At 45.4% G+C, this 57,671-nt stretch carries 51 protein-coding genes and 1 pseudogene (2 of these 52 only partly in view); 31 read left to right on the top strand and 21 right to left on the bottom strand.

What is annotated here, in order from left to right; all coding sequences use genetic code 11:
• Positions 1–359 carry the end of a S8 family serine peptidase gene (locus H7708_RS01005; RefSeq protein ID WP_223668599.1) on the top strand. Its footprint begins 4,828 nt before the window's first position, so only the last 359 of its 5,187 coding nucleotides appear in the window; its start codon lies beyond the left edge, outside the window; its stop codon occupies positions 357–359.
• Between the two features lie 255 nt (positions 360–614).
• A complete protein-coding gene (locus H7708_RS01000) occupies positions 615–1,322 on the top strand; it encodes a Bax inhibitor-1/YccA family protein (RefSeq protein WP_223668598.1) in 708 nt (235 codons plus the stop codon).
• Positions 1,323–1,367: 45 nt separating this feature from the next.
• On the opposite strand, the gene H7708_RS00995 is transcribed toward H7708_RS01000, so the two are convergent.
• Together H7708_RS00995 and H7708_RS00990 are read right to left on the bottom strand one after the other, a co-directional pair.
• Entirely contained in the window at positions 1,368–2,459 is a 1,092-nt protein-coding gene (locus tag H7708_RS00995; RefSeq protein WP_223668597.1) for a mechanosensitive ion channel domain-containing protein, read from the bottom strand.
• Between the two features lie 159 nt (positions 2,460–2,618).
• The gene (locus H7708_RS00990; protein WP_223668596.1) at positions 2,619–3,767 is read right to left on the bottom strand and encodes an OprO/OprP family phosphate-selective porin; all 1,149 of its coding nucleotides are present in this window, start codon (positions 3,765–3,767) and stop codon (positions 2,619–2,621) included.
• A gap of 247 nt (positions 3,768–4,014) precedes the next feature.
• Between H7708_RS00990 and H7708_RS00985 the strand changes: the two genes are divergently transcribed.
• The 8 genes from H7708_RS00985 to H7708_RS00950 all read left to right on the top strand — a co-directional run bounded on the left by H7708_RS00985 (position 4,015) and on the right by H7708_RS00950 (position 13,770).
• The gene (locus H7708_RS00985; RefSeq protein ID WP_223668595.1) at positions 4,015–6,258 is read left to right on the top strand and encodes an ABC transporter permease subunit; all 2,244 of its coding nucleotides are present in this window, start codon (positions 4,015–4,017) and stop codon (positions 6,256–6,258) included.
• An 11-nt stretch (positions 6,259–6,269) separates the two neighbouring features.
• Positions 6,270–7,877 carry a phosphate ABC transporter permease PstA gene (gene pstA, locus H7708_RS00980; RefSeq protein WP_223668594.1) on the top strand — a complete coding sequence of 536 codons (1,608 nt, stop codon included), beginning with the start codon at positions 6,270–6,272 and terminating at the stop codon, positions 7,875–7,877.
• 23 nt (positions 7,878–7,900) lie between these two features.
• On the top strand, positions 7,901–8,704 hold the full coding sequence (gene pstB, locus H7708_RS00975; RefSeq protein ID WP_223668593.1) for a phosphate ABC transporter ATP-binding protein PstB: 804 nt from the start codon (positions 7,901–7,903) through the stop codon (positions 8,702–8,704).
• Positions 8,705–8,731: 27 nt separating this feature from the next.
• Complete coding sequence (phoU, locus tag H7708_RS00970; protein WP_223668592.1) at positions 8,732–9,466, top strand: phosphate signaling complex protein PhoU; 735 nt, start codon at positions 8,732–8,734, stop codon at positions 9,464–9,466.
• Positions 9,467–9,502: 36 nt separating this feature from the next.
• Complete coding sequence (gene phoB, locus H7708_RS00965; RefSeq protein ID WP_223668591.1) at positions 9,503–10,195, top strand: phosphate regulon transcriptional regulator PhoB; 693 nt, start codon at positions 9,503–9,505, stop codon at positions 10,193–10,195.
• Positions 10,196–10,206: 11 nt separating this feature from the next.
• A complete protein-coding gene (gene phoR, locus H7708_RS00960) occupies positions 10,207–11,499 on the top strand; it encodes a phosphate regulon sensor histidine kinase PhoR (RefSeq protein WP_223668590.1) in 1,293 nt (430 codons plus the stop codon).
• 299 nt (positions 11,500–11,798) lie between these two features.
• Entirely contained in the window at positions 11,799–12,761 is a 963-nt protein-coding gene (locus H7708_RS00955; RefSeq protein ID WP_223668589.1) for a PstS family phosphate ABC transporter substrate-binding protein, read from the top strand.
• A gap of 139 nt (positions 12,762–12,900) precedes the next feature.
• The gene (locus tag H7708_RS00950) at positions 12,901–13,770 is read left to right on the top strand and encodes a 1-aminocyclopropane-1-carboxylate deaminase/D-cysteine desulfhydrase (RefSeq protein ID WP_223668588.1); all 870 of its coding nucleotides are present in this window, start codon (positions 12,901–12,903) and stop codon (positions 13,768–13,770) included.
• Here H7708_RS00950 and H7708_RS00945 read toward each other — a convergent pair.
• The gene (locus H7708_RS00945; protein ID WP_223668587.1) at positions 13,767–14,183 is read right to left on the bottom strand and encodes a hypothetical protein; all 417 of its coding nucleotides are present in this window, start codon (positions 14,181–14,183) and stop codon (positions 13,767–13,769) included. The genes H7708_RS00950 and H7708_RS00945 overlap by 4 nt on opposite strands.
• Before the next feature lie 125 nt (positions 14,184–14,308).
• On the opposite strand from H7708_RS00945, the gene H7708_RS00940 reads away from it, so the two are divergent.
• Positions 14,309–14,776, top strand: coding sequence for an Mpo1 family 2-hydroxy fatty acid dioxygenase (locus tag H7708_RS00940; protein ID WP_223668586.1), 468 nt, complete (start codon positions 14,309–14,311; stop codon positions 14,774–14,776).
• A 43-nt stretch (positions 14,777–14,819) separates the two neighbouring features.
• A complete protein-coding gene (locus H7708_RS00935) occupies positions 14,820–16,076 on the top strand; it encodes a DUF819 family protein (protein WP_223668585.1) in 1,257 nt (418 codons plus the stop codon).
• A gap of 86 nt (positions 16,077–16,162) precedes the next feature.
• Here the strand turns inward: H7708_RS00935 and ctlX are convergent, their stop codons facing one another.
• On the bottom strand, positions 16,163–17,089 hold the full coding sequence (gene ctlX, locus H7708_RS00930) for a citrulline utilization hydrolase CtlX (RefSeq protein ID WP_223668584.1): 927 nt from the start codon (positions 17,087–17,089) through the stop codon (positions 16,163–16,165).
• A gap of 449 nt (positions 17,090–17,538) precedes the next feature.
• On the opposite strand from ctlX, the gene H7708_RS00925 reads away from it, so the two are divergent.
• Positions 17,539–18,444, top strand: coding sequence for a transcriptional regulator GcvA (locus H7708_RS00925; RefSeq protein ID WP_223668583.1), 906 nt, complete (start codon positions 17,539–17,541; stop codon positions 18,442–18,444).
• 55 nt (positions 18,445–18,499) lie between these two features.
• Here H7708_RS00925 and H7708_RS00920 read toward each other — a convergent pair whose 3' ends face one another.
• Positions 18,500–19,792, bottom strand: a complete 1,293-nt coding sequence (locus H7708_RS00920) for a Glu/Leu/Phe/Val family dehydrogenase (protein WP_223668582.1) — start codon at positions 19,790–19,792, stop codon at positions 18,500–18,502.
• 52 nt (positions 19,793–19,844) lie between these two features.
• Here H7708_RS00920 and H7708_RS00915 point away from each other — a divergent pair, with 52 nt between their 5' ends.
• On the top strand, positions 19,845–20,741 hold the full coding sequence (locus H7708_RS00915) for an SDR family oxidoreductase (protein WP_223668581.1): 897 nt from the start codon (positions 19,845–19,847) through the stop codon (positions 20,739–20,741).
• Positions 20,742–20,744: 3 nt separating this feature from the next.
• On the opposite strand, the gene H7708_RS00910 is transcribed toward H7708_RS00915, so the two are convergent.
• Positions 20,745–22,448 (bottom strand): diguanylate cyclase, encoded by a 1,704-nt coding sequence (locus H7708_RS00910; RefSeq protein ID WP_223668580.1) that lies wholly within the window; start codon positions 22,446–22,448, stop codon positions 20,745–20,747.
• Positions 22,449–22,551: 103 nt separating this feature from the next.
• Complete coding sequence (locus tag H7708_RS00905) at positions 22,552–24,306, bottom strand: M28 family metallopeptidase (protein WP_223668579.1); 1,755 nt, start codon at positions 24,304–24,306, stop codon at positions 22,552–22,554.
• 190 nt (positions 24,307–24,496) lie between these two features.
• Here H7708_RS00905 and H7708_RS00900 point away from each other — a divergent pair, with 190 nt between their 5' ends.
• A complete protein-coding gene (locus tag H7708_RS00900) occupies positions 24,497–26,929 on the top strand; it encodes a S9 family peptidase (RefSeq protein ID WP_223668578.1) in 2,433 nt (810 codons plus the stop codon).
• A gap of 67 nt (positions 26,930–26,996) precedes the next feature.
• On the opposite strand, the gene H7708_RS00895 is transcribed toward H7708_RS00900, so the two are convergent.
• Positions 26,997–27,869 (bottom strand): BPSS1780 family membrane protein, encoded by an 873-nt coding sequence (locus tag H7708_RS00895; RefSeq protein ID WP_223668577.1) that lies wholly within the window; start codon positions 27,867–27,869, stop codon positions 26,997–26,999.
• Positions 27,870–27,880: 11 nt separating this feature from the next.
• The gene (locus H7708_RS00890; protein WP_223668576.1) at positions 27,881–28,492 is read right to left on the bottom strand and encodes a malonic semialdehyde reductase; all 612 of its coding nucleotides are present in this window, start codon (positions 28,490–28,492) and stop codon (positions 27,881–27,883) included.
• Between the two features lie 90 nt (positions 28,493–28,582).
• Between H7708_RS00890 and H7708_RS00885 the strand changes: the two genes are divergently transcribed.
• The gene (locus H7708_RS00885) at positions 28,583–29,398 is read left to right on the top strand and encodes a tetratricopeptide repeat protein (protein ID WP_223668575.1); all 816 of its coding nucleotides are present in this window, start codon (positions 28,583–28,585) and stop codon (positions 29,396–29,398) included.
• Positions 29,399–29,460: 62 nt separating this feature from the next.
• Positions 29,461–30,132 carry an SPOR domain-containing protein gene (locus tag H7708_RS00880; RefSeq protein ID WP_223668574.1) on the top strand — a complete coding sequence of 224 codons (672 nt, stop codon included), beginning with the start codon at positions 29,461–29,463 and terminating at the stop codon, positions 30,130–30,132.
• 5 nt (positions 30,133–30,137) lie between these two features.
• Here H7708_RS00880 and H7708_RS00875 read toward each other — a convergent pair whose 3' ends face one another.
• The 3 genes and pseudogenes from H7708_RS00875 to H7708_RS00865 all read right to left on the bottom strand — a co-directional run.
• A complete protein-coding gene (locus H7708_RS00875; protein WP_223668573.1) occupies positions 30,138–30,653 on the bottom strand; it encodes a TlpA family protein disulfide reductase in 516 nt (171 codons plus the stop codon).
• The gene (msrB, locus tag H7708_RS13500) at positions 30,650–31,054 is read right to left on the bottom strand and encodes a peptide-methionine (R)-S-oxide reductase MsrB (protein WP_223668782.1); all 405 of its coding nucleotides are present in this window, start codon (positions 31,052–31,054) and stop codon (positions 30,650–30,652) included. Before msrB ends, H7708_RS00875 begins: the two co-directional genes overlap by 4 nt.
• Before the next feature lie 15 nt (positions 31,055–31,069).
• Positions 31,070–31,918 (bottom strand): annotated as a pseudogene (locus H7708_RS00865) (ketopantoate reductase family protein); the annotation flags it as partial.
• A gap of 47 nt (positions 31,919–31,965) precedes the next feature.
• Between H7708_RS00865 and H7708_RS00860 the strand changes: the two are divergent.
• The gene (locus H7708_RS00860) at positions 31,966–33,324 is read left to right on the top strand and encodes an AmpG family muropeptide MFS transporter (protein WP_223668572.1); all 1,359 of its coding nucleotides are present in this window, start codon (positions 31,966–31,968) and stop codon (positions 33,322–33,324) included.
• Positions 33,325–33,384: 60 nt separating this feature from the next.
• Here the strand turns inward: H7708_RS00860 and H7708_RS00855 are convergent, their stop codons facing one another.
• Positions 33,385–34,140, bottom strand: coding sequence for a TIGR04219 family outer membrane beta-barrel protein (locus H7708_RS00855; protein WP_223668571.1), 756 nt, complete (start codon positions 34,138–34,140; stop codon positions 33,385–33,387).
• A gap of 130 nt (positions 34,141–34,270) precedes the next feature.
• Here H7708_RS00855 and tcdA point away from each other — a divergent pair, with 130 nt between their 5' ends.
• From tcdA to H7708_RS00840, 3 genes are all read left to right on the top strand, one after another.
• Complete coding sequence (gene tcdA / locus H7708_RS00850; RefSeq protein WP_223668570.1) at positions 34,271–35,047, top strand: tRNA cyclic N6-threonylcarbamoyladenosine(37) synthase TcdA; 777 nt, start codon at positions 34,271–34,273, stop codon at positions 35,045–35,047.
• Between the two features lie 54 nt (positions 35,048–35,101).
• Positions 35,102–37,057, top strand: a complete 1,956-nt coding sequence (locus tag H7708_RS00845; protein ID WP_223668569.1) for an alpha/beta hydrolase family protein — start codon at positions 35,102–35,104, stop codon at positions 37,055–37,057.
• A 176-nt stretch (positions 37,058–37,233) separates the two neighbouring features.
• Positions 37,234–37,707 carry an Hsp20 family protein gene (locus H7708_RS00840; RefSeq protein ID WP_223668568.1) on the top strand — a complete coding sequence of 158 codons (474 nt, stop codon included), beginning with the start codon at positions 37,234–37,236 and terminating at the stop codon, positions 37,705–37,707.
• A 58-nt stretch (positions 37,708–37,765) separates the two neighbouring features.
• Here the strand turns inward: H7708_RS00840 and H7708_RS00835 are convergent, their stop codons facing one another.
• Positions 37,766–38,995: a Zn-dependent hydrolase gene (locus H7708_RS00835; RefSeq protein ID WP_407929713.1), complete on the bottom strand. Its 1,230-nt coding sequence runs from the start codon at positions 38,993–38,995 to the stop codon at positions 37,766–37,768.
• A 111-nt stretch (positions 38,996–39,106) separates the two neighbouring features.
• On the opposite strand from H7708_RS00835, the gene H7708_RS00830 reads away from it, so the two are divergent.
• From H7708_RS00830 to H7708_RS00810, 5 genes are all read left to right on the top strand, one after another.
• Positions 39,107–39,634 carry a hypothetical protein gene (locus H7708_RS00830; RefSeq protein WP_223668567.1) on the top strand — a complete coding sequence of 176 codons (528 nt, stop codon included), beginning with the start codon at positions 39,107–39,109 and terminating at the stop codon, positions 39,632–39,634.
• 8 nt (positions 39,635–39,642) lie between these two features.
• Entirely contained in the window at positions 39,643–41,070 is a 1,428-nt protein-coding gene (locus tag H7708_RS00825) for a sodium:solute symporter family protein (protein ID WP_223668566.1), read from the top strand.
• A 124-nt stretch (positions 41,071–41,194) separates the two neighbouring features.
• Positions 41,195–42,253, top strand: a complete 1,059-nt coding sequence (locus H7708_RS00820; RefSeq protein WP_407929712.1) for an aspartate/ornithine carbamoyltransferase family protein — start codon at positions 41,195–41,197, stop codon at positions 42,251–42,253.
• Between the two features lie 54 nt (positions 42,254–42,307).
• Positions 42,308–44,320, top strand: a complete 2,013-nt coding sequence (gene asnB, locus H7708_RS00815) for an asparagine synthase (glutamine-hydrolyzing) (RefSeq protein ID WP_223668564.1) — start codon at positions 42,308–42,310, stop codon at positions 44,318–44,320.
• A 239-nt stretch (positions 44,321–44,559) separates the two neighbouring features.
• A complete protein-coding gene (locus H7708_RS00810) occupies positions 44,560–45,033 on the top strand; it encodes an Rrf2 family transcriptional regulator (RefSeq protein ID WP_223668563.1) in 474 nt (157 codons plus the stop codon).
• 36 nt (positions 45,034–45,069) lie between these two features.
• On the opposite strand, the gene H7708_RS00805 is transcribed toward H7708_RS00810, so the two are convergent.
• Genes H7708_RS00805 through H7708_RS00790 form a run of 4 tightly spaced genes read right to left on the bottom strand, consistent with a single transcriptional unit; the run spans position 45,070 to position 49,366 of the window.
• Positions 45,070–46,176, bottom strand: a complete 1,107-nt coding sequence (locus H7708_RS00805; RefSeq protein WP_223668562.1) for a HupE/UreJ family protein — start codon at positions 46,174–46,176, stop codon at positions 45,070–45,072.
• Positions 46,173–47,267: a tetratricopeptide repeat protein gene (locus H7708_RS00800; protein ID WP_223668561.1), complete on the bottom strand. Its 1,095-nt coding sequence runs from the start codon at positions 47,265–47,267 to the stop codon at positions 46,173–46,175. Before H7708_RS00800 ends, H7708_RS00805 begins: the two co-directional genes overlap by 4 nt.
• Positions 47,254–47,757 carry an Ig-like domain-containing protein gene (locus H7708_RS00795; protein WP_223668560.1) on the bottom strand — a complete coding sequence of 168 codons (504 nt, stop codon included), beginning with the start codon at positions 47,755–47,757 and terminating at the stop codon, positions 47,254–47,256. Before H7708_RS00795 ends, H7708_RS00800 begins: the two co-directional genes overlap by 14 nt.
• 13 nt (positions 47,758–47,770) lie before the next feature.
• Entirely contained in the window at positions 47,771–49,366 is a 1,596-nt protein-coding gene (locus H7708_RS00790; RefSeq protein ID WP_223668559.1) for a DUF4331 domain-containing protein, read from the bottom strand.
• Positions 49,367–49,762: 396 nt separating this feature from the next.
• Between H7708_RS00790 and H7708_RS00785 the strand changes: the two genes are divergently transcribed.
• Positions 49,763–50,431 carry a 2OG-Fe(II) oxygenase gene (locus H7708_RS00785; protein ID WP_407929711.1) on the top strand — a complete coding sequence of 223 codons (669 nt, stop codon included), beginning with the start codon at positions 49,763–49,765 and terminating at the stop codon, positions 50,429–50,431.
• A 62-nt stretch (positions 50,432–50,493) separates the two neighbouring features.
• Here H7708_RS00785 and H7708_RS00780 read toward each other — a convergent pair whose 3' ends face one another.
• From H7708_RS00780 to H7708_RS00770, 3 genes are read right to left on the bottom strand one after another with little or no spacing between them, the layout of a single operon-like run.
• The gene (locus H7708_RS00780; RefSeq protein WP_223668557.1) at positions 50,494–52,776 is read right to left on the bottom strand and encodes a nitric-oxide reductase large subunit; all 2,283 of its coding nucleotides are present in this window, start codon (positions 52,774–52,776) and stop codon (positions 50,494–50,496) included.
• Positions 52,777–52,778: 2 nt separating this feature from the next.
• Positions 52,779–53,456, bottom strand: coding sequence for an iron-sulfur cluster repair protein YtfE (gene ytfE, locus H7708_RS00775; protein ID WP_223668556.1), 678 nt, complete (start codon positions 53,454–53,456; stop codon positions 52,779–52,781).
• The gene (locus tag H7708_RS00770) at positions 53,453–54,574 is read right to left on the bottom strand and encodes an NnrS family protein (protein WP_223668555.1); all 1,122 of its coding nucleotides are present in this window, start codon (positions 54,572–54,574) and stop codon (positions 53,453–53,455) included. Before H7708_RS00770 ends, ytfE begins: the two co-directional genes overlap by 4 nt.
• 244 nt (positions 54,575–54,818) lie before the next feature.
• Here H7708_RS00770 and H7708_RS00765 point away from each other — a divergent pair, with 244 nt between their 5' ends.
• The 4 genes from H7708_RS00765 to H7708_RS00750 form a co-directional block, all read left to right on the top strand.
• On the top strand, positions 54,819–55,184 hold the full coding sequence (locus H7708_RS00765; RefSeq protein WP_223668554.1) for a YbaN family protein: 366 nt from the start codon (positions 54,819–54,821) through the stop codon (positions 55,182–55,184).
• Between the two features lie 16 nt (positions 55,185–55,200).
• Positions 55,201–55,644 (top strand): RrF2 family transcriptional regulator, encoded by a 444-nt coding sequence (locus H7708_RS00760; RefSeq protein ID WP_223668553.1) that lies wholly within the window; start codon positions 55,201–55,203, stop codon positions 55,642–55,644.
• A 243-nt stretch (positions 55,645–55,887) separates the two neighbouring features.
• The gene (gene nirK, locus H7708_RS00755; protein WP_223668552.1) at positions 55,888–57,288 is read left to right on the top strand and encodes a copper-containing nitrite reductase; all 1,401 of its coding nucleotides are present in this window, start codon (positions 55,888–55,890) and stop codon (positions 57,286–57,288) included.
• Between the two features lie 17 nt (positions 57,289–57,305).
• Positions 57,306–57,671, top strand: partial view of a formylglycine-generating enzyme family protein gene (locus tag H7708_RS00750; protein ID WP_223668551.1) — the start only. It continues 408 nt past the right edge of the window; 366 of the gene's 774 nt are visible here — the first part of the coding sequence; the start codon lies at positions 57,306–57,308; its stop codon lies beyond the right edge, outside the window.

Genomic DNA, 57,671 nt, shown 5'->3' with positions numbered 1-57,671 from the left:
CAGTGACAGTCTCGGATGTGAACCAACCAACCGATTCAGCTAGCACTAAGTTTATGTTAACGGTGAAGTCGGATGGCGTGGAATACGGGTGTACAGATTCAAGTGCAACGAATTATGATCCTGATGCGAACGAGGATGATGGTAGTTGTCAGTACACAGAAGAGGACACTGATGATGGATCGGGAGATGACTCTGATGGTGAATCAGGTGGTGATTCTGATGGTGAGTCAGGTGATGACTCGGGTGGTGAACCGGAAGACGAAGTGGAGCCACCATCTAGCTCCAGTGGTGGAGGTAGTTTACATTGGGCCGTCTTATTGCTGATGTTATTTGCAATGACAAGACGTAGAGTCCGCTAAGCCATTAATGATTAAAGCTCAAACTATAAAAAGGCCGGTTCTTCCGGCCTTTTTATATGAAAACTAATGAATTTTCCTTTAGAAACAAGTAAGCTACGGGTAGTTTTATCAGGCGCTATTAAGCCAAGATAAAGTATTAAATACCTTTGAGTTCAAAAATCCATCGATAGACTATACTGAGAAGATAGTCTTAATAGTTGTTACGGCTGTAGTTCCAACTATGTTAGTCAGTTAGCTTGAGTTAAGGAGACAATAATGAGCTATCAAGATATTGAGCAACAAGATGTTGCTGTAAGCCGTGGTGGTTTAGGTAACCGCGCGAAATTTATAACAAAGACTTATAACCATTTACTCGGCGCTATTTTTGCCTTCGTATTGATCAGTGTTTACTTCTACCAATCTGGTATCTCAATGGCTATCACTCAGTGGGTGGCTTCATTTGGTGCTGGTTGGATGGTGTTACTGGGCGGGTTTATCGCAGCCAGTTGGCTAGCGACGCACCTGGCTCACTCCTCGCAGTCTAAAGTGACGCAGTACTCGAGCCTGATCGGTTTTGTTATTGCAGAAGCCATTATTTTTGCACCGATGTTGCTGATGGCTTCGATGTACGCCGATGGCGTTATCAAAAGTGCAGCAACGGTAACGTTGGTTGGTTTTGCTATTTTGACAGCTATCGTATTTTATACGCGTAAAGACTTCTCTTTCTTACGAGGTATGTTGATGTGGGCTGGTGGTCTGGCTCTATTAGCTATTGGTGCTGCTTTCATCTTTGGTTTTGAGCTAGGTACCTGGTTCAGTGTTGGCATGATTGGTTTAGCAGGTGCTGCTATCCTGTATGATACTTCGAACGTCCTTCATCATTATCCTGAAGACCGTTATGTGGGGGCAGCACTGCAGTTATTTGCCAGTGTCGCCATGATGTTCTGGTATGTTCTGCGCCTATTTATGGCTAGTGAAGAATAAACGGACAGCGAATGAACAAAGCGGCCAATTGGCCGCTTTTTTGTGTCAGTCTGAAGAGCTTTCTTTGCCCTCGCGGCTTAAATCTTTGGATTTTTCGTCCAAAAAGGCTTTCATCTGTTTCTCGCGGGTTTCCAGGTTTTCAAAGCGAGCTTTAAGTTTCGCTTTCTCGTCATCATTCTCAGCATTTTTAATAGCTTCCTTCGTTTGCTCGAGGCGTTCCTGTAGTTTTTCATGCTGCTGTTTCATTTCATCCAGTTTACTGGCCTTATCGGCTTTATCGAAAATGACGTCTTCAGGTCGAGTATCCTCGGGGTGTTGTCTAGATGATGGTGATGGGCGGCGCTCTTTGGGTATAAAGGTTTGTTCATTGACTTGGCGCTGGTTCATAAAGGTCGGCGAGACAATCTCAATATTGCCCTGGTGCAGTGCGTCCAGTACGCACTTGTTGAGCTTGGAGCGGGCGGACAGGGTGGTGCTGATATCTTTGGCTAAACCATGAACTTTATAGCTAATGGAGTAATCACCCAAGCTTTCAATATAAACGAAAGGTTTTTCCAGTTCGGCTTCTTCGGCAGCTTTCAATAGAATTGGCTCGACTACCGTGTGGTCGACATCATACCCCAAGGAGAGCTGAGTCGAAATAATGGTGCCATCGCTGTGCATGACGGTGACGGGGTTGGTCGCTAGAAACAAATTCGGCAGAGTGATCAAATCTCGATCGATATCCTGTAATTCGGTATGTAACAGCCCACGCCCTGACACGCGGCCAAACATATCCTTAACTTCGATAAAATCGCCCATGCGGAAGTTTCTCACCGAGCGCAGCCAGATCCCCGCCATAATGTTACCCAGAAAGGTGGCAGAGCTGAGAGCTATCGAGGCAGAAAGCACGATACCAATCAGGCCTATGATCTGATTTTTGAGGCTGTCTTTTATCGGCAGGGCAATAACAAAGATAATAATGAGCAGCAGGATAAAAACGATGTTAGTGAGTTGTCTTTGCAAGACGACATTGGTGTTCTTATTCTTACTCAGAGAAAAAAACTTCTGCAGAATCTGATACAAGGCAAAGCCAATGACAAGGACCGCGGAAGGCCAGAATAAGTCGCCCCACTCGATGTTGAGAGAATCCAACATGATACTTCCTTCTATAATGAGTTAATTTCATGATAGTTATTTACAGGGAAGTTGCAAGCTAACGGCTATGGAGCTAAATCAGAGAAATAAAAAAGGGCGCCTGAAGCGCCCCGAAATCTACAAGTAGTTTTCTTCAAATATTCTAACAAGAAGGATTGCTTAGAATACGTATTGAAAGCGTACCGCGATAGCGTTACCGTCTTTGCCGACGAAGTTATTAATGTCGCTATCAAACTCGGTTAAATCACCGTTAACGTAGTTAATACCAACACGAACCGCTTTGCTTGCGTAGTAGTTCAGGCCAAGTGTGTAAGCGTCAGCTTCGTCTGAACCTGGCTCGTAGTGGCTCAAGCGACCAAAGATTTCCCAAGCGCCTTTACTGCCTTTTGGCGATACACGCTTGAATTTACCTTTGCTGTATGGGCGAGATTCGCCTGTTAGGACATAACCGAATTGCGCATAGTAACCTTCGATATCTGTATCTGTAGTCCAGCTACCACCGTCTACCTCTGCGTCGAAGTACTCACCCTGTACGTGGAAAGGACCTACCGCGTATGCAGCTTCCAGGTTATAAGCGTTGATTTTCTCACCCATGATTGAGCCAGAACCTACTTTTTCATTTGCCGTGTGGATTTCTAAGCGCTGGTCAGCATCACCGTACTCGTTGTCTTCAAGCTGGCTTTGACGGTAACCGAAACCTAAGTGGAACACTTGGTTTTTAGTTAAAACTGGGGCAAATGTAACACGACCTGTTACGCCTGTAGCGATGTTATCACCTTCTTCACCGTGATCATAAAGGCCTACTTTCCAAGTGAATTTATCGCTAGCTGAACCTAAAGATACACCATAGTTTTTGCCCGGAGCAAGAGCGTTAGTGATCATGGTACGCTCAATAGCAGTGATGTCTTTAGAAGAAGTATTTTCTTCCAGACCGAAAGGTTCTTTGTGCTTACCCAAAGTCAGGTCAACACCATCCCAACCATTATACTGGATATAAGCATCGCTCAGCTTTGTGCCGCCGTCATCTTTAAAATCGCCCTGTACTTTTGCTTCCCAGTCACCGAACTCACCGCTGACGTAGATACGAGCACGACGTAACTCCGAGTCAGAGCCTGAGTCAGTGCTACCATTGAATGCTTCATCATCGAACCAGTCGATGTCATACATTAAACGGCCACCAACTTTAATGCTAACGTCGTCCGTTTTGAACTTTGCACCACCACCAGCTTTGGCTTTTACTTCACTTTCTGCGAAAGCCGGAGTCGAGATTGCAGCTGCTACAGCTACTGCTAATAATTTTAATTTCATTGTCATCTCCAAAAAAGAGGATTCGTTAAAAGACGATGAGGATTTTACGGCCATTATATGACATTTACATGACAGAAACGCTAAGGCTTTGTGAAACAGGGCTTATTACAGAAACTATATCCTTACTTTTCAATCAATACGCGTTTATAGCAGGGCTGTCATAAAACTGCATGAATATTTCATGAGTTTAACATTAGTGTCACATTCCTTTCTTATAATCTTCGCATGATTCTAGAATTGGTTTGCCATGAGTACCTCAATAAAAGACACCACGCGGAAGCTGCTAGACCAGCAGACGCAAAGTGGTAAACATAAGAGACGTAAAGTCAGTGACATCCTAGCAAGATACGGTATTGCCATAGGTGGTATGTCCGTGATTGTTGCGGTAGTGCTTATTTGTTTCTACCTATTATGGGTGGTTTTGCCAATCTTTAAACCGGCTGCCGTAGAGTTGGAGAAAGATTATGTCTGGTCGCAAGAGCAATTATTACATCTTGAAGTCGAAGAGTACGGGGAGATTGCTTTTGGATTGGAGCCGTCGGGCAATATGCGGTTTACCGATATTGAAAACAATAAAGAACTAGCCACCTTTGAACTGGCTTCAGAAGCTAATGTGACAGCTTTTGCTCAGCTCGATTTAAAAGGCATGATGGCTGTGGCGTTGGATAACGGTAAAGTTCGGTTGTTACAGCAGGATTACGCCATCAGCTATCCTGATAATAAGCGCCAATTGACACCTAGTATCCAGTACCCATTTGGCGAAGACAGCATCGACTTCAGTGAAGAAGACGTAACGGTGCTTAACGGAAAGTTGTGGGACGATGGCATGCTGTTGGTTGGAGCCACGGCTGGTAACCAGCTGGTAACCAAGCTGTTTTACGTCGAGCAATCTTTTCTGGGCGAAGGGCTTGAGCTGGAAGAAAATACGTCTTCTGTGATTCAACTGGGTTTTACCCCTAAATTTGTGCTAGCGACGCAGGGGCCGGATTGGCTCTATGCCATCGGCGAGCACGGAGAATTAAGCTCTTATCGTTACGAAGGTGGCGACTGGGAGTTACGTGAGACTAAGCAGCTCACCGACAGTGGTGTGGGCGTGTCTCAGGCAAGTTTCTTATTGGGTAATGTGTCGTTGATGATTGGTGACTCAAACGGAACCATTAGTCAGTGGTTTCAGGTCAAGAATGACAATAATGTGTCATCGCTTACCAAAATCCGTGATTTTCAGTTAGGCCAGAAGCCGATTACACAAATTGTGCCGGAAGCTCGCCGTAAAGGATTTATTGCCACAGATACGCAAGGCAAAGTTGGTATCTTTTATACTACGTCTGAACGCTTGTTGAAAGAGTTTGACTTTGGCCAGGCGGTGCAGGCTTTATCGATTAACTCGCGTAGCAATAAACTATTGGTTATTGGCGACGACTCTCAGGCAACGACTTTTTTCGTAGAAAACGAACACCCTGAAATTTCCTGGTCAGCCCTGTGGAACCAGGTATTTTATGAGGGCTATCAAGAGCCCACGTTCACTTGGCAGTCATCGGCTTCGACCAATGATTATGAGTCAAAATTCTCGTTAGTACCGCTCAGTTTTGGTACTTTAAAAGCCGCCTTCTATGCCATGTTATTCGCTGTGCCATTAGCTATTTTTGGTGCGATTTTTACGGCTTATTTTATGGCGCCAAAAATGCGCTCGATGGTTAAGCCGACGGTAGAAATTATGGAGGCATTACCAACGGTAATTCTGGGTTTCCTCGCTGGCTTGTGGTTAGCGCCGGTGATTGAAGAAACCTTGGTCGGCTTCCTTTTAACCCTTATTTTACTGCCGCTGTTTACCGTGATATTCGGCCTGCTCTGGAATAAAGCTCCTGGGAGTATACGGCACAAGGTTCCGGACGGTTGGCAGGCTGCATTGTTATTGCCTGTGATCATTTTAGGTACGGTGTTCGCTTTCTGGTTGGGTGAACCGGTAGAAGCCTGGCTGTTTGATGGAAACATGCCGGCATGGTTGGATGCGAATGGCTTTAATTATGATCAGCGTAATTCTCTGGTTGTTGGTTTGGCTATGGGCTTTGCAGTGATTCCTACCATTTTCTCGATTACAGAAGATGCCATCTTCAGTGTGCCAAAGCATTTAACCAATGGCTCATTAGCTTTGGGCGCCAGTCAATGGCAAACCTTAACGCGCGTAGTATTGCCAACGGCGAGTCCGGGTATTTTCTCAGCATTAATGATTGGCCTTGGACGTGCGGTTGGTGAAACCATGATCGTATTGATGGCGACGGGCAATACACCGGTAATGGACATGAATATTTTCGAAGGGATGCGTACTCTGTCCGCCAATATCGCAGTTGAAATGCCGGAGTCAGAAGTTGGAAGTTCACATTACCGTGTCCTGTTCCTGGCGGCTTTTGTTCTGTTCTTATTTACCTTTGCATTTAACACCATTGCAGAGATAGTTCGTCAACGTTTACGTAATAAATACGGTTCACTGTAGGAGGATAAACGATGAGTAAGAAATTCTTTAACAGTGGACAACACTGGGTTTGGTTAAACGCCGGCGCGATTAGTATCTCCATCATCATGGTGGTGGGGTTATTACTTCTGATCGCTGTGCGCGGTTTAGGTCACTTCTGGCCAGCGGAAGTTAAGACCTTTGAAGTGGTTGAGGGTAGCAACACTCAGACCCTGATGGGGGAAGTCCATAATGTCGAGCATGATGTGCAGGATGGCCTGGATCGTAAGCAGTATCTACTGAAGATGGGTAACCGTGATGTGTACGGCTTGGATTTTAAATGGATTAACGTAAAAAATATCGAGCAAACATCTGTCGATAAAGATGTTGTCGTGGTTGAGCGTCGTGAATGGGGTAATCTCTATGGTTTCCTGACCAGTGTGACTAAAGATGGCTCTGTAATTAAAAATGATGTTGCTGCGCTGGAAGGTATTGTCGAACGAGCGAACGATTTACATGAAGAAATCAGAAGTATCGAAAAAGACGATATTGGAAGTATTAACTACGAGATCGAACAGTTGCGCCTTGAGCAGCGCCGCCTGGAGCTGGAAGGTGAGTTCACTGCAGACGCAAAAGCTGAAATTGAAAACCGTGAGGCCGAACTTCAACAGCAGTTTCTAAGCTATCAGGAAGAGTTAAACAAACTGTATGCTGATATTAAACGGGACAGTGCTGAGTTTACTCTGGTTGGTGGGCAGACGATAACTTTGACCGCAGGTAATATTGTGCGTGCTTTTCAACCGAACCAGATGGGAGTGATGGCTAAGCTGGGCCATTATTTCTCTAAAGTTGGTGAGTTTATTTTTGATGAGCCGCGCGAAGCGAATACCGAAGGTGGTGTCTTTCCAGCCATTTTCGGTACGGTCATGATGGTTCTTCTAATGTCGATTATTGTGACGCCGCTCGGAGTGATTGCTGCCGTATATATGCGCGAATACGCCAAGCAAGGTCCAATGACACGCACCATTCGTATCGCGGTGAACAATCTGGCGGGTGTGCCATCCATTGTATACGGGGTATTTGGCTTAGGCTTCTTTGTCTACTTTCTGGGTGGTTCCATCGATGAGTTGTTCTATCCGGAAGTCAGCCCTTCGCCAATGTTCGGTACGCCTGGGTTAATATGGGCATCATTAACGTTGGCGCTATTAACCTTACCGGTAGTGATTGTTTCGACCGAGGAGGGCCTGGCGCGAATTCCGAAATCGATCCGTGAAGGTAGTCTGGCTCTGGGAGCGACCAAGTTTGAAACGCTGCGTAAAACGGTATTACCAATGGCCAGTCCGGCGATGATGACCGGTTTAATTCTGGCGGTAGCGCGTGCGGCTGGTGAAGTCGCGCCTTTGATGCTAGTGGGGGTGGTTAAGCTGGCTCCGACATTACCGTTGGATGGTAATGCGCCTTTCTTACACCTGGAGCGTAAGTTTATGCACCTGGGCTTCCATATCTATGACGTAGGTTTCCAGAGTCCAAACGTTGAGGCGGCACGGCCATTAGTTTATGCCACAGCATTGCTACTCGTTTTAATCATTATTTTATTGAATATTGCGGCGATTAAAATCCGCAATAGTCTGCGCGAAAAATATAAAGCGCTTGAGCAGTAAAGAATTCCATAGAGGTAAGTGACATGACACAAGTATTGGAAGAAAAGACCATTGAACAACATTTAGCAGACGAGAAAATTGCTATTGAAGTTGACAAGTTGAATTTGTTCTACGGCGACAACCAAGCACTTTATGATATCGACATGCAGATTCCTGAGAAGAAAGTGACTGCTTTCATTGGTCCATCAGGTTGTGGTAAGTCGACATTATTGCGCTGTTTTAATCGCATGAATGATCTAGTTGATATCGCACGCGTGCAGGGCGACATTAATATTCATGGTGATAACATTAATAAACCGGGTGTCGATGTTGCAGAGCTTCGACGTAATGTGGGAATGGTGTTCCAGAAACCAAACCCATTCCCTAAATCGATTTATGAAAACATTGCTTACGGCCTGCGTCTGCAAGGCATTAATAAGAGACGTGTCTTGGATGAAGTGGTTGAGTGGGCGTTGAAAGGTGCTGCTTTGTGGGACGAAGTCAAAGATCGTTTACATGAAAACGCGCTGGGTATGTCCGGTGGCCAGCAACAACGTCTATGTATCGCTCGAGCGATCGCTGTTCAACCTGAAGTGCTATTATTGGATGAACCGGCATCGGCACTGGATCCAATTTCAACGTTGAAAATTGAAGAACTGATACACGAATTAAAAAATGACTACACGATTGTTATCGTGACGCATAACATGCAACAGGCGGCTCGCGTATCCGATTACACTGCGTTTATGTATATGGGTGATATGGTAGAGTTTGATCAGACGGATAAGATCTTTACCAACCCATCGCAGAAAAAGACCGAAGACTATATTACTGGTCGTTACGGATAATGAACGTTATTAAATGAGGTATATGAAATGGATACTGATAATTTAAGCCAACATATTTCCAAGCAGTTTAATGAAGACCTGGAAAATGTTCGTGAAGAAGTTTTAGCGATGGGCGGTCTGGTTGAAGAGCAACTGACCAAAGCATTAGAAGCGCTTAATCAGCATGATACTGAGCTGGCTCAGGAAGTGATCGATAACGATGATCGCGTTAATGACTTTGAAATCAATATCGACGAAGCTTGCGTTAAAATCTTAGCTAAGCGTCAACCTGCGGCGAGCGATCTACGATTAGTCTCGACTGTGTTGAAAACTATTACCGATCTGGAGCGAGTGGGTGACGAAGCTGAAAAAATTGCGCGCATGGCAGTTGAAATTGCTGAAGCAAAAGAGAGCTCTCCACTGAATGGAAAGCTACACTATGGCGCCCTGCAGCATTTGGGTGGCTTAGTGAAAAATATGCTGCACGATGCTTTAGATTCGTTTGCTCGCATGGATACTGAGTCTGCGGTTAAAGTAGCGAAGCAGGATAAAAAAGCTGACGAAGAGTATGATGCAATTTCTCGTCAGTTGATGACTTATATGATGGAAGAGCCGCGCAGTATTTCTCAGGTTTTGGATTTCTTATGGGCAGCGCGCGCATTAGAGCGTATCGGTGATCATGCTCACAATATCTGTGAGTACATCGTCTATTTAGTTCGAGGCCAGGACGTTCGTCATTTATCGTGGGATGAAATTCACCGGCTGGTAAAGACGCGTAACTAAGGCTATTATTCGGGTAAAAAGGAGTCGACAAAGTCAATGAGTGCCAATATTCTCATCCTAGAAGATGAACGTGATATCCGAGAAATGCTTGCTTTCTGTATGACGCAAGCCGGGTATGAAGTGGAGCAGGCGGCGACGGCCGAGCGAGTGTTTGGCCTGATAAAAGATGGTTATAAGCCGGATCTGTTTTTAGTGGACTGGATGTTGCCTGGAGCTTCAGGAATCGAGTTAACGAAAAAGCTCAAAAAAGATCCGGATATGCAGTCGATCCCGGTCATTATGTTAACGGCGCGAGGCGAGGAAGATGATCGGGTTCAGGGGCTTGAAGTTGGAGCCGATGACTATGTGGTTAAGCCATTTTCACCACGTGAGTTGCTGGCTCGTGTACAGGCTGTATTACGTCGCAGTGGACTGGCGGCGCAAGCGAGTGAGCAGTTGACTCATGGTGTCATTCAGGTTGACACTGCTAGCCATCGAGTGCTTATCAATGGCACTGAAGTTCACTTAGGCCCAACGGAATATAAAATCTTACATTTCTTTATGAGCAACCCAGAGCGGGTGTACTCGCGTGGCCAACTGCTGGACTCGGTCTGGGGACAGCAAGTTGTGGTTGAGGAGCGAACCGTTGATGTCCATATTCGTCGACTGCGTAAAGCTCTGGCGGAATATAATGTCGAAAATTATGTACAGACAGTGCGTGGGTCGGGTTATCGTTTTTCGAGCAAATAAGGCATAAGGCCATGTGGACTAATCGTTATTGGCAGGCAGAGTTCTGGACGTTAGCTTTTATTCTCGTCGTTATCGGACTAATTGGTTCGTTATTCGATAGAGCGGCTGCCTGCATAGCGGTTATTATTTTTTCATATCTGGTATGGAACCTGATTCAATTATCCAGGCTGTATAAGTGGCTGGTCAAATCCAAATCTCTGTATCCGCCGTCGGCTCCCGGGATCTGGGGGGAGATTTTTAACCATCTTTATGTTCTGCAGCGTAAGAATCGCAAAGAGCTAAAAAAGCTGAAAGGGATTATTTCTGAGTTTAGAGCATCGACCTCTGCCTTAAAGGAAGGTGCCTTAATTATCAGTAATCAGGGTGAAATCCGTTGGTTTAATAAGGCATCGGAAAAGCTCCTTGGTATAAAGGCCAGTACCGATATCGGCCAGCGTTTATTTAATCTGCTGCGTCATCCAAGTTTTATTGAGTACGAGCAGGCACGCGATTATGAAAAGCCATTAACGATTCATTCGCCTGCTGATGAAAAGGTCATACTCAATATTCATATTACCCCTTATAACGATGATCAACGCTTGGTTATGATCCGTGATGTCACTGAAAAACATCACTTAGAGCGCGTACGACAAGACTTTGTAGCCAACGTTTCTCATGAGTTGAGGACGCCGCTGACGGTTATCCATGGTTATCTGGAGATGCTCGATCCGGATATGTATCCAGAGCTGGCAAAGGTCGAAAAGCCCTTACAGATGATGCGTCAGCAGGCGCTGAATATGGGACACCTGGTTGATGATTTATTATTGCTATCTCGTCTGGATGCCAAGGATACAACGCAAAACGGCATGAAAAAAGATATCGATATTAATATCATGCTCGACAGTATTTGTGCCGAGGCGAGGGTGTTGAGTGGTGAAAAGAGTCAAACCATATTATTCCACTCCTACTCTAATGGGACATTATCCGGTTCGGAAAAACAGTTACGCAGTGCTTTCTCAAACCTGGTATTTAATGCCGTTCGATATACGCAAAAGGGCGGCAAGATCGATATCTACTGGAAAGAGACGGACGAACACTATGTGATGACCGTCAGCGATAATGGTCCTGGGATTGAAGAGGAACATATTCCTCGACTGACAGAGCGTTTTTACCGAGTGGATACTGGGCGTAATCGATCACAGGGGGGGACCGGCCTTGGGCTGGCTATTGTGAAGCATGTACTCGAAATACACGGTGGTTTTCTGGACATACAAAGCACCGTCGGTAAGGGGAGTGAGTTCAGCTGTTACTTTCCTAAATCGTAATAGGATACCAGTGTCATAAACTCAGTTATGTTAAGTTTCCTGGAGTATGGTGGCCAGTGAATATCCATAAGCCTCTTCAAGAAATCGTTTTTAGTCATGTCAGGCTGTATAAATGGTAGAATCTATGTAAGTGACTGATTTTTAATCATTTATGTGTCTCTGTGGCATTCTGCATTCTTAGCTCTAAAACGCAAGCCTGACTTGTCATAAAAGCGTCATATAGCAGTCACACGGCCTTAACATTGCCTACCCATAATGACAGCGTCTGTTAATCATACATACTCATTTGGAGAGTTATAATGAACTTATTCAAAAAAGTCGCTCTAGCGGCAGCCGTTTCAACTTTGTCAGTAGGCGCATTGGCTAAAGCAAAAGTTGACGAAAAACTACCTACTTATAAAAAAACAAGCGGTATCTCTGGTAACCTTTCTAGCGTTGGCTCTGACACGCTAGCTAACTTAATGACACTTTGGGCTGAAGAGTTCAAGCGTCAATACCCTAACGTTAACATTCAGATTCAGGCTGCTGGTTCTTCTACGGCGCCACCAGCATTAACGGAAGGTACTTCAAACTTCGGTCCTATGAGCCGCATGATGAAGGATAAAGAGTTGGAAGCTTTCGAGAAAAAACACGGTTACAAACCTACTCCAATCGCTGTGGCCATTGACGCATTAGCCGTTTATGTACACAAAGACAACCCAGTCGAAGGCTTAACCATTGCACAAGTTGACTCAATCTTCTCGTCAACTCGCAAGTGCGGTGGCGACAGCGATATCGGTGACTGGAGTGATTTGGGGCTCGACGGTCTAGGCGATATTCAGCTTTATGGGCGTAACTCAGTATCCGGTACTTACGGTTACTTCAAGAAGAAAGCACTGTGTAAAGGTGACTACAAGAACAGCGTAAACGAGCAGCCTGGTTCTGCTTCTGTAGTTCAATCAGTCAGCTTGTCTAAAAATGGTATCGGTTACTCAGGTATCGGTTACAAAACGTCTGGTGTTAAAGCCGTACCGCTAACTAAAAAGAACGACACCAACTATGTTGAAGCTACTCCTGAGAATGCTATCTCTGGTGATTACCCACTAGGTCGTCAGCTTTATGTCTACGTGAACAAGCACCCTAACAAGCCTCTTGCTCCAATCGAGTTAGAATTCCTGAAGATGGTTCTTTCTAAAGTGGGTCAGGAAGTCGTTGTTAAAGATGGTTACATTCCACTACCAGCAAAAGTTGCTGAAATGCAATTGAAAAAACTAGCTAAGTAGACGTTTTCTACTAACAGTTTCTACCTCTTAGTGTTACTTCGCCGGTTACTCTTAGTCAGAGTAACCGGCTTTTTTATTTGGCTGTGTTGTTAACTGGCTTTGTCGGTTAGAATAACGGTGACGCAACCTAAAGTGATCTATGCTGACATTTCAACCATCCCCTATTCAATCCGTTATTTGGCCGTTAGCTACCCAGTCTGGCGTTACTGTTGATATTAAGCGAGATGATCTGCTGCACCCTGTTGTGTCCGGCAATAAATGGCGCAAGCTACAGTACTTGCTGGACGATGCTCAAGCAAGAGGCTGTGCGCGGTTACTCTCAATGGGTGGCAGCTGGTCAAATCACCTGCATGCGCTGGCTTATGCTGGAAAAAAGTTAGGGATAGAAACGGAAGCGTTTGTCCGTGCTCATCCCGAGCAGGAGTTAACACCGACACTACGAGACTGTCAGCGGTGGGGAATGACGCTGCACTTTAAGAGCCGTGTGGAGTACGCGGAGTTACGCAAAAAAACTCGGTGGGATGCCTGGCAACAGAGATTTGCTGATAGTTATTGGTTCAGCGAAGGCGGTTTTAGCCTATTGGCGATTCAGGGAGTTAAGGATATTGCCAACGAGGTTCAGCAGCATTATGACTATATTTTTGTTGGCTGTGGTTCTGGAGCGACCTTGTGTGGCTTAGTTTCTGCGTTTCCCGAAAGTAAAGTGGTCGGGGTGGCTGCTTTTTCCGGTGCCGAATACTTGACTGAACAACTTCAGGTTTACTTGCCTCAAAATACGAATTGGGAACTGGATACCCGGCATCATTGCGGTGGCTTTGCCAAAACCACCGATCGTCTGAAACATCTGCAACAGGAACTGGAGTCTGGCAATCGGTTTCTTCTTGATCAAGTGTATAACGCTAAAGTATTTTTAGCGCTTCACGACTGGCTCAGTGAAGGGCAGATCAGCAGCGGCAGTAAGGTGCTAGTTATTCATACCGGCGGTTTGCAAGGACGCCAGGCGCCTTAAAACCACTGGTAAAGCGAATAACTGATAACAGCCAGCCCGAACAGGCCCTGTAAAACAAATAGAGTTCTGAATATAAAGGTATAGCGGAGGTATCTGCTCAGGTTTGCTTCGTCCAGGGCAAATAGCCGAGAGCTTTCTGAAAACTTCTCTTCGCAACGTATCAGGCCGGGAATCGTGAGTTTTAACAGTACCTGACTTCGCATATCCAGGATAGCAAAGGCCACGGCGAGAATGCAGATTAGGCCACCTATCAGTAGGAGAACGACTGGGTGAGCATCTTTCTCGAAAGCGGCAAAAGCTCCTCCATTGACGAACATGGTCAGGGTGACAAAAAAGTGGAAGGCTTTCAGGCGCTGTTCGGCATTGAATTTAAAGTGATCCCAGAGGTAGTTCTTTTCTTCTAAATAATCCATAGTACCGTTATTTGTCTTTTTTGGGTTAGTTTACATAAAAGTCAGAGAAATCACAGTGAGGCCTGGTCGTAAATTGTCGAAGAAGTTGTGATATGATATTTTTCGGTCTAATGCGAGGTACCTTAATGAAAACTGGCCAGGAGTGGATTGCGGAGTATAGCGAGAGTCATCGAAACCCGATGAACAAGTTGCTGCATTGGATTTGTGTGCCAGCCATTATGTGGGCTGTATTGGCCTTTCTATGGTCAATTCCGGTACCAGACGTGCTACAGTTTTACCCATGGGTGAACTGGGCAACGTTATTTGTAGCCATTGCTCAACTATTCTACCTGAGCTTCGGACTTGCTATTTTTATAGGGATGTTGCTGGTCAGCCTCGTTATGCTGGTCTTTACGGCCTGGCTTGAGCAGGTTGCTCCTTTTGCTTTATGGCAAATCGCATTGGTGGTGTTTATCGTAGCCTGGATAGGGCAGTTTATCGGGCACCATATAGAAGGTAAAAAACCTTCATTTTTCAAAGATTTATTATTTTTACTCGTGGGGCCAGCGTGGGAGATGAATTATTTCTTGCGTAAGATCCATGTAATCTCATAATATTTCATACTTTAAATCCAGTTTTTAACATTGGGGATAACTGATGCAGACTCCTGATACTACAGAGAATGTAGCACTGATTCAGTCTGATGCCGTTGCCTTTGGCGTGATTATGGCGGTGTTAGGACTTATATTTTATACATCCAGTCGTCAGCATGGCTTCTGGCATAAATTTTACAAACACATTCCAGCATTATTGCTGTGTTATTTTGTGCCGGGTGCATTGAATACTTTGGGCATATTCGAGCTAGAGTCTGCTAAAAATATTTATCACATTGCCTCACGTTATTTATTACCAGCCAGTTTATTTCTGTTAACGCTTAGCATTGATCTGAAAAAGATTTTTGGTTTGGGCTGGCGAGCTTTGGCCATGTTTTTTACAGCTACTATTGGTATCGTTATTGGTGGTCCACTTGCCATCTGGCTATTTCACGTGATCTCACCTGAATGGGTGGCTGGTGATATCTGGAAAGGTATGTCCACCGTAGCCGGCAGCTGGATTGGCGGTGGCGCGAATCAGGCTTCCATGCAAGCATTGTATGAAGTGAATGATACCTTGTTTGGTACTATGGCTGTTGTAGACGTGTTGGTTGCTGAGATTTGGATGATTGGTCTGCTGATTATGGCCAAAAAATCTGATTCGTTGGATAAAAGGTTAGGTGCTGATAATTCCAGTATTGAAGAGCTGAAGCACACGGTAGAGAAATATACCCGTGAAAATGAACGTGTTTCTTACTTGAATGATTATATGATTATTCTTGGTGTTGCTTTCGGTGTGGTTGCATTGGGACATGCCATTGGTGGTTGGTTAAGTCCTTTCTTTGGCCAGTTTGAATGGGCCAAAGAATACAGTCTGGATAGCAACTTCCTATGGTTAATCTTAACTGCAACCTTCGCTGGTATTGGACTTTCCTTTACCCGAACCCGTGAATACGAGCATGCCGGTGCATCCAAAATAGGTTCCGTCTTTATTTATGTGCTGGTGGCCAGCATTGGTATGAAGATGGATCTGTTCAAGATCTTTGAAGAGTGGCAATTGTTCCTTGTTGGTGCTGTCTGGATGATGATCCATATTTTACTGCTGTTCATTGTGGCGAAAGCGATCAAAGCTCCGGCATTCTTTATCGCTGTGGGCAGTAAAGCCAACGTTGGTGGCGCTGCTTCAGCTCCTGTGGTTGCCGCAGCGTTCCACCCATCCTTAGCACCTGTTGGCGTGTTGCTGGCAATTCTAGGTTATGCCGTAGGTACCTTCGGTGCTTACCTGACCGCTGAAATGATGCGTATGATTGTGGGCGGCTAATCACCTGCCACCTAACCTAAAAAGCGGCCTCTGAGCCGCTTTTTTTTGTGCCTGATATAAAGCTGGTATCTGGGTAAAAGGGCTATTTATTGTCTGGGTAAAAAGTTTTCGGCGATCATGCAGCGAGCACTACCGCCACCGACTGATTCGATAGTTTTTATATCGCAAGGAATGGGCCGTCCCTGAGCTTCCAGCTGTTGTCTTTGTTTTTTATCAAACCCATTAAAGGCGGCTTGGGATAAAACGATGAGTGGTTCATTTCTTTGATTACGTAACTGTAATATATTGGCGCAGAAAGAGTGTTCTACCTGTTCATGCTCCAGATCGATGATGGTTTTATTATCCTGACGTAAGCTGTTGATGACGGTTTCTCGTTCGCCTTGATCTTTTATTGAGTCGAGGCAGACAGCAGCAAACTGCTCGCCGATACTCATCATGATATTGGTATGGTAAAACGGCGTTCCTTTACTACTGACACTATGGAAAGCAATTGGCTGGTAGCCTCTTTCCTGGCAATATTGGTGGAACACTTGCTGGTTGCAACGGTCTGAAAGGGAGGCGTAGGCTTTTTTATTTCGATGATCAAAAACCATGGCTCCGGTACCTTCTAACAGACGTTCGTGACCATAACGAAAGTCGTTAGCTTGCGATACTTTGTAACCGTTGTGTTGCAAGAGGTGGTTTAGAGCTTCTATTCGAACTTCTTGGCGACGGTTTTCCGTTTTCATGGGAAATATATCGATACTGCCGTCTGGTCGGGTACAGAACCAGTTATTGGGAAATACCCCATCGGGCATTTCGGGATCTCCATGCTTTTTATTCAGTAGCAGGACTTCCAGGTGGTGATCGCGTAACTGGTTCACCATTAGGTTAAATTCTTCTATGGCGCTTTCTTTGATCAGGTAGTGGGGCTCGTCAGTTTTGTGTTGAAATTCATTATCCTGAGCGGTTTCTTCATTAAAATGAAAGTCAGCAGGGGGAACCATGATGATTGAATGAGTGGTATGCGACATAGGTAAGAGAATTAAAAGTACATTTTCGTAAGATAAAAAAAAGGCTTGCAATGTGCAAGCCGTATATTAGCAATCTGCGGGTCATAAGGACCAAATGGGGGTAGGTATATAAAACATGCCCGCTCGCTAATCAAAGGAGTCAGTCTATGAAACTTAAATTACCAACTTACCAGAAGAATTCTTCTGGTCGGAATAAGCAATGCTTATCCGCTTAAAACAACTCAGTTAATTTCTTTAATCATTAAAAAAATTAACAAAGTGTTTGCCTTTTGATAAGGGGTTTTGACAAAATAGAGGCATCTGGCAAATATTTGTCTAGGCCAAGTCTAGCTTGCGAGCTAGTTTGGCGTTGCCCCTCAAGGCAGGTCAAATAATATACAGTTGTATGACCAGATTCAAACGATATTTTTTCATGGTTCAGATTAAAAAAATTAATGTAAGGAGCGGTAATGCCCAGACGGTTGCCCCCATTGAATAGCTTAAGAGCTTTTGAGGCTGCTGCCCGCCATTTGAGTTTTACAAAAGCGGCAGAAGAATTGTTCGTCACTCAGGCTGCAATTAGCCACCAAATCAAAGCGTTAGAAGACTATCTTGGTGTTGAATTATTTATCCGAAGGAACAGGAAGTTACTATTGACGGACGAAGGGCAGCTCTATTGGCCTAAGATCCGTGATATTTTTGAGAAACTGGTTAATGCGACAGAGCAGGTTAAGGCACAGGGTGCTACCGGTTCGTTAACGGTGAGTGTGATCCCGACGTTTGCGACTTTATGGCTGGTACCTCGACTTGCCGAATTTAGCCAGCTCTATCCTGAGATTGATGTTCGAATTAAGGCGTCTGATACAGAAGTCGATTTTGTGCGTGAAGATGTGGATATTGCGGTTTACTACGGTAAGGGTGAGTATGATGGCCTGCACTGTGATCAGTTATTTCAAGAGCACTTAACGCCTGTTTGCTCTCCAGGTCTGGCACAATCGGGAACCTTGAATACTCCTCAAGATTTGGCTAACCATACTCTGTTACACGATGCGACCACCGAAGAGTGGCGTACCTGGATTAAGCATGCTGATGTGAAAGGGGTGAACCCGGATCAGGGGCCAGTATTCAGTCACTCTGGCATGGTGTTACAGGCTGCTCGTCATGGTCAGGGTGTTGCCATGGGCCATAGCGTACTATCACAGATGGACCTGGACTCGGCTCGATTGGTCGCACCGTTCGATATTGTGGTGGATAGTGGTCATTCGTACGATCTGGTGTGCCCGGAAAACTCGCATGACAGGCCTAAGATCGTTGCTTTTAGAGAGTGGTTGTTGTCGAAGGTTAATGAAGACGTGGACGATGAAATTTTGTATTAATTTGTTCATCCTAATAAAAAAGGCGCTGTATCAGCGCCTTTTTTGTAAGAATGACTTAAGCGTCACTCGAATTAAAGTAATCACGAGTCCCGTGCGCTTCAACCGCCTCGCCGATACGGCGGAAAGCCAGGGTGTAGGCTGCATTTCGCATGCTACGCTTTTCACTTTTAGCTAAATCCCAAACCTCGTTGAAGCTTTTTGCCATAATTTTACCTAAGCGTTCATGAACCGTGTCCAGATCCCAGGCATAACCTGAGCGGTTTTGTACCCACTCGAAGTAGGATACGGTGACACCGCCGGCATTCGCCAATACGTCGGGTACCACATGAATTTCACGCTCATGTAAAATCGCATCAACATCGCTCAGAACGGGACCATTGGCAACTTCTACAATGTAATTTGCTTTGATGTTATCGACATTATGCGTGCCAATGACACCGTCCAATGCTGCTGGTATTAAAATATCGACATCCAGCTCCAGCAATTCTTCATTGCTGATCGCCGAGTGTTCCACCTGCTCACATACTGAGTGAGTACAGTAAACGGCTTTTACCTGACGAGTACGCTGCTTTTCCTTATAAATGCTCGGAACATCAAAGCCTTGCTCAGAGTGAATACCACCGCGGGAATCACTGATTGCGACGATTCTATAGCCACGCTCATGCAAAAGGCGAGCGGCATGATAGCCACCGTTACCAAAACCCTGTATTGCTACAGTAATATCGGCTGGATTCCAGCTATGCTTTTTTTCTAGTTCTAGGATACATAAGTAAGCGCCGCGACCGGTCGCATCATCACGCCCCAGGCTTCCGCCCAGGCTGATGGGTTTGCCGGTGATGACGCCTGGAGCTTTTTGGCGAGTAATGTGTTCATACTCATCCATCATCCAGCCCATGATACGTTCATTGGTATAAACGTCTGGGGCTGGGATATCACGATCAGGACTGATGATATCAGCCATCTGACGCACGTAGGAGCGGGACAAGCGCTCTAATTCCATGCGAGAAAGTTGCTTCGGATCAACGGTTACGCCGCCTTTGCCGCCACCGTAGGGTAAGCCAACGATAGCACACTTAATAGTCATCCATAAGGCAAGGGCCTGCACTTCGGGCTGGTTCACGTCGGGGTGAAAACGAATACCACCTTTGGTTGGGCCAAGAGCGTTATTGTAACGGCAGCGGTAAGACGTAAAGTATTGCGTTGAACCGTCATCCATGCGCACTGGAAGTGATGCTGTCAATGTACGCATTGGTTGCATGAGACTCGCGATGACTTCTGCGTTTACCCCCGCATCTTCACCGATTTCACGTACACGTGATAAAGCGTCCTGATAAATTTTTTCGGACATGAATTCTTCCTTATTATTGCATTGACTGGAAAATAGAGGCCATGGTTATAACATGCGCACTGCGGAATTAAAAATTAGCTTTATTGAATTATTACTGGTCGGAGTTTTTTATTTTCGTTATAACTGTAGTCAAAGTTATTCAGAAATCCTCTATATGCTTGCTTTTAAAGATCAAACTATCTGGATCACTGGAGCCTCTTCCGGTATAGGCGAGGCCCTGGCCTACGAGTGCGCGCGCCAAGGTGCCAATTTAATTTTATCAGCACGTCGTGGGGAGGAGCTAAAACGTGTGGTTAACCACTGTGATGGGAGTGAGCGGCACAGTATCGTACCAATAGACTTAGCGGATAGCCAAGATTTTGAAGCGATGGTTAATAAGATCTGGCGAGATACTTCTGGAGTCGATTTGTTAATTAATAACGCAGGATTAAGTCAGAGAGCCTTGGTGATGGACACAAAAATGGACGTGCACCGGAAGATCATGGAGGTCAATTACTTTGGCACCGTAGCCTTAACACAGGCGTTATTGCCACACATGCTGGAACGAGGACAGGGAGGTATTATTACGGTGAGCTCTTTGGTCGGCAAGTTTACTACGCCACTGCGTTCTGCTTATGCGGCATCAAAGCATGCTATTACCGCTTATATGGATAGTTTGCGCGCGGAACTACATGACACGGGGCTACAGTTTACGACGGTTTATCCTGGCTTTATCCGTACCAATTTAACCTATAACGCGCTTCTTGGTGATGGTTCAGAGCAGAACTCGATGGATCGTGCGCAGCGGGAGGGGATGGCGCCTGAGGAGTGCGCCAGAAGAATCATTAAGGCTTACCTGAAAGGTAAAGATGAAGCTTTTGTTGGTGGTAAAGAGACGCGAGCCATTTTGCTCAAGCGCTTATTTCCTAAACTGTTTGCTAAAATAGTGCGGAAAGCTAAGGTGACATAAAGCTTAGATATGAACACGTCCTTTTTGCTTTACTTTCCCTTTTATCAAGATCTCGTCAGCCTGTTCGAGCAGTTCTTCAGCGGTTGCTGCAATTTCAGGATTGGTGGTAACGCCGCCGATGGTGACGCTAATTGATGCGGTGCCTTTTTTCTGAAGAATAATGGGTTCTTCTGTTATGTTCTTATGGATACGTTTTAGCAGCTGCATGGCGTCTTGCTCGTCAGAGACTTGTGCCGCGATAATGAATTCATCGCCGCCATAGCGTCCCAGTAAATCGAATTCACGTAAGGTATCTTTGGTTCGCATGGCAACAGTTCTTAAGGCCAGATCACCCATCAGGTGATTATGCTGATCATTAAACAGTTTAAAATAATCAATATCGATTAAGGCGACTACCATGGTATCTTCAGAGCGATGGATCCGGTGGAGCTCTTCATTCAGACGCTCGATAAATGAAGAGCGACGCAAGCAATTGGTGAGGTAGTCATAAGTAGCATTTCGATAGTACTGCCAGTGCTTATGAATCAGTATTAAAGTTAAAACAATAAATATGGCAATGATGAATATTGGTGAAACCAGGCCTTCGAGGGTGCTCATAAAACTTGGAACCAGCTGCAAATCGACCAAAAAATCGAATAATACTGCTGCGATAAACACCACAACTGTCCATGTCATCAGTTTGGCGTAAGCTAGTTTTTGCTTTATCGCCCGATAAAACAGATAGCAATAAAAGGGGATTAATACTAAAACACTGATGGCCTGTAACAGGTGGACAATGTGGTAGATCGCATCAATGGGGATGACGATGCTGACGATGCTGATTAGGGTCAGTAACCAGATTAAACTTATGCGAAACCATTTGAACACCCTGCACTTAAAAAAGTTAGTCAGGAATAAATAAAACAGTAACGTTAATATTGAAAATAAAACAATGTTAGCCCGGAAGATAATATTCAGATGAACCCCAGAGGTCAGGGCCAAGTGTGAGTATGTCAGAATATACAGGGCTTCACCAATACAAAACAGCCCAAAGTAAAGGTGATCACGATTTTGCTTCTGGGCTGCATAGTAGAAGAATTGTACCGCTGCGATGATCAGCATCAAGCCGACATAGAGCATCAATAACCCTTCGTGAGCAATTTCTTCATCCTGTACCGAACGCGTATCGTTGATTACGGGGGGACCGGCGCTGAGCCCGCCCTGGCGCGCATGATTGTAGACTTTTACAATCAACTCGTTTGGCAAGTCTTTACCATATCGTAGAAAGTTATTGGGTATCGGGTAGTTTCGCGAATACAGGGTGGCTTTCTCAAAGTCAGGAGGAAAGCGGCCCGTTTGACCGATTAGCTTGTCATTGAGATAAACCTTGTCGGCATCACGCAAGTGCGGGATAGACAGGGTTAGCGGTTGTGACTCTAATGTCGAAGCTAAACGAAACTGTGTGGTGTAAGTGGCGACACCATTGTAATCAGGAAAGGTTTGCTCTATGGCTCCAACGGTTTGTTGCTGCTGGCAGGATGCTTTACCCGAAGTGCTTTCTATGCATAAGGTCCAGCCGTTACTGAGGGTTAATGGAAATTGTTGAATGGGAGTTTGCGCGTCAAAAGAATGAATCGCTCCTAGCTTATTGATAGCCAGTAGACCGAATAATGCGCATGATAAGAGTAATAGTGATTTTTTAATAATCTCCCCCCTCCCTAGAAGCATCCTATGTCAATCCTTGAGGCTTTGCAAAACTTACGATTGTGGTTTCGCAAAAATTTACAACTGCGCTAAGTTTTCCGTCCTCAGCGCAGTTGTGATGAGAAAACTATTGCTCCTGCTTCAGGCTTTGGTCGCGAATAGTTTTGAATTCGGTTCCTTCATACCAGTTAGGATAGTCGTCAGTGTTACTCAACAGATAACCGGCTTCGAAGAAAATACGAATATCATCCATCGCAGCTTTCCATACCCAGTCTTCATGGTATTCGTCGCATAAGTTGTGATAACACTCGCCGCGCATCGCATCCCACTTTGCCGCTGTAGCCTGATCGGCATCATCGCGGTATTCGGTACCACCGCCGCCGTACACTGCTGGTACGCCAAATTTAGCTAAGCTGAAATGATCAGAGCGGTAATACCCACCACGTTCAGGCTTACTCTCTGGGCGCAGCTCTCGACCTTGACGCTTAGCAGCTTGTTCAACATAAGTTTCAACTTCAGATTTTGGATAACCAACAACCGTAAAGTCTTTCATGCGGCCACTGACGTTCATGCTATCGATATTAAAGGCACCAACGATCTTGTTTAGCGGGACGGTCGGGTGAGCCGCAAAATACTTGGAACCTAGCAGCCCCTGTTCTTCCGCTGTTACCGCGACGAAAGTCACGCTACGATCCGGCGCTTCCGGCAGTTGCTTGAATGCCTGAGCGATACTGATAATGCCAGCGGTACCTGTCGCGTTATCGATCGCACCGTTATAGATATGATCGCCTTCCATGTTGGGGCGTGAACCCAGGTGATCCCAGTGCGCCATATAAATAACGTGCTCGTCCGGGTTCTTTTTGCCAGGAATAGTAGCAATGACGTTGGCTGACTGAGACTCCTGGATTGTGTTGTTGATGGCAACAGAGGCTCTGCTGTCCAGAGGTACTGGTTTGAAGTCTTTACTCAAGGCTTTTTGTTGCATTTCGGCTAGGTCTAAGCCTGATTGCTTGAGCAGGTTGTGGGCCTGGTCGAGTGTAATCCACATCTCAGCATCCAACTTTGGTTCATTGCCTGAGCTTGGTAAGTGATACTGTGGGCCGGACCAGCTGCTTGATACGACATTCCAGCCATAGGATGCTGGCGCTGTTTCATGGACGATGATGGCACCGGCAGCACCTTGGCGTGCAGCTTCTTCGTATTTATAGGTCCAGCGGCCATAGTAAGTCATAGCCTTCCCCTGGAAAATACCAGCGTCAGGTTGCGCAAAACCTGGATCGTTAATCAGGATGACCGCTGTCTTACCTTCCATATCAACGCCTTCATAGTCATTCCAGTTATATTCTGGAGCAACGACGCCGTAACCGACAAAGACTAAATCGGAATCGTTCAACTCGATCGATTCGACCGTCTGGCTGGTGCCGGCAACAAAATCTTTGCTGTACTCCAGGGTTGAATCACCCAGCTGCAGCTGCATATTGGCATCCGCTTCGATACTGATCAAAGGGACCTGCTGAAAGTAACTGTCGCCATTACCCGGTTCAGCACCGACAGCTTCAAATTGCGCTTTAAGGTATTCTGAGGTTTTACGCCCCCCTTCGGTGGCTGGGCTGCGGCCTTCAAACTCATCGCTGGATAAGGTTTTGACACGCTCTTTATATTGCCCTAAATCGATATTATCGTATGCCGTCAGGAAGTTATTTTGATGTTTGCCTGCTTCCTCTGACTTTTGCTCAGGTGTGGTTTCTTTTGCCTTAATGGTTTCTTCTTGTGCCGCCTTTGTTGTTTTTTGCTCTGTAGCCGCGTCTTTTGATGAACTGTCGTCATTACAGGCAGAAAGCAAAAGCGCAGCAATTGATAAACTTAGCGTTGTTTTCTTCATAGTACTACCTTTGGTCAGTTTAGTGGGCTCATATTACCCATGGCGACACTGGATCTCAATGGGCAGCAGGGACTCATTCTGAATTATCCATTAGATAGTACTAATGTATGTGGCTGGCAGGCTACTCATGACTTGACTGATAGCGCGAGGGGGGTAAGCTTAGAGCACTTTTGTTAGTGGGAGTATTTTCGTGGTCTTAAAACAATCTATAAAGACATGGTTTGTTACCGCCAGTGTTATCACTGCTCTTGGCTTTTCTTTCAGCACAGATGCTGCAGAGGAACAAAGTGCGGCGGTATTGACGTTGGAGCAAGTCATGGCCGATCCTGACTGGATTGGTAATGCACCGGAATCACCTTATTGGGCAGATGACGGCCAGTCGATTTTCTATCACCAAAAAATGAAGGGGCATGACGAGCGTCGTATATGGCGTCTCGAGCTGGATAGCGAAGAGGTGTCCGTGGTACAGGACGCAGAGCTATTCGAGATTGACAGCCCTAAAGGCGATATCAGCCCTGATCGTAAACTGAAAGTCTATAATCTGAGAGGCGATCTCTACCTTAAGTATCTGGACTCAGGGGAGGTACGGCAGCTGACGAAGACGCACGCGGATGAAGGTATGCCTCAGTTTATTGACAATAATACAGTGGCATATCAGGACGGCAGTGCTTTCTATACCATTGATCTGGGCTCTGGTCTGGTTGCTCAACTGGTGGATATTCAGTTAAAGAATGATCCAGATGAAGAGGAAGACAAAGGTTATCTGGAAAAGCAGCAAACGCGTTATTTTGATTATATCCGTGAGCAGCAGGAAGAACGTGAGTTCGGCAAAAAGCGTGGCAAGGAAATTAATTCGAGCAGCCCTAGAGCGGTCAATGAGCCATGGTATTTAGGTGACGATAAAGAGATCCATACTTTGAGTTTGTCACCGAATGGGCAGTACGTGGTTGTCGGTACTTATGACAAAGCAGACAAAGACGGCAAGAACGATAACATGCCGCGCTTTGTTACCGAAGACGGCTATGTCGAAAATGCAACGGTTCGACCGTTAGTCGGGACTTACGCACCGCGTCATGAGACGTTGTATTTACTGGATCTGACGTCGGGGGAGAAGACCGAACTGGTGTATGACAGCCTACCTGAGCTGGAGAATGATCCTTTAGCAGATATCAAGCGTGCCACGGCGAAACGAAACGGTGAAAAGTACAAAGCTAATAAGGAGCCTAGAGATCTGGCCGTGTTTGACTGGATTCCCAATCAGGGGATTGAGTGGAATGATGCGGGCGACTCAGCTGCTATTTTATTGTATTCGGCAGACAACAAAGACCGCTGGCTGGTCAGCGTGGATACTGACGATAAAGCGTTAAATACCGAGCATCACCTGCGCGATAAAGCATGGATTAATGACTGGAATTTCAATGATTTTGGCTGGGTTGATGATGAAACCCTTTATTTCACGGCAGAAGATACCGGCTTTAGTCACTTATATGTGAAAGAGCTTGGAGATTCTCCAGAGGCTTTAACTAAAGGCCGTTATGTGGTCGATAGCGTGATCAAAGATCCTGACAGTGATTACCTGTATTATCGTGCCAATAAAAAACATCCGGGAATTTATGAAGTTTACCGCGTAAGCGCCGATGGTGGTGACTCCGAAGCGGTGACGAATTTAGGTGGCAAGAATGACTATGTGTTATCACCGGATGGTCAGCAGTTGATTATTACTCATTCCGAGGCATTAAACCCACCGGAGCTATTCCTGGTAGACGCGACAGGTGGACAGGCCAAGCAATTAACATTCACAACCTCCAGCAAGTTTCAGTCGATCCCCTGGACACAGCCTGAGTATGTAGAAATCCCATCAAGAGACGTCGATCAACCAATTTATGCTCGTTTGTATAAACCACAAGGCTTTGATGCCAGCCGAGAAGAGAAATACCCTGCGGTAATTTTTATCCATGGTGCGGGTTATTTACAGAATGCACATCAGGGCTGGTCGCTCTATTTCCGTGAGTTCATGTTCCATACCTTCTTGAACCAGCAAGGTTATGTGGTGATGGACATCGACTATCGCGGCTCAGCGGGTTATGGTCGTGATTGGCGTACGGCGGTTTACCGTCAAATGGGGACGCCTGAGGTGGTGGACTTGATTGATGGTGCTAACTGGATGGAAGCCAATGCAAACGTAGATCGCGACGATGTAGGTATTTATGGTGGCTCTTACGGTGGTTTCCTAACTTTTATGGGGTTATTTACGGCGCCAGATGAGTTTGCTGCTGGGGCATCGCTGCGCCCGGTTACGGATTGGGTACATTACAACCACCCTTACACCTCCAACATTTTGAATACACCGGAAGTGGATCCTTTAGCCTATGAGCGCAGCTCGCCGATTGAATTTGCTGAAGGCTTGAGTAAACCGTTACTGATTGCTCACGGCATGGTCGATGATAATGTGTTCTTTAAAGATACGGTTCGTCTGGTTCAGCGTCTAATTGAACTGGAAAAAACGGAGTACTTTGAAACGGCTATTTATCCTATCGAACCGCATGGCTTTAAAGAACCTTCAAGCTGGCTGGATGAATACAAGCGTATTTATTATTTGTTTGAAGAACATTTGAAAGATTAAGTTGTATTGAGTAAATAAAAAGAGGAGCTGCGGCTCCTCTTTTTATATATCCGCTCCCGATAGCGAACTATAAGCTTTTTTCAGACTTGCTGATATCGCCGAGGAAAATTTCTCGATAAGCGATATAGGTTGTTCCAACTCCTATAGGAACTGCTAGTGTGGTGACTAAGGCGTCAATGAGCAGATTGATATATGGGTTGGTTAATAAGCTTCCAAAGATGGACAGTACGAGCGTACCAATAAATGCAATGACGATGATACAGATAAGCCCCACAATCGCCAGTATCAGAACAGCAAAAAAGTTTTTCAGGCCGCCAATAAAACTGTTAGCAATGGCAGGAAAAGCTTTCTGATCACTGAATAGAATTAAACTGATGGCAAACCAGGTGGCTAACGAGAACAGAATGAGTAACAGTACAGCCCATGGAATGGCCGGAGCAATTAATTCAAATACTGAGCGCGCATAAGCCTCGTCTCCGGCTTCTATGCGAGCCAGATCAATACCTTTCAGATTTTCCATTCCAACCATGGAAGCCAGAATACTCATCATGATTATCGCCAGTAATATGGCTATCACCGCATATAACACCACCTGCGCAATCTTAGGGTGCTGGAAGGCTTCAAATATTTGAGCAGGCTTTATGGCACCTTGCTGGGTGTAAACTTTGTGTGCGCCGACCAGTAAACCGGCAATCAGTAACGGGTTGATAATCGCCATGACGATACTCAGCGAGGGCAGGAAGGCAGGGATGACCGAAGTAATTATCGTGTATACCAGAGCGGCAATAAACCAGTGCTTAAAGTGAGGCACATAGATCTCGCTCAGGCTACGTTCCAACCAATAAAAACCTCGAACTGGCGAAACCGTACGACTTCTTGCCGGCTCCGATCCCTGAGGTTCTTGCTCATCCTCATGAATAAACTCGTTATTGTTATCCATATACAGGCTTCCTAGATAATTGAGTTAACGTCGTCGAAGTCAAAGCGGGGGCTACGAGGAAATAAGTCTTTTTTCGTGCCATAACCTAAGTTGCAAAGGAAGTTTGCTTTGATCTTTGTGCCGGCAAAGAACGCTTCGTTAACCTTCTTGGGACTAAAGCCCGACATGGGACCGCAGTCCAGCCCTAGTGCGCGAGCTGCCATGATAAAGTATCCACCTTGTAGCGAGCTGTTACGAAATGCGGTCGATTCGATGAATGTGTCATTGCCGACAAACCAACTTTTAGCATCGGTATGTGGGAATAGCTTTGGCAAGTGCTCGTAGAACTCCATGTCCATACCAATGATAGCGCAGACCGGTGCTTTCATCGTTTTATCGACATTACCTTCCATCAGGCACGGTTTCAGTTTTTCTTTTGCTTCATCACTTTTGACAAAAATAATACGCATCGGACAGCAGTTCGCTGATGTGGGGCCCATTTTGACCAGATCATGCAATTTATGCAGCAGCTCATCAGATACTTCAGTCTCTTCAAAATCGTTATAAGTTCTAGCTTCTTTGAATAGTGTGTCCAGAGCTTCAGGGCTTAATGGCGTTGCGTGTTGTTTTTTTATATCAGACATACTTTCCTCATAAATTACGGAATTCAGGTGCATTTTACCGATTGTTTTACCATAATAAAGGTATCTTTAGCGTGAATTTACTATTATTACATGAGTTTTTGCTGTAACTGGACATCAACCATCAAGCTGGTGGGGTTGCTACTGCTTTGCCTATTGCTGCTTATGGCTTGTAGTTCGGCGGATAAACATGCGTCTTTGTGTGAAACCCATTTCTTGGCAAAAAGCTATAAAGTCGCTTTAAAACACTGTGAGCAGGCGGTCGAGGATGGTGATATCCCTGCTCATTATTACTTAGGAATGATCTATATTCGAAGTGATCAGCCTGAGCAAGGATATTCGCTGGTACATAAGGCGGCTGAAGAGGGATTCGATAAAGCCATTTTTTACCAGACTGTTAACGACATTTTAGATCCAGAAAATTCGGAAGTTGCTGAGAGCGCGTTGAAGAAAATGCAGTCTTTTGCTGAAAGTGGGGATGATGTTGCTCAGTTCTGGATGGGCAATATCTTCCTGTTTGGGCACGCGGGACAGCAGAAAAGCCCTAATGAAGCCAGCTACTGGTATCAATTGTCGGTAAAGCAGCATAACTACCGCGCCATGAATAATTTAGCCTGGATTAAGGCCCTGGCCAGGGGCAGTGAGTTATACGATCCTGAGGGTGCTATACGGCTAGCACAAAGAGTGGTGAATAAATATCCAGAAGCTCATGGTTATCTGGATACCTTGGCTGCAGCTTATGCTGCGGACGGGCAGTTCGATAAAGCTGTGATCTTTCAAACCAAGGCCGTAGATCTGGTGAGTGCCGGCAAGTGCCAAAACTGCTCTGAGAAATTGCTGGGCTATTATCAAAGTCACTTACAGCAGTATCAGCAGGAAAAACCACTTGAAGAAGATTTGCTGAAGTAATATTGTTAAGGAAATCAACAGGTTGTTTTTGGTAATAATGACAACTTAAGCCAAAGGAGTCTATGTTATTGCGTCATAGTATGTCTCGATGGATTTATATTGGACTTGGTGTGTCAGCGCTACTGGCTTGCTCGAGTAAAACTACAGTCACGCCAACGGAGCCGCAGACTGATAGCCATTGGTATTGTACGCCTCAGAGCGATGACGAGTGGTTGTGTCAGGAGTCTGATGATGAGTTTGTGCGCCTGGCTCGGCAAAGGCAAACGATGGTAGAAGAGCCAGATCAAACGACTCAAACCGAGCCACAGCTTACTGCCACGGAGCCAGTTACTCCCAGCTCGCCGATAATCCAGACTCCCACAGAGTCCCAGAGTCTCGTTGAGGATGAGCCGTCTCAGTTAACAGAACCTACCCAGAGTAAACCGGTTGTACCCGCTGATAAGGGGCAGTCAGAATCGCAAGACCTTGATACAGAGAGTGAGGTATCAGCCTGGGTTGTTCAGCTGGCTGCCTATACACGGGAGGACGGAGCCATCCGTTTGAGCAATCAAGTTCCGGACAGTCGCTACTATCAAACCCTGGTAAATGGCCAAACCTATTACACCGTTGTGTTAAGCGGTTTTGCGACTCAGTCCGAAGCGCACGCTGCTGCACAACGGTTACAAACTCAGAATCTTGGGGTGATCCCCTGGGTTCGTCGTGGTGAAGCCTTACGGCAGGTCATGGTGCCTTAGCTTTCTTACTTAGACTGTAGGATGGATAATAACTCCCGATCCATTGGTCCATCACTTTTTTCTATAATACGGCCAAGTTCCTGCCCATTCTGAGAAACAACTATTGTTGGTGTGTATTTGACGTTTGCTTTTGCCGCTAAGCCTGCACGATCACTTTTACTACGATCCAGCGCAATTAAGGTGAGCTTAACCTTGGGGTTGTCCAGTGAGTGGTAGAAGGTGATGAGATCGGGGATCTCCCTCTGGCTGTCATGACACCAGGTTCCGAAGAATGCTTTGATGCTGGTTGGTTGCTCAAGTGCGTTGAACTGTTGGATTGAGTTATTCGCTGGTTGATACTCCCTTTTGACTCTGAAAATAGGATAGCCCATCTGCAAAGCCTCTATTGAAATAACCCCTTCGGCGTCAACATGCTGACTAAAACGACTGTGATGGTTTGCTGTTTCTGTCTGGGATTGCGTGGTACATGCTGTTATTAAAGAGAAGAAAAGCAATAGACTGACGGCTAAAAAGGGTTTCATGAGTTGTCCTTGGTAAAATTGAGGCTAACAGAATTAACACAAAAGCGTTGGCCGGTCTCAGTAGGACCATCCTCGAACACATGCCCCAGATGCGAGCCACACTGAGCACAAAGAATTTCAGTACGGTGCATGCCGTGGCTGGTATCTTCGCGGTAAGCAATGGCTTTATTGTCCTGCGCTTTATCGAAGCTTGGCCAGCCACAGCCTGAGTCGAACTTTGAGTCATCGCCAAATAATGGGTTATTGCAACAAATGCAACGATAAATCCCCTGCTCATGATGGAGGTTGTACCCTCCTGAGAACGGTGGCTCCGTACCATGTTGTTGCGTCACCTGGTAGGTCAACGAGTCGAAGTTTTGAGATGCCTGTTCTCTTAATGCTTTTAGCGGTGGATAAGCGATATGGAACTCGCTCCACAGCCGCCAATTATGAGGGACATGTATCCCGTATTGTTGCGCTGTTTCTAACAGGTAACCATTGATGGCGCTTATTTCTGTTTCCTGTCCTCGTAACACATCTTGTAGCATTGAAGATTGGTTGTCGGCGGTATTTCGGATGACAGATAAGGTGTTGTCTTTTAAGTTATCGGCGATACCGGGTTGCATGACTTTAGCCAGCCGTTGATTTTCATTGATGAGCGCCATAACCTTTGGGTAGACTGGCTCTTCCAGCAGGGCACCATTTTTGCACTGATAAATCGCGGTTAATGGGTTAACTACGGCGTTAACGAACAGCTTTTGCCATAGAATAGACTCTATATCATTACTCCAGCTGGCATTCAGCGTTTGTAATAGAGTCGACGTCAACCATTTGGGCTGTTTGCTGTGGTTTAAACAGCCGAAGGTAATGCTGCCGTGTCCACCATAGTGAATGCTTTGCCTGCCCTGTTGATAGGTGCCATGAGTGTTACTGGCCAGAAAAATATTCTCTGAACTGATAAATTGGCTAGCGACACTTTCGTGGCCCATGCCATTCTGAAAAAGTACCATAACTGTTTCAGCGGTGATGGCGTGAGCCACGCTTTCCAGAGCGGTTTTTAGCTGAGGCGACTTCACACAAACCCACAGTTGCCCTAATTCATCACAATCTGAAGCAGTTATCGTTTTGATTTCGTGATAAGTTGGGCCATCCTGAACGGTTAACTGCCATCGGCCTGAATCCAGCAGAGCATCGGGCCTAACAATTAACTGGCAATCAATAGAGGCTTCAGTTAGTTTATGGGCTAGTAGCTGGCCGACCGCACCGGCACCGAGAATTGAAATCATAATATCCAGTAGTTAAAAAAATAGAACAACAATCTAAGAAGCAGAATATGCATTTAAGCAGTAGTTTACAACAATTTATCCATCACCTCGCGAATAAGCGAATGCTGATCTGTCTTTTCCTTGGCTTTACCTCGGGGTTCCCTTATTACGTTTTAGCGCAATATCTACCGGGCTGGATGGAAGATTCTACTTTTACTTTGCAGGAAATTGGCTTAATTACATTGGCGCAGTTGCCTTTTACCTGGAAGTTTATCTGGGCGCCCTTGATGGAAAAATTCAAAATACCGTTAATGGGACGCCGTAAGGGCTGGATTTTTGTTACCCAAGTTGTACTTGGGCTGTTGATGCTGGCGCTTACGACACCTTTCGCGTCAGCCAGCTCGAATAACTTGATGATTATAGCTTTTGGTATCGGCTTTTTTAGCGCCAGTGCTGATGTGGTCATTGATGCTTATCGTCGAGAGATTTTACCGGATAGCGAGCTGGGTGTGGGGAATGCGTTTCATGTTAATGCATGGCGCTTAGCAGGTTTGGTTCCAGGTGGTTTGGCATTAGTTATGGCTGATACCATTGACTGGACCTGGGTTCATATCTTCCTTGCTGGATTCTGCGCGACCGCAGCAGTTATCTCCCTTATTATTCCCGAGCCTGATAACTATGAATATAAGCCATTAACTTTTATTCAGTCGGTGGTCGAACCCTTCAAGAATTTCTTCTTGAGAAGTGGGATCAAAACAGCCTTGTTAATCATGGCTTTCCTGTTTTTCTATAAGTTGGGTGACAATCTGGCAACGGCATTGGCAACGCCTTTTTATAAGCAGATGGGCTTTTCATGGACGGAGATTGGTTCGACCGTTAAATTAACGGGCCTTTGGGCTATGATCGCCGGTACCGTCATTGGTGGTGTCTGGATGATTAAACTGGGGATTAAGCGCTCTTTGTGGGTCTTTGGTGTGTTCCAGATGCTGTCCATTTTAGGCTTTGTCTGGCTTTCTAGCGTTGGTGATAGCTTGCCAGTGCTGTTTGTGGTGGTGAGTGCAGAATATATTGGTGTCGGTTTAGGACAGGTGGCGGTATTGGCCTACATGAGTAAGTTATCGGACTTACGATTTACTGCAACACAGTTCGCGTTGCTCTCTGCTTTTGTTTCTTTGCCGCGAATTTTTGCAGGGTCGGTGACAGGCTACCTGGTCAGGGGGAAAGAAGAAGACTCCAGTGAGTGGGTGGTTACTATTCTGGACTGGTTACAGATTCCGGCAGAAGGATTGGGCTGGGTGAATTTCTTCTATGTGTGCTTTTTCGCTGCAATACCGGGTATGTTGATCCTGTTCAAGATCGCTCCTTGGAATGGGCATTTACTGGGGTGTGAAAAAATTCAGTCTGTCAAAGAAGATGCGGCAGAATAGTCAAGGGGGAGTAGAAAAAAGGCGCTGATTAACGCCTTTTTATATCTACCACTCTACATGCTACAGGTGTAGAGTAAATCCAGCATAAAAACCATCGATAGTGATATCGCTGGACAATGAATCAAAATCGTCAAACTCAACATCAAAAGTACGGTAACCCAGTTCAAGGCCGATACCCGAATCGCCTTCGTAGGCTAAATAGGCTTTGATATCAGAAATTTTGTCGCCAGACTTTTCACCGATATTAAAAGTAGCGCCAGTGCTAAGGCCAGTAAATGGCAAATCAAACTGGGCTTTGCCGTAAACGGCGGGAACGGTTCCTTTTAGATCCAGTCGGCTGCCAACGGTACCGGTCGTCGCTGTGTAGTTAACCTCCATGGAGCCGTCAAAATCTTTACCTGTCAGGCCAAGATCAAGGTTAACCCAGTTATCAAGCAGCTCATAGTATAGCGTGTAGTCCGTATGGGTCAGATCATAACGTGAAGCTAACTCGCTCCCTTCGACAAAAGTCACGTCATTGAAGGTGAAAGTTTGAGTTGCATTACCAATCGCGCTGCCGTCCAGATTGTTTTTTTGGAGCTTGACGTTCGGTAAAAAAGGTACCGGATGTTCGAAAGCAATATGGTAAATACTGCCATCATCGTCTTTCAAACCTAAGTCCTGGTTTAAGTCGATATTCTCATTGCCTGAACTGATATAGCCATCCATATCGTAATTCCAGCTTTCAGCTCCAATGTGAAGGCCTATAAAGTCAGCGCTGGCTGCGCCTGATGTCGCCAAAATAGCGGTTGCAGTAAGAACTTTTGTCAATGTCATTGTTGTCTACCTCTATAAGTTTGGCGCTATTCTATCGGTTTTTAACAGCAAAAAATACCGAACCAGTTATCAGTCTTACCCAGTGGAGCTATTGCTTGTTATAATCATGACAACTTAATTTTATGTAGAGATGTTTGTGGAGACACGATTTGGTGGTATCGCGCGACTTTATGGGCAAAAAGCGTTAGATAAGTTTAAACAGTCCCATGTTTGTGTCATCGGAGTCGGCGGTGTCGGCTCCTGGATAGTCGAAGCGTTGGCTCGCTCGGGAATTGGCGCTATTACAATGATTGATCCGGATGAAGTCAGTGAAAGTAATATCAACCGGCAGCTGGTGGCTCTTGAAAGCACAATAGGTCAGGGTAAAGGCGATGTTTTAAAAAATAGAGTTGCCGATATCAATCCTGAGTGTGAAGTTTCCATTGTTGAAGATTTACTGAAGCCTGAGAATACCAGAGAGTTGATAGGCTCTGAGTTTGACTATGTGATTGATGCCATTGATAGCGCTCGTGGCAAAGCCGCATTGATTCGTCACTGTAAGCGTAATAAAGTGCCCATGGTGTGTATTGGCGGAGCGGGGGGGCAGATTGACCCGCAGCAGATTACGGTGGCGGATATTACGCGCACCCACAATGACCCTTTACTGGCCAAAACACGTTCCATTCTGCGTTATGACTATGGTTTTTCCAGCAATTTGAAGCGTAAATACCAGATCCCTTGTGTCTATTCGACAGAGCAACTATCCTACCCACTGCCTGACGGCGGTATTACGCGGCAAAAGCCCGATTCTGAACGTGCTCTACGCATGGCCTGTGATGTGGGGATGGGCTCGGCTACGCATATCACGGCAACGTTTGGCTATTTTGCCGTCGGCTTATTGTTACAAAAGATCACTAAAAAAGCATAATCAATTGCTTTATTATTCAAACAAAGTATTAAAATTTACAAGAAAGGACTTGGCATGAAACAGCTTATTTTATTCTTGGCTGGTTTATTCGCATTGACCAGTATTCAAGCAAAAGAGATTCCAATCGAAGATTTTGCGAAAAAACCTCAGTTTAAATCCACGAAAATTTCCCCGGATGGTAAACATCTTGCTTTTACCTTTGAGGAAGGAACGGAAGTTAAACTCGGTATTATAAATCTAGTCGATAAAGAACTATTAACCTCATTTGACGTGGGACCGAACAGAGAGGTTGTGTTCTTTCGTTGGGCTAATAATGAACGGATTATCCTACTTGCTGGAAACATTACGGGTTGGCTGGATGGGGCCAAGAAAAATTACCGGTTAATGGCTGGCAATATTGATGGTACTAAAAGAGAAGAGTTGTGGGACTACCAGCGCTCCGGGATACGAATTATATCCACATACGATGAAGACCCCGAAAAGATTTTAGTTTATAAGTCTCATTGGCAAGATAATGACGTCAAGCTTCACTATCTGGATACCTACAAAGCCAAGTTAGATTACGCTCCTGACTCTCCCGAGGCGGTAGGGGATGATGCGGGTATTCGCGCAATCTTCGTTGACTTGAATGATGAACCCCGAGTCGCTCTCGAGTTTGACCCTCAAGATGAAGATGATAGTACCGATAATGTCAGCAGATTGCATCTTAAGGATATCGGTGGTGAATGGAAAGTAATGGCATTACCCAAAAATAGGGATGAGGTTCCAACAGTTCTCCCGCTTGGATTTAATCTCGACAACGATAAGTTTTATTTCCGCTCGAATCACGACCTGGATCACGATGGTGTTTTAGGCTTTTTTGTTCTGGATATGAAAACCCAAGAAATTACCAAGCTATTCAGACACCCAGACGTTGATGTAATTGCGGCTATCAAGGGCGATGAAGGAGAGGTTGTCGGTGTCTACTATGAACCGGGTTACCCAAGCTATTATTATCTGGATGATCCTTCTGTAGCTGATGAGGTGAGTTTCCATAAAAATCTGAGAGCCAGTTTTAAGGGCTCTGATATAACGGTCAGCAATTACAGTAAAGATGGAAAATTTACGGTTGTCAGGGTAGCCAGTGATCGTAATCCTGGAGACTATTACCTCTTTAACCGTGAGAACAATAAAGCGGAATATATTACCAGCTCAATGCCACACATAAAACCTAAGGAAATGGCGATGATTGAACCATTTGCAATGCAAGCTCGCGATGGTTTGAAAATGTATGGGCAGATAACAATCCCTAACAATAAAGAGCTAAAAGACCTCCCCATGGTGGTCTTTCCACATGGTGGACCTTATGGGGCTTATGATCTTTGGAGATTTGATTGGAGAGCACAGTTGCTTGCTAATAGAGGTTACCTGGTTCTTCAGTTAAACTATCGTGGTTCTGGACGTTATGGACAGGATTTCGAAGATGCTGGTCATGGTGAGTGGGGCACCAAGATGCAGGATGATCTTGCCGATGCGACTTTATGGGCCATTAAGCAAGGTTACGCTGATAAAGACAGAGTCTGTATGCATGGTATTAGTTATGGTGGTTACGCCTCGATGCATGCGGCTGTAAGGCATCCTGATTTATACCAGTGTGTGATTCCTGAAGCTGGACTTTATGATATTGAATTACAATGGGATAAGGCCGATTCATTCCGAAATGCTTCAGCAGCCTATAAAAATAGTTGGTTAGCTAAAGCATTTAGCTCATCGGATACTAAAGTTCTGGAAGAGCGTTCTCCTGCATTCCATGCTGATAAAGTTAAGGTACCGGTATTCTTAATTCATGGTGAAGACGATGTACGAGTGCCAATTGAAAATGCTTACGTGATGGAAGAGGCTTTGAAAAAAGAAGGTAAAGACGTTCAAACTTACTATCGAGAAGACGGTCACGGGTTCCAGAAAGTGGAGTACCGAATCGAGTCTTTTGAGCTGATCTTTGATTTCCTGGAAGAACACATTGGAAAGTAATTCAATATTTAGTTAAGACTAAGCCACCTTAGGGTGGCTTTTTATGTTTAAAAATTACCCTTGAAAATATTCTGTTTGTACCTATATCAATAATGAGCGTTAAGTCTCCGAGAGATTAACGCCATGTTTTAACAATGAAACTTTAACTATATTGCTTCTATTGGAGGATATACATTATGAACAGAATCGATTTAACACCTTTATACCGTAGTAGTGTCGGCTTTGACCGTTTAGCATCTCTGTTGGACAGCACCTTACGTGGAGAACAAGGCTCTGGCGGTTACCCACCTTATGACATCGAAATTTTAGACGAAAACCAATACGCCATTACGATTGCTGTGGCTGGTTTTGAGCAAGATGAATTGGATATTCAGACTGAGAAAGGTGTGTTGACCGTTCGTGGTCGTAAAGCAGACAGCGATAAAGAACGTAACTTCTTACATCAGGGTATTGCTTACCGGGCTTTTGAACGTAAGTTTAATTTAGCAGATTATGTGGAAGTTACAGAAGCGAACTTAAATAATGGTTTGCTAACTATTAACCTGGCCAAGGAGGTTCCAGAGGCGATGAAGCCGAAGAAGATTGCTATTGGTCAGGCAGAAAGCAAAACCATTGAACATCAGTCTGACAAAAGCGAACAAGCCGCTTAAGTTTTAACTGAAAAGTCTTGCTTATAGAAAAAATAGGGGCCGTTGAGCCCCTATTTTTTTACTGCGCTAAACGCAATAATGTATTCATTAATAACTGAGTCCCTTTTTCTACGTCGTGCCAGTGTGACCACTCATCGGGAGCGTGGCTGACGCCGCCTATGCTTGGAATAAAAATAAGCCCTGTCGGCGTCAAGTCAGTGAAAAATTGAATATCATGACCGGCGCCGCTCGGCATTATGATATAGGGGTAATCGAGCTTCTTTACTTCTTCTTCGATTAAACTGACCATTTCTGGACTAAAATGTTTAGGCTCTAACCAACTCATTTGTTCGTATTCGAAATACAGCTTATGTTTACGAGCAATGGAAGATAAAACTTTGCGACAACTATTGGCGAGTTGATGCATCACATCTTCCTGCATATCACGTCCAACAATGGTGAAATGCGCTTCGCCGGGAATGGTGTGTGCATAACCGGGTTTTAGCTCTACGCGACCAATGGTCAGGCGACTCTTGTCAGTACCTTCTTCATCTATAATACGGATAATCTCATGAGCAAAGTCCGCCAGTCCCATAAAAGCATCGCTACGCATATTCATTGGTGCGGTACCAGCATGATCGGCTTTACCCTTTAATTTGACCAGCCATTTGAAAACTCCGGATATACCGTCAACAACACCGATACATTTATTGGAATTTTCGAGTACTGGCCCCTGCTCAATATGCAGTTCAAGAAATGCTTTCATACTGGAAGGATCGCGTCTGGCTCTTAAAGTGTCATGGTGACTAAGCCCACATCTTTTCAGGGCATCTTTCAGGTATTCCCCCTTTGGATCTCTGGCACTCTCAAGCCAGTCGAGGGTGAGGTTTCCACTAAGTGCTTGAGCACCTAACATGCCACCAAAACGACCTTCTTCTTCACTGGTGCCAATCACCTCGATAGGGCAATTAATGGGGATATTATTTTCCTGGATAACTCGAATGCACTCGAGTCCGGCAATGACGCCAAGGGTTCCGTCAAACATACCTCCTGCGGGAACAGAGTCGAGGTGAGAAGCAATAATAATCGCAGGCTGATCGTTATCGCCTAACCGACCACAGACATTTCCTGCACCATCCATATGAGTTGTAAGTCCATTGCTTTTGAATTGCTCGAGCATCCACTGTCTGGCCTGCATATCGATTTCAGTTAACCCTTGCCGATAGATACCTCTATCTTTTTCATTAAAGCCAAAGTTAGATAGCTCGTATAAGTCTTTCTCTATGCGTTCGATATTTATAGTACTGATAGCAAATCCTTAGTTGATGTGAGCCATGGTTAAATTATAACCACTTGTTTGATTTGAATACAAAGCTTTGCTAAGGTGGGTTGTCTTTCAAAAAGACAGCGAACATAGGTTATGACCAAAAAAACAATGGCGGTCTTCCTGTTCCTGCTGATGTTTACTAGCGGGGCGTTAGGAAACGATCAATGTGGCACAATGCAATGTCCATTGACGTTAGAGCTAAAAGAAGGCAAGGATGAAATTATTACGTCAGGCCACTTTAATTTAATATGGCCGGTAAAGGAAGCTCTGTCAAAAGGAGAGAGAGAGGATGACGGCCCCGGTATTGCAGACGCTCTTGTTGATGATGAAACACATGCTGCAACACAACTTCTCATCGCTACCGATCAATCTTTCTCTCAAGTAACTCATACCATTCCAATACATTCTACTAAACGAAAAATCAGCCTTACCGGATTCTCGGACGGTGAGTATTATGCTCGTTTATTTGATGGTCATAATGAACCAGTCAGTAACACGGTTAAGGTCAAAGTGAAGCACCACTCGATGGGGCGCGTGTGGATCATCTTTACTTCAGGAGCCGTTCTTTTTGCTCTGTTAATTGCTTATATGGTAGCTAAAGTCTTTCGACACAAAGAATAAGGTTAATTATGGACTATAACCCGATCTCGATTAATACCGCTTTAATTTTGTTAGTTATATTCGGCATCGTCTGGATATTTTTTGGCTGGTGGCTCGGTAGAAAGAATAAAACGCTCGATGATTTTATGTTGGCCGGGCGGAATGTTGGTTTGGCGTTTGCTGGGGCAACGGCGATGGCCACCTGGATTACCAGTAATACCACCTTGGTTGCACCTCAGTTAACGTATGAATTAGGTATCTGGGGCATGGTTGGGTATTCCTTGGCTGCGCTTGGCTTAATCCTTTTTGCCCCCATGGCTAAACGAATTAAAGAGTTGATGCCGGAAGGTTATACCTGCGGTGATTTTATTCGGGTTCGTTACGGCAAGCCTGCATGGATTGCTTTTCTGATCGTATCTTTTTGTTATGCCATGGGCTGGCTGGTCAGTTTAGGAATGGCTGGCGGTGTGCTGTTAGATACCTTGAGTGGTCTAAATTATAAGGTTGGGATGACCGTTATTCTCGCCATCTGTGTGAGCTATACCTTGCTCGGTGGTTTAAGGGCTGTTATCGCTACCGACTATGTCCAAACCATTATTATTATTGTCGGTGTTTTGATTATCGGTTTCGTATGTTATCAGAGCGTTGGTCTGGAAAGTGTGTACGAGTTTAATAAAGAAAAGCACCCGGAGCTGCTGAGTTTATTATTCCCCGCAGCCATGATGTTTTTATTCAATAATATTTTCTTTGGCATCGGCGAAATATTTCACTCCAATGTATGGTGGTCCCGTGCATTAGCATTCAGGCCGGGTATCGGTAAGAAAGCTTATTTGTTGTCGGGTTTTTTGTGGTTGCCAATTCCTATCGTAACCGGTTTTGTCGCCCTTGCTGCACCTTCCCTGGGGTTGTACCCGGACTCGAGTGATATGGTCGGTCCTATGGTGGCTGCAAAACTACTGGGTGATATTGGTGCTATCTTTGTCTTTATTGTTGTTTTTTCAGCGTTGGCGTCGAGTCTTGATTCGCTGTTGGCTGCGACCAGTGATCTGGTAACTCGAGATATTTATAACGGTTTAATCGATAAGGCGGCCAGTAAAGAAAAACTGCACAAGCTGAGCAAGCTGGTTATTCTCGGCTTAGGTGTTGTTACATGGATTCTCTGTTTACCAAAAATTACAACACTAGGTGCGTTATTGAACTTCACGGGTGCCTTTGTTGCCAGCACCATCTGGCCGATTGTTTTAGGTTTATACCAACGCCGTATGTCAGGGAATTTTGTGACAGCAGCCTTCGTTTTGGGAACTACTTGCGGTTTAATCGGTTATCACATGATAGGTTTCTATGTAGCTGCTCTATTTAGCTGTATTACATCTTTTGTTATTTGTATGGTTGGTTTAATTGTTAAGGATGATAAGTTTGATTGGCAGCGGTTAAAACATATGGAGAAAATGCAATGATTATTTCTCTGGAAGCGTTAGAGACATTAGTACTGGTGGCAATGGGTGTGACCTGTTTGTCACCAATCATTTTAATCATCTTGTTGATAAGGGATTGGTTGAAGGAAGAATTATGGTGAACCCAATGGTTGATGAGAATATGAAGTTTTCTAGAGTAAAGCCCGACGTCTATGGTGACGCACAACCAAAAGCTTTACTAAAACGAATACAAGAAGACGGCGATAAGCTGCAAGTCCTATCGAACCAACATATCGTAGCGGCAGATCAGTTTGATGCGGACACGTTATTACAACTTTTCAGACTGGCAAGTAAATACGAAGGTAACCCAAGCCGTTACAGTAACCCGTTACAGGGAAAAATTTTGATCAGTGCTTTTTACGAACCGAGCACGCGTACCCGTTTATCCTTTGAAAGTGCCTGGCACCGTTTAGGTGGGGATATTATGTCTATCACGGATAGAGCCACTACCGGGATTGCCAAGGGAGAGTCCTTGGCTGATATTGGCGAAATGTTTAACAACTATGGTGACTGCGTTGTGTTACGAGAGTCGAACGAAGAGTCGGTGACGGAGATGACGTCGACCTTACGCATTCCTATCATTAACGCCGGTAATGGTACTCGAGAGCATCCGACTCAGGCGATGGCCGATCTTTATACGATCTTTAAATGGAAGCCGGAACTGTTAGAAGACAAGGGTGAAAAAATTCGTATTGGAGTCGTCGGGGTTCCAAGCTTTATGCGCACAGTTCGCAGTTTGTTAAAACTGTTTGCTTTGTTTCCTGATATTTTCGAAGAAGTCGTCTTAATTCATGATGCCGAAGATGGTGAAATGTTTACTCCCGATCAGCGTGAAAAACTTGAGGCAAAAGGATTAAAATTAACGACTAGCAGAACTCTGGATGATGTCCTGCCTACGTTAGATGTGATCTATATTAATGCTATTGTCTGGGGCGGCGATTCGTATGCAGAGTACGGAACTAAATTCAAGTTAGATAAGAGTTCGCCATTAAAAGACGACGCCATTATTTTGCACCCGCTGGCTCGCGGTGACGAGTTATCAACTGATTTGGATGATACTCATCATAACTGGTATTTCTCACAGGCAAGAGGAGCTGTTTTTGTACGTATGGCGTTGCTGACCTGTATGGTCGAGAGAACGGAGCGCGTATTGGACGTGGTTTAAGCCAAATTACAATCATCCCTTTGAACGAATAAATAAATCCAGGAGATTTAGTGTATGTGCGGAATCGCGGGTGTAATACACAGTGATAAAAGCCGAACAATTAAGCCTCAGACGTTAGTGAATATGGCGGCGATTCAATACCATCGCGGGCCTGATAATTTTGGATACCATAACCCAGAGGGTGCGGGTGTTGGTATGAGCCATGCACGTCTAACCATTATCGATCTTGATGAGGAGCGTGGGCGACAGCCGCATGTTAGCGACAATGGCCGCTATATGATGGTTCATAATGGTGAATTTTATGATTTTCAACGAATTCGCGCCTCAATGACGGCTCAGGGTGCACGTTTTCATAGTAAAAGCGACTCCGAGTTGGTATTGCAAATGTATCCCCATTACGGCATTGAAAAAACCGTTGAACAACTGCGCGGAGAGTTTGCTTTCTCGATTTATGATCGTGAAGAAGAAACGATGTATCTGGTTCGAGATCGTTTCGGTATTAAGCCTCTTTACTGGACTGAAACAGAACATGGCGTAGTGTTTGGCTCAGAGTTGAAAGTGTTATTTGCACATCCTGATGTTAAACGCGAGATTGATTCTGAGGGCCTGTATCATCAGCTGATCCAGGTGATGGTACCTGGTTCGACTGCTTTTAAAGGGGTTAATCAGGTCCCGCCAGGACACTGGATTAAAATTCAAAGAAAAGATGGCAAGCTACATATCGAACAGCATAAATACTGGGATATTAATTTTCCACAAGCAGAGGAACATTTAAAAGTTAAGGAAGAAGAGGAATATATCGAGGGTGTTCGCGAACAACTGCTAGAAGCCGTTCATTTGCGTCTTAACGCAGATGTTCCAGTGGGAGCTTATTTATCTGGTGGTATTGATTCCTGCTCGATTTTGGGGTTATCAGCTGCCGTGCGTCAGGATCCGGTAAAGGCTTTTACCATTGGCTTCGACGATGCGGATTATGATGAAACGCCGATTGCCACTGAAATGGCGGAAATGACTGAGGCAGAGCAAATAATTCTGCCTTTATCGGCTGAGCACCTCTATGATCATTTTGAGCGTACTATCTGGCATACAGAAAGAACTATCTACAATACGCTGGGTGTGGCTAAGTTGTTAATGAGCCAAAAAGTACGAGAGCAGGGGTATAAAGTTGTACTGACTGGCGAGGGTAGCGATGAGTTGTTCGCGGGCTATCCGGCCTTTAGAAAAGATATGTTCCTGTATGGTTTGGCTGACTTGCCGGATAACCTTAAAAGTGAACTACATGACACACTGGCTGAGTCGAATGTTTTGTTTAAAGGGGCGATGTTGCCAAGGGAAGAATTTCACTCGGAAGCCATCGATCAGAAAGTAGGTTTTACGCCAACCTGTATTCAGAGCTGGATGGGCTGCGATAACTTTGCGCGGAATCTGATGTCGAAAGAGCACCAGTTTAATATTAAAGATTATGATCCGGGTACAGCAATGGCCGAACAGTTTGATGAGTCACAGCTGGAAGGTCGACACCCGCTGGATAAAGCCCAGTATGTGTGGATTAAAACCATGCTCGAGGGCCAAATCCTGACCTGGGGCGGAGATCGAGTGGATATGGCGAACTCAATGGAGGCGCGCCCACCATTTCTTGATCATCACTTAGCTGCATATGCTGTGAATATTCCTCCTCAAATGCGAATAAAAGGACCCGTTGAAAAGTACGTCTTGAAAGAAGCGATGAAAGGCTTATTACCAGAGACGTTATACAAACGTCAGAAGTTTGCATTTATGGCACCGCCAGCGCACACCGATAAGAAAAAGTGGGGTGCTTTGATGGAGCTAATGGAGGAGTTTGCCAATGAAGAAAAGATCAACGAAGCTGGCTTGATTGATTATGCGGCATTACGGAATATGATTGATAGTCATGACGATCCAAAGGTACCTCGTGATCACAAGGTACAGATGGATGCTATTTTGAACCATGTGCTTGGTGTGCAATTATTGCATCATCATTTTGTAAAGCAGGATATTCCAAAGAAAGCTGAGGCAAAAGCATACGAGCTGGGTTGGATTGCATAGCTTGCTGTATTCATTTGAAAAGCTCTTCAGTTGAAGGGCTTTTTTTGTGTCTGCCAAGTCACTTTTGCACTGAGTAAGTCTATAGTGACTTGCATTTGTCACCTTTATGTAAAATTGTTGTATGCTTAACTATGATTCTGCAAGACTTCGGTTATACTGATGACTAAAAGTTAAACAATTGATGTGGGCACAGCAGTTTTAACTGACAAGTTAAGGGCTGCTAGTAATTGGACTAGGTTATGCATATAACGAGATATACGGATTATTCATTAAGAGTTTTAATCTACTTATCGTTAAATAAAAACAAACGGACGACGATAAAAGATATCGCCGATAGTTATGATATTTCGAAGAATCACTTGATGAAAGTTGTTCATCATCTTAATAAAATCGGTTATATAGAAACGCTACGCGGCAAAAAAGGCGGAATGAAATTAAGTGTTTCACCGGAAGATATTAATATTGGAAAGCTGGTAATGGAGCTGGAACCTGATTTCAGTCTGGTTGAGTGCTTTTCACCGAAAGGCGCTTGTGCCATTACGCCTGTTTGTGAGTTAAAGTCGATTTTAGCATCGGCCTTAAGTGCCTTTCTGCAAAGGCTTAATCAATACACCTTAGCCGATGTCGTGGTCAAAGGCGGCGAGGAAAAGGCGCTGGGCATTCTTGGTATTGAAGCGAATAAAACGTCAATTCCTTTTAAAAACGTTGGTTAGTTTCGCTCCCTGACTCCGTTGTTTAAATTCGGCGTGTTAAATTCGTTCCCATACCCAGTACAGGCCGAGCATAAAAATTATGCCGCTTATCAATGGTAACGTTACTTTATAAATACTATCCCTTTTAGACATTAACCACAGTATGGGTGTCGCTGCAAGAATAATGGCTATTTGCCCTACCTCAACACCTAAATTAAACCCAACGATACTGGTTATTTGGTGGGATTTACTTAAGCCTAATTCGCTTAAGGCACCGGCAAAGCCCAGTCCGTGCAATAAGCCAAATGCGACCGTCATCATCATGATATGCCTTATCCAGTGCGTTATCGCATTCAGGGCGGCAAAAGCCACGGATATAGCAATACCTACCTCGGCCCATTTCGGTGAGACCGTTATTAAATTTAAGGCTGTTAAGGTTAACGTGATTGAGTGTGCCAATGTAAAACCGGTAACTAACCATAACAGAGATTTTAAATTGAAATTGTTATCCTTTGTTGGTTTTTGATTGGCGGTTGGTTTGGTCCATTTAAAGTGGAGCAGTAGTGTGAGTAAAAACAGCACATGATCAAGACCAATCCAGATATGAATCATGCCCTGATAAAGATAAAAAACAAGGGTATCCCAGCTTGAGTTTGAACTTGCTGCAACTCGCCATACTGCATCTGGATTATTGATAATGGCCTGAGTTTGACCATCATCAAGGCTCCAGTTAACTAAAAGCTTATGGTTATTGGTTGTTTCAAACAGAGCACTGTAATGTAAGTTAAAGTCACCTCGACATTGTATCAGAAGCGGTTGTTTTAATAGTCTTTCCCCGTAACTATCTGTCAGAGAAATATTCTCATCCCATTGGATGTCGCATTCATCGGACTTAGTGTTAACCTCCAGGTGCACATCTAAGTAGCTCGTGATTAACGAGTGCGAGTTGATGACTTCACCCCAGGTAAGCGCGCCATTTTGATTGGGGTCGAGCTTTAGTGTGTGTTGTAAATCTTTAAGTGACAATTCTATAGCCCCTTTATGATGTTCTGCTGAAACCTGTTCCATGGTTAAGTTAGCAGTACTGAACTGGTGTGCTGTTAAAGGCAGGCTGCAAAATAGTAGCGTTAGCAGTATGGCAATGTGGCGCATCAATAGCCTCACTTGTTATTCATGGCACTGGCTTGTTGCAGGATATGCTTGTCGCTGGGCTCTTTGACTTGTTGCCAGTTTAGCTTAGCCCATTTCAGCGCCTGTTCAGGGTTTTGAGCAATAAAAATAAAGTAATAGGCAATATCAGCGGCATGTAGCTTGTCATTTCTGCGCTGGCGCAATTCGACCAGCTGTTGCGCTAGTTTCTGATAGTTTGCAGGTACTAACTGCATTTCTTTTTCTGCTCGAGCCAAGCGCATAATAAACCCATCTTCGAGGTTATTGTCGGCGGAGGGTATTAAAGCCTTTAAGGCTTGATAAACTTTTTGTGGCCGCTGGTTAGCAAAGGCCATGTCGGCCCACTGATACCATTGGCTCGATGGCGCATTGAGTAAATCATAGCTAAAGGCTTCTTCTGCCTTTTGGTAATTCTGTTCAATGCGAAAACTTGTCCCCTGTATTTGATGGAAATAGCGAGTTAATGGATCGTTGTCCGCTGTGTAGCGCTCCCTGAGAATAGACAGGGATTGAGCAGTATTAGACGAACGTTGATAGATTTTAACTTCGATGGTGCAGAGCTCTCCTGCCTGAATATGGTAAGAGATCAATTTTCTACAGGCCTTTTCGGCTGCTGGGTAATTACCCTGAATAAGTAATAGTCGAGACTGGATAAGCAGTGCTTGAGGGTAGTGTTCGCTACTGTCCTTAACGTTGCTAAGTAGATCGAGTGCACGTTGGAAGTGATGAGACTGCTGAGCAATATTGGCTTTTGCGATAGTGTACTGGGCTTGTTGTTCCTTGTTTAACGAATGCATCATGGGGGCAAGTCGTTTTAACATGACACTGGCATCGTTGAGGGCGTGACTCTGCCCTGGATACTGGGATTGTTGAATGAGTTTTGACATCATTGTGAGAAGTCGTTGTGGGTTCGGTTGTGTTGAACTTTGAACAGTCATCGTGAGCGGCGACATACGGTTGGGCTCGTAGTGCAATACGACTTCCTCTTCGCTTTGAGGAACCCATTGCTTAGCAAAGGAAAGAGACGATACCAGCAGCAAACTCAATGCTACTGGTATCAGTTGGTATCGTTTATTGATTACCATCTTGTACCAAGTCCTGATAAGTGGTGGTTGTCGTTACATCAAAGATGAATTGACGGCCATTCACTCCAGATGGTTCATCGTTACTTTGATTCGAGTACGATTTGCGGCTATAGGAACTGAACACTTCCTCTTTCACATTAACCGTAATCTCAACGTCAGTTACTGCGCTATTAAGAGAGCCATCACTGGCGACAAATGTGAAGATGTCGGAGCCGGTGAATTCTTTGGCTGGGGTGTAGGTAAAATTTCCGTCGACGCCTAATTCAACGCTACCTGACTGAGGCTCAGCTACTATATTGAAAGTCAGGCTGTCACCATCGGCATCATCGGCCTGCAGTTGATCCATCACCGGAGTATCCGTTTCAGTTACCACTGTCGCTTTGGTCGTGACCGGAGCCTGATTGATGTCAGGTTCCGTATCATCACTACAACCAATTAATAGAAGTAACGAGGACATCGCCGCCAGTTTATAAATATTAACTATTTTCATGGGTTACTCCTCCTTAGTTTGGTGAACCGGCAACAGGCGTTTTCAAGTAAGGAAAACTTTCATCCAGGTCTGTTGCGGATAGCGGTGCGCCATCAGTGAATGGCGCATTGCCAACATTGGCGTCAGAAGGTTCGCAGTAACCGAGGTTCGTTGGAGTACCATTTACCGGGAACTCATAACATAAGCGACCCATAACGACGCGCAGTGCAATATCCACGACATCGTCACCCGGGCGTCGTCCATTGGGGAAACCCGCTAAGTCATCACCGACCACACCGTATGGTGATTGCTGTGATGCTGGAATTGCAGGGATGGCCGTATTGAGGCGTAACATTTCGGATGGGGTTACCGTGGCCTGCTGATTAACGCCTGGGAATCCCGTTAGGAATGCCGCAACCAGATCCTCTCGGGGGAAGTTGGTTGGAGCAATGGTCTCAAAGTTCGTACCCAGGGTTGAATTAACTGCGTCCCTGAACAATATATTCAAGAGTTCTGGGAAGCTCGGGTGGGTAACATAGTCGGCAAATTGCCCATCGTCCGCTGGAGTGGCAGTTGAGAACTTGTCTTTATCCGGTAAGCCAATAACCACTTCGTTGACTAAAGGATTACTTAAACGAGAAATTTGCACTTTAGCACCACCATTCACTTCCGGTTTTTCGAAAGTGGCATTGGGGTTCTGGATACGAGCCTGTGGTACGTATGCTGTTGTCCAGGCACCGATAACGCCATTACCGTCGCCAACAATACAGCTGGCAGGTAGTTCTAACGCAAAGGTCGTGACATTTTTATTTCGGAGGTCGTCGTTCGCAATATCTTGTGTGATACCTCCTGGGAACCCGCCACCATCACCTGCGCCTGGTGAACTGTCACCTTCAACGGGAACATAGTTGACCAGGTCAAAACTTTCGCCCAGGTTTACAGCGAAAGCATCGGAGCGCTGTCCGACAAAAACCCTACCATCGGCTGAGCATCCTGGTACGCTGATGTTATAAATGTACTGGTTAGCGTAATCTTGATACGCCGATGTCGAGCCAAAGGTTTTGTCACCGATATAATCCCAGGGTTTAGTGAAGGTCGTTTCGCCACCGGAACCGGTAATTGTCGAACTGGAACCGGAACGTACGGGACCTTGCACCAGGTTTAAAGTATATTGTTCGGTAAAGTTCAGTGCCGAATTGTCTCCGGCAGCGATCCCGCCAGCATTTTTCAGTGGAATAGCGATCTGCTTCTGAGCGCCGTCTGGGCCAATGGCAAGCTGAATACCAGCGCCATCAGCGGCTAAGTTATTATCGAAGTTAAACTGGAAGGTTAAATCTTCAACCGCATCACCATCGCTGTCGATATGGATGTTATAATCGGCAGCAGTATCCAGCGCAAAGTAGTTGGGCCCACCGTAAGCGTCCTGAAGTGGAACGTAGTTTGCGATCAGGGTAACATAGCCTGAGCGGCCGCTTTCGTAGCTGTTGAATACATAGAAATCGGTGGAGTCTAGAGTTGGATACCGCGTGATATTGGGAGCCTCGCGGTGACTGGAAGCCGCCGTTTCCTGAGAAATGTAAGCGCCTGTCATGCATAAGCAGACAGTGCTCAATAGGATGTGCTTCTTCATGGTTCATACCTCTTTTTTCTGTGGGGTATTTTTGTTGCATGGCGAACAATCATTGTCTGTGAATTCGTCTGTAACATTGATACCCCCGTCTTATTTCGCGCGATGAACATGATCTTTCATCGGGCCTCGTATTTACCCTAAGACTGACGATGTGAAAGTTATGTAAAGAAACTGCTCGGATCTGTCGCTGGTTTTGTGACTGATCCGCCATATCAGTGGTTTGTCTGTACTTTCAAGGTATACTGGTCTTTAAATGGGCTCGTTGTTCCCGGGTCAGCCTGGCCCAGGCGAGAAGTGGCATATAAAGCTTGCCTTTAAGCGGGTTTCGGCATATAAGTAAAGACAATCCTGACTCTCCTAATTGTTGTCTCGAGGCAAACCCTATTGAACGATGCATTGATCGATGTTTCATACCTGGCTGGTCCTCGCTTCGGCGAAACTCCGGCTTTATTCGAGAAAATTGCTCAAGATATTGGTGAGCAAGGCTATAGTATTAACCCAAATGCTCTTCCCCCTGAGTTAGCTCAGTCGCTTTACCAGCAGTTACAGCAAATGCCTCAGGCCGAATTTGATTCGGCAGGTATTGGTCGACAAGTGGATCATATGCTGAATAGTTTTGTGCGCACTGATGAAATCTGTTGGATCGACGGTTCGTCAGAGACTGGTGCTCGTTGGTTGGAATGGACTTCAGCATTAAGGCGATTTTTGAATGCACGGTTGCTTCTTGGACTTTTTTCATTTGAAAGTCATTATGCGCACTATGCGCCGGGAGATTTTTATAAGCGCCATTTCGATGCATTTAAAGGCGAGTCTAACCGTGTCTTGTCATTAGTGATTTATCTGAATCCGGGCTGGTTGCCGGATGATTCGGGGGAATTAGTTATATATCGCGATGAACTTGATATGGAAGGAACAAAAGTGACACCGAGTTTCGGCACCTTGGTTGCCTTTTTAAGCGAAGAGTTTCCGCATGAAGTGTTACCGGCGGCAAGGGATCGTTATTCGATTGCTGGCTGGTATCGTTTGAATACGAGTCACGGCCAAAAAGTTGACCCGCCTCGCTAAAGAGAGCTGATAAAAAAGAGGTGCCGCATGGCACCTCAAAATCAGGAGAGCCTATCTTATTATTATGGAGTCTCTTTGACTGGGATTGGCTGAGTAAGCGGTTCGCGGCTTGGTTTATTGAGTAGCCCTTTAATGACCTGCCAGGTAACGGCCAGAGCACCAACGATAAAGACGACGTCACCGATAGTTCTGACCCAGCGTAGCGTGTAAAGAAGTTCGCTTTGCATGAAGGCTTCGCTCCGGGCGTACCAGAAACCTTCGCTGACGCTGGCATAAAATTGAATGATTCCTACCGGCAACAGACTCGTTAGCAGCATCATCATGAGGCCAATGTTGAGCCACCAGAACCCTGTTTTCATCAGCTTTTCGTCAAACACCATGTGCGGACGAATATAGCGTAATATCATCAGCACAAAACCAATGGCGAGGAAGCCGTAGACACCGAACAGAGCGGCATGTGCGTGGGTTGGGGTCATGTTCAGACCCTGCACATAGTACAGTGATACCGGAGGGTTGATCATAAAGCCCAGTACGCCAGCGCCGAACATATTCCAGAAGGCGACGGCCACGAAGCACATCAAAGGCCAGCGCATTTTTTCCATCCAGGGCGCACGGTTTTTCAAGCGATAGTTTTCCCAGGCCTCATAACCCAGGACAATCAAAGGCACCACTTCGAGTGCACTGAAAGTTGCACCAACTGCCATCACAGGTGTTGTTGTACCGGAAAAGTAGAGGTGGTGGAAGGTGCCAGGAACACCGCCAAGCATGAAGATGGAAGCCGAAGCAAGGCTGGCAGCCGTTGCGGTTGAGCGACCGATCAACCCCATGCTGTGGAAAATGAAAGCCAGCGACACGGTTGCGAATACTTCAAAGAAGCCTTCAACCCAAAGGTGCACGATCCACCAGCGCCAGTATTCCATGATGGAAATGTGTGTTCTTTCGCCGTAGAAGAAGCCGGCACCGTAGAATAAACCGATGGCAACTACCGATGCCGTTAACAGTACCAGCAGGTTTTTATCACCTTTCTTTTTCAGCGCTGGAGCGATACCGCGCAGCATCAGAACCAGCCACAGGACAATCCCGGTGAATTTGCCCCAATGCCATAGGCGTCCCAGATCGACATACTCATAGCCCTGGTGTCCTAACCAGAAACTTAAGTGTTCAGGCAGGACTTGCGCAATTGCCATATAGCTACCGATAAAAGTGCCGGCGACCACGGCAACCAGAGCCCAGAATAGCACGTTGACACCGAGCTTCTGGTACTTGGGATCTTTACCGCCGTTGATGATCGGTACCAGGAATAGACCCGCCGCCAGAAAACCGGTAGCGATCCAGAACATGGCTGCTTGAATATGCCAGGTACGAACCAGCGAGTAGGGGAACCATTTTGAGGTCTCGATACCATAGAAGCCTTGTCCTTCGACGGTATAGTGTGCGGTGAACCCTCCTAACAGGACTTGTAGCGTAAACAGGGCAACCACAACCAACAAGTATTTACCTAACGCTTTCTGCGAAGGCGTTAACTTAAACGTGGTAATGGGATCTTGCTCTGGAGCCGGAGGCTCATGTTCTTCCTTCTTGCGCATAAAGGCCCAACCCCATACCAGTCCGCCAACGCCGGCGATCAACAGAATCACACTGATGATCGACCACACGATATTTTCAGAGGTAGGTTTGTTGTCGATAAGCGGTTCATGCGGCCAGTTATTGGTGTAAGTGGCATCGCTACCAGGGCGCTCGGTTGCGGCTGCCCAGGCTGTCCAGAAGAAGAACTGTGTCATGACTTCCCGACGTTCCGCATTAGGCAATGTATTTTCTTTCATCGCGTAGTGGTTGCGAGTTTCTTTGAGGTCGGCGGCATCGCTAAATAACCGATCATAGTAATCCGCGGTTTGTGCGATTGCTTGAGCACGACGTGCTGAAACTGCCATCTTACCAGTGTCTTTATTAAACGTATTGGTGCGATACTCTTGTTTTAAGCGATATTTGAGGGTTTGTTGCTGTTCGCCATCCAGCTCATCATAAGCCGCGCCATAATTGTCTTGCGCCGCCATATCCAGCCATGCCATCAATTCTCGGTGGAGCCAGTCAGCGGTCCAGTCCGGTGCTTGATAGGCTCCGTGCCCCCAGATAGATCCCAGTTGCATGCCACCGATAGACTGCCATGCCGTTTGGCCATCAAGAATCGATTCTTTGGTCATTAATTCCTGCCCATCAGTGCTGACGACTTTTTCAGGGATGGGAGGGGCCTGTCGATAGACTTCATTACCAAAATAGCCAAGTATAGCGAAGGTTACCGCTAATATTGCTATCAGGGTAAACCAGAGTTTGCGATATTTACCCATGATTATGCTCCTCTCAGGTAGTTATCAATACGTTCAAATAAAATGTTGTTTTCGATGTGAATATGATTAATTAAGTCTTGTTTAAAAATTTTGAGTTTTTGGTTAAGTGTTTGCCAGGTATTGCAGGCATCCGCCGGAACTTCAAAGTTGTTTGCCAGATGCTGCAATTGTTTTATCGATTCGCTATGGTCGTCGTGCTCCATTCGCATCACCGCGACCGGGCTTGTTGCCATATGAGCCATGCCGCGTTGAATGATCGGAAATAAAATCTGCTCTTCTTTGAGCATATGCGACTCCATTTCTTGTGACATTTTTTGTAAATGTTCGGTTAAACCTTTAGGGCAGGCCGGGTGTGAAGCGTGAACGGTTTCAACGCGATCGGCCAGATCCAGCAACTCGGGTAACTGCTGACGGTGGACCTGATGGTAGCGCTCCAGAATATGGTTAATGATCTCTTCGTTAGATGCCTCACTCAGGCTCGGAGTTGCCGGGGCTGGGTGTTTAACTAAATAATTTAACGCGTTAACAGTTTCCGCTATATCCAGTGCTTGAGCATCCAGAGCATCGGCCAGTGTCGTCTTACCAGCACAGCTATAATCAATACCCTGTTGGTACAACAGTTCGCTGGCACCCGGAATATCACGGGCTATTTGTCCTAATGGGGTGATTAATAAATTCATATTGCTTGTCTCCAAGTTGTCAATCTGCTTGGGTTATTAGCGTCGCTTAGCAGGAGAAATCCTAAGCGTATAAACGCTAATGCCCATGACACAGCAGAGAGCCATAGCAGTAGTTGCGAGAAAGTATCGGCGGTAGCTATAACTCGTAAAATGGTCGCCAGAGAAATGAGGGAGATGATGCTGAGCGATGCGACCATGGGTCGTGGTTCTGTTGAACTCCGTTTAAAACGGGACTTCAACATCAGGCTCGCCGACAAACAGCCTATGGCTCCGACAGTAATCATGTGCAAAATAGTATCGACAGGCAGCTTAAACCAGAACGCCAGGCTCAGACCTGAAGTACCCAGTGCCAGCCATAAATAGCCGACCGCTAACCCAAATAAGTCCGGACGATTCGGGCAGCGCCAAACCTGCCAACGAACGAGACGAACCATTAATACACAGGCAGCTAAAAATGTAGGTACTCCTGCTAACTGTTTGGTGCTAGGGACTAAGATGCTGAGGGCACCAAGGGGCAGTAGCAGGAGTATTAACGCTTCTAAGCGAGGTTGTACGGGAGTTTGTAACCGTATTCCCTGCTTTTGTAATTCACCGGCGGTGGTTGGCGCTATCATGCGGCCACCAAAAAACGCCATTAATAAGATCAGTAGGAGTAAGGTGGCGGAAACCAGCTGGCGATGCTCGATTGTGAGTGACATTTGCTGCTGCAATAACCACAACGCAGGTAATAAACAAATTATTAATAGCAGGGGGCTGATTACTTTATTGCGCCACTTCTTTGCAGCGAAAAAGCGTGGCACGATATGCCAGGCTAGAAATAGAGCAAACAAAGGGCTCAACCACTGTGAAATTAAATGTGAAGGAGCCAATAAGTAACTAATACGAGCGGCAAGCCACAAAACAAATAAAGCAAGTAGTAAACGTTGCGTTATTTTCCCCAAGTTATAACCTGCAATCAGCGCCAGAGTAAAACCAAAAAACATTTCATGGCCGTGACCTGTGGCAATCAAGCCCCTGGGCCAGCCAGCGTGAAGGGCGAATACAGATAGTAGCACTGCCATTGCAGCATAAATGCTTGCTGCGGGGAAAAATAGTTTCTGTGCATTCACTTTCTTCATGCTGGCCCTAAACCCTAGAAGATGTATTTATAATACATCTTTATGTTTGTATTGAAAAGCTCTTCACTCAAAGATGCTTTTGGTTTATCAAAAAGAATTACGATATTATTTGCTTTTAAAGGATAGTGGCATGAGTTGATTTATCTTTGATCTAGGTCAAGATAGGTCGACATGATTGAAAATAAGGTATATTGTAAATGCATGATATAGGTCGTTCTGTTGCTATGGTACAGGAGTAAATGTAATGGTTGTGCCGGGTCAATTATTCTATAAAATCATTGCCTTAGCGGCTGTGTTGATCGGTTTTATTGGGGCTTTGTTACCTTTATTACCGACGACACCTTTTTTATTGATAGCAATTTGGGCTGCATCCAGGGGCTCACCACAACTGAAGAGCTGGCTCATGAATCACCGTCATTTTGGTCCGGTTCTTAATGACTGGTATCAAAGAAGAGCGATCCCGGTTACCGGTAAGTGTTTGGCTTGCGGCATGATGCTTAGTAGCTGGCTTGTTCTGTGGTATAGCGGCGGACACCCTTATCTGCTCTGGGGACTTGGGTTTTTCTTTGTTGGATTAATACTTTTTATTGTAAGCCGGCCTTCGTCGTAGTTTAGGAGAAAACTTTGTGAATATAACCCGGTATACTGATTATTCCTTACGGGTGTTAATGCTTCTCGCATTGCAGAAGGGGCGGTTAACGACTATTCAAGAAATTTCAGAGCGCTATAATATTTCCAGTAACCACCTGATGAAGGTGGTACATAGCCTGAATAAAAAGGGCTATATCGAAACCGTTCGTGGTAAAAATGGTGGCATACGTCTTAAGTTGGAACCAAATGAAATCTGTATTGGTGTTCTGGTTCGTGAAATGGAGCCTGACTTGGCATTAGTAGAGTGCTTTTCTGATAAAAATCAGTGTGTTATTACACCCGTTTGTGGTTTAAAAGGGGTGTTAAGTAATGCTTTAAAGTCTTTTTTGAGTACCCTTGACGAGTATACGCTGGAAGATGTGTTACCAGAGCAATACCGCTCACAGTTAGCACGCATATTGCAAATCTCTGAAGTATAATAAGGCTATATTCACCTCCATTATGTTTTAAGTACCAGTATTGGCCGATATGGCTAACCCTGTAATTTCTTTAAATAATAACTTCTTAACAGAAGCTCATACGTTTTCTATGGTAGTGTTGTTCTTATAACAAAAGATGTAATTAGTTTACGTATTTAAGCGACTGCATGATCTAGATCATATTGGTTTGCGCATTTTAGTCTGATACTAGATGACAGTGAATAACCATGTGGAGAAATGATTATGTGGGGAAAGAAACTGCTAGTGACTCTAGCGATAGCAACTGTTGCTTCCGTTGGGGCAGCAAAGAAATTACCTGTTGAAGACGCTGTATTGACTTCACCGCCCAATGTACCACCAGCCATTGAGCGTGATCATAACGCGCGTGTTGTGGTGCACCTGGAAACGGTAGAAAAAGTCGGCACCATGGCCGATGGTGTGGAGTATGTCTACTGGTCTTTTGGAGGCTCTGTACCGGGTAGCTTTATTCGTGTGAAAGAGGGTGATGAAGTTGAATTCCATCTTTCTAATCACCCCTCATCAAAAATGCCGCACAACATTGACTTACATGCGGTAACTGGCCCTGGCGGTGGTGCGGTATCGTCATTTACGGCTCCGGGTCACACATCAACCTTTGCCTTCAAAGCTCTTAATCCTGGTTTGTACGTTTATCACTGCGCGACAGCGCCAGTGGGCATGCATATCGCAAACGGTATGTACGGCCTGATTCTGGTCGAGCCGAAAGAAGGGCTACCCGAAGTGGATCGCGAATACTATGTGATGCAGGGTGACTTCTATACCAAAGGCAAATATGGTGAAGCAGGTCTTCAACCGTTCGATATGGAAAAAGCTATCGATGAGGATGCTGATTATGTCGTCTTTAATGGCGCGGTTGGCAGCTTGACAGGCGATAATGCATTGACAGCCAAAGTAGGCGAAACGGTGCGCCTGTATGTGGGTAACGGTGGCCCAAACCTGGTTTCTTCCTTCCATGTGATTGGTGAGATCTTCGATACCGTTTACGTCGAAGGTGGTAGTGCTAAGAATCATAATATTCAGACGACACTGGTTCCTGCTGGTGGCTCTGCGATCGTTGATTTTGAGGTACAGGTTCCGGGTAATCTGATTCTGGTGGATCACTCTATCTTCCGCGCATTTAACAAAGGTGCGTTAGGCATGATTAACGTTAAAGGGGATGAAGATAAGGTCGTTTACTCAGGTAAATTAAGCGATGCCATTTACCAGCCCGAAGGCTCTGCTGTGCAGACCATGGAAGGCGATTATAAAGTTGCTAAAGCTCAGAACAAGGAAGATAAAATCAAGTTCGGTAAGCGGGTTTACGACGCCAACTGTAAAGCATGCCACCAGGCTAATGGTGCCGGCGTGACTCAGGCGTTTCCGCCTTTAGCAAAATCCGATTACTTCAATGAGGATCCGGTTCGAGGCATTAAAGCTATTCTTCACGGTCTCGAGGGTCCGATTAAAGTTAACGGCGAGAGCTTTAACAGTGTGATGCCAGCGATGAAGCTGGAAGATGATGAAATCGCAAACGTTTTAACTTATGTACTGAACTCCTGGGGCAATAAAGGGGGCGAAATTACAGTTGAGCAGGTACAGAAAGTTCGCCAACAGAAAGGCCACTAAGGTCTGATTGAACTGTTATGAAAATACTATCCCTTATCATAGCAACTGTTTCACTGGCTCTTGCGGGGGCCAGTGAGCAGGTCTTGATTGAAGGGGGGGAGTACCGGCCGCTGTATATGAGCGAGGATAGCCCAATGCAGACGGTTAGTAGCTTCTACCTTGATCAATATCCCGTGACTAATCAACAATATCTGGAGTTTGTCGAGCAAAATCCACAGTGGCGCAAGACAGCAGCACCTTCAATTTTTGTTGAGCAAGACTATTTAAAACATTGGGACAGTGACGAAAGCTTTGAGGCAATTGCCGCGGAGAGTCCAGTAACCTATGTGTCCTGGTTTGCGGCGGATGCCTACTGTCAGTCCCAAGGTAAGCGGTTACCTAAA

Source organism: Kangiella shandongensis (assembly GCF_020005365.1).
Lineage (GTDB): Bacteria > Pseudomonadota > Gammaproteobacteria > Enterobacterales > Kangiellaceae > Kangiella > Kangiella shandongensis.
This window is presented reverse-complemented; position numbering and strand designations above follow the sequence as displayed.

Bases quoted from the DNA above. Each gene is read 5' to 3' on its own strand.
- H7708_RS01000 (WP_223668598.1), top strand. From the start codon at position 615: ATGAGCTATCAAGATATTGAGCAACAAGATGTTGCTGTAAGCCGTGGT.
- H7708_RS00995 (WP_223668597.1), bottom strand. From the start codon at position 2,459: ATGTTGGATTCTCTCAACATCGAGTGGGGCGACTTATTCTGGCCTTCC.
- H7708_RS00990 (WP_223668596.1), bottom strand. From the start codon at position 3,767: ATGAAATTAAAATTATTAGCAGTAGCTGTAGCAGCTGCAATCTCGACT.
- H7708_RS00985 (WP_223668595.1), top strand. From the start codon at position 4,015: ATGAGTACCTCAATAAAAGACACCACGCGGAAGCTGCTAGACCAGCAG.
- pstA (WP_223668594.1), top strand. From the start codon at position 6,270: ATGAGTAAGAAATTCTTTAACAGTGGACAACACTGGGTTTGGTTAAAC.
- pstB (WP_223668593.1), top strand. From the start codon at position 7,901: ATGACACAAGTATTGGAAGAAAAGACCATTGAACAACATTTAGCAGAC.
- phoU (WP_223668592.1), top strand. From the start codon at position 8,732: ATGGATACTGATAATTTAAGCCAACATATTTCCAAGCAGTTTAATGAA.
- phoB (WP_223668591.1), top strand. From the start codon at position 9,503: ATGAGTGCCAATATTCTCATCCTAGAAGATGAACGTGATATCCGAGAA.
- phoR (WP_223668590.1), top strand. From the start codon at position 10,207: ATGTGGACTAATCGTTATTGGCAGGCAGAGTTCTGGACGTTAGCTTTT.
- H7708_RS00955 (WP_223668589.1), top strand. From the start codon at position 11,799: ATGAACTTATTCAAAAAAGTCGCTCTAGCGGCAGCCGTTTCAACTTTG.
- H7708_RS00950 (WP_223668588.1), top strand. From the start codon at position 12,901: ATGCTGACATTTCAACCATCCCCTATTCAATCCGTTATTTGGCCGTTA.
- H7708_RS00945 (WP_223668587.1), bottom strand. From the start codon at position 14,183: ATGGATTATTTAGAAGAAAAGAACTACCTCTGGGATCACTTTAAATTC.
- H7708_RS00940 (WP_223668586.1), top strand. From the start codon at position 14,309: ATGAAAACTGGCCAGGAGTGGATTGCGGAGTATAGCGAGAGTCATCGA.
- H7708_RS00935 (WP_223668585.1), top strand. From the start codon at position 14,820: ATGCAGACTCCTGATACTACAGAGAATGTAGCACTGATTCAGTCTGAT.
- ctlX (WP_223668584.1), bottom strand. From the start codon at position 17,089: ATGTCGCATACCACTCATTCAATCATCATGGTTCCCCCTGCTGACTTT.
- H7708_RS00925 (WP_223668583.1), top strand. From the start codon at position 17,539: ATGCCCAGACGGTTGCCCCCATTGAATAGCTTAAGAGCTTTTGAGGCT.
- H7708_RS00920 (WP_223668582.1), bottom strand. From the start codon at position 19,792: ATGTCCGAAAAAATTTATCAGGACGCTTTATCACGTGTACGTGAAATC.
- H7708_RS00915 (WP_223668581.1), top strand. From the start codon at position 19,845: ATGCGCACTGCGGAATTAAAAATTAGCTTTATTGAATTATTACTGGTC.
- H7708_RS00910 (WP_223668580.1), bottom strand. From the start codon at position 22,448: ATGCTTCTAGGGAGGGGGGAGATTATTAAAAAATCACTATTACTCTTA.
- H7708_RS00905 (WP_223668579.1), bottom strand. From the start codon at position 24,306: ATGAAGAAAACAACGCTAAGTTTATCAATTGCTGCGCTTTTGCTTTCT.
- H7708_RS00895 (WP_223668577.1), bottom strand. From the start codon at position 27,869: ATGGATAACAATAACGAGTTTATTCATGAGGATGAGCAAGAACCTCAG.
- H7708_RS00890 (WP_223668576.1), bottom strand. From the start codon at position 28,492: ATGTCTGATATAAAAAAACAACACGCAACGCCATTAAGCCCTGAAGCT.
- H7708_RS00885 (WP_223668575.1), top strand. From the start codon at position 28,583: ATGAGTTTTTGCTGTAACTGGACATCAACCATCAAGCTGGTGGGGTTG.
- H7708_RS00880 (WP_223668574.1), top strand. From the start codon at position 29,461: ATGTTATTGCGTCATAGTATGTCTCGATGGATTTATATTGGACTTGGT.
- H7708_RS00875 (WP_223668573.1), bottom strand. From the start codon at position 30,653: ATGAAACCCTTTTTAGCCGTCAGTCTATTGCTTTTCTTCTCTTTAATA.
- H7708_RS00860 (WP_223668572.1), top strand. From the start codon at position 31,966: ATGCATTTAAGCAGTAGTTTACAACAATTTATCCATCACCTCGCGAAT.
- H7708_RS00855 (WP_223668571.1), bottom strand. From the start codon at position 34,140: ATGACATTGACAAAAGTTCTTACTGCAACCGCTATTTTGGCGACATCA.
- tcdA (WP_223668570.1), top strand. From the start codon at position 34,271: ATGTTTGTGGAGACACGATTTGGTGGTATCGCGCGACTTTATGGGCAA.
- H7708_RS00845 (WP_223668569.1), top strand. From the start codon at position 35,102: ATGAAACAGCTTATTTTATTCTTGGCTGGTTTATTCGCATTGACCAGT.
- H7708_RS00840 (WP_223668568.1), top strand. From the start codon at position 37,234: ATGAACAGAATCGATTTAACACCTTTATACCGTAGTAGTGTCGGCTTT.
- H7708_RS00830 (WP_223668567.1), top strand. From the start codon at position 39,107: ATGACCAAAAAAACAATGGCGGTCTTCCTGTTCCTGCTGATGTTTACT.
- H7708_RS00825 (WP_223668566.1), top strand. From the start codon at position 39,643: ATGGACTATAACCCGATCTCGATTAATACCGCTTTAATTTTGTTAGTT.
- H7708_RS00820 (WP_407929712.1), top strand. From the start codon at position 41,195: ATGGTTGATGAGAATATGAAGTTTTCTAGAGTAAAGCCCGACGTCTAT.
- asnB (WP_223668564.1), top strand. From the start codon at position 42,308: ATGTGCGGAATCGCGGGTGTAATACACAGTGATAAAAGCCGAACAATT.
- H7708_RS00810 (WP_223668563.1), top strand. From the start codon at position 44,560: ATGCATATAACGAGATATACGGATTATTCATTAAGAGTTTTAATCTAC.
- H7708_RS00800 (WP_223668561.1), bottom strand. From the start codon at position 47,267: ATGGTAATCAATAAACGATACCAACTGATACCAGTAGCATTGAGTTTG.
- H7708_RS00795 (WP_223668560.1), bottom strand. From the start codon at position 47,757: ATGAAAATAGTTAATATTTATAAACTGGCGGCGATGTCCTCGTTACTT.
- H7708_RS00790 (WP_223668559.1), bottom strand. From the start codon at position 49,366: ATGAAGAAGCACATCCTATTGAGCACTGTCTGCTTATGCATGACAGGC.
- H7708_RS00780 (WP_223668557.1), bottom strand. From the start codon at position 52,776: ATGGGTAAATATCGCAAACTCTGGTTTACCCTGATAGCAATATTAGCG.
- ytfE (WP_223668556.1), bottom strand. From the start codon at position 53,456: ATGAATTTATTAATCACCCCATTAGGACAAATAGCCCGTGATATTCCG.
- H7708_RS00770 (WP_223668555.1), bottom strand. From the start codon at position 54,574: ATGAAGAAAGTGAATGCACAGAAACTATTTTTCCCCGCAGCAAGCATT.
- H7708_RS00765 (WP_223668554.1), top strand. From the start codon at position 54,819: ATGGTTGTGCCGGGTCAATTATTCTATAAAATCATTGCCTTAGCGGCT.
- nirK (WP_223668552.1), top strand. From the start codon at position 55,888: ATGTGGGGAAAGAAACTGCTAGTGACTCTAGCGATAGCAACTGTTGCT.